Source organism: Mucilaginibacter sp. 3215 (assembly GCF_050433785.1).
GTDB lineage: Bacteria > Bacteroidota > Bacteroidia > Sphingobacteriales > Sphingobacteriaceae > Mucilaginibacter.
Genome location: NZ_JBNPWO010000004.1, coordinates 288,356 through 346,026, shown reverse-complemented (window position 1 = coordinate 346,026; position 57,671 = coordinate 288,356). Strand labels below are relative to the sequence as shown.

Below are 57,671 nucleotides of genomic sequence, written 5' to 3'. Positions count from 1 at the left end.
TTGGCATCCCTCCCGCTTGCTGCCACGCTACAAGCTCCATTATACTGTAACTAAATCCTAATAAAATAAACAGGATGAAGTAAGATATAATTGGCGATAGCTTTAAATAGAAGTAGATGGCAATAGCTATAACAAAGGAAGCCCAGTTAAAATAGCCATTGTAGGCCCCTAAAAAGCCTAAATGAGGAAAAGGAATAGCCCAGATCAATCCAAAGAGACTAAATGCCAAAGTTGGAATACAGACATAGTGTATGATTTTGTTAACCCTATCCTGGTGAGCTTCTTCATATTCCCTGAAATAACGATCAAAAGGGCGTTCATCAATATTTGCAGTAGTTTTAACTGCTGCCTTCTGTTTGGTATTTGCTTTTGCTGCCACGCTGTAAAAATAAAAAACCCCTTCGGTTTTGTGCCGAAAGGGTTTCGTTTAATTTTATAATGATTACTTAGCAAATGCTACCGAACGGGTTTCCCGGATAACGGTAACTTTGATTTGACCAGGATAAGTCATTTCTGTCTGGATCCTGTTTGAAATATCAGCAGCCAAAACTTCTGATTGCGCGTCGCTGATCTTTTCGCTCTCTACCACAACACGTAACTCACGGCCGGCCTGTATAGCAAATGTTTTTTCAACACCAGGGTATGACAATGCCAACTCTTCCAGTTCTTTCAAACGTTTGATGTAGCTTTCAACAACCTCGCGGCGTGCACCAGGACGTGCGCCTGATATAGCATCACAAGCCTGGATTATCGGCGATAACATTGAGGTCATCTCAATTTCATCATGATGGGCACCTATAGCATTGCAAACTTCAGGGTGTTCTTTATATTTTTCAGCCAATTGCATACCCAAAATAGCGTGCGGCAGTTCAGGATTATCATCAGGTACTTTACCAATATCATGCAGCAAGCCCGCACGTTTCGCCATTTTAACGTTCAAGCCAAGTTCGGCAGCCATGGTAGCACAGAAGTTGGCAACCTCACGTGAGTGCTGTAACAGGTTTTGCCCATATGATGACCGGTAACGCATACGGCCAACCATCCGGATCAGTTCGGGGTGTAAACCATGAATACCCAAATCAATTACAGTACGCTCACCTATCTCAACAATTTCTTCTTCTATCTGCTTTTTGGTTTTGGCAACTACCTCTTCAATACGTGCCGGGTGGATACGACCATCAGTAACCAAACGGTGCATAGCCAAACGGGCAATTTCGCGCCTTACCGGGTCAAAACCTGAAAGGATGATAGCCTCGGGGGTATCATCAACAATGATTTCGATACCTGTTGCGGCTTCCAGTGCACGGATATTACGCCCTTCACGGCCAATGATCCGGCCTTTGATCTCGTCGTTTTCAATATTGAAAATAGACACTGTGTTTTCGATAGCGCTTTCGGTAGCAGTACGCTGAATGGTTTGGATAACTATTTTCTTAGCCTCTTTAGTAGCAGTAAGCTTAGCCTCGTCAACAATATCCTTGATCTGGATCATCGCTTTGGTACGGGCTTCCTCGCGCAGGGTATCAACCAATTGGTTTTTGGCATCTTCGGCTGATAGGCCGGCAATGGTTTCCAACTGTTGAATGTGCTGGTTTTTAAGGTGCTCTACCTCGTCTTGCTTTTTAACAACTATTTCAGTTTGCTTTTCAAGATTTTTGCGGGTGTTATCAAGTTCGCTCTCCTTACGGTTAACATTTTCCAGGCGCTGATTTAATGATTGCTCTTTTTGCTTAACACTATTCTCGCGCTGATTTACCGCATTGTTTTTATTATTTACTTCCTGCTCATGCTCAGCTTTCATTTGTAAAAACTTCTCTTTAGCTTCAAGCAATTTGTTTTTCTTCAGGATCTCGGCATTATTTTCAGCGTCTTTTAAGATCTTTTTCACTTTATTCTGAGCCGATGTTTCCTGGTCTTTAAAAAGCTTTAATAATAGGAAGCGACCTATGAGCACGCCAATGATGGCGCCTGCCAGCAGGCCGATGATGACGTATAGTAATATGTCCATTTTAGGTTTGGTGGTGTTATATATGTATGTAAATAAAAAAACCGCAACTAATTTTTAAGTATCATGTATTTAAAACCTCATTCCGGATATTGGGGACCATGGGTTGGTTAACGTTAATCGCAACTAACGCATGCCTCTTGATCCGCTTAATATTGAAGCGTTAAGTTTTTAATAGTGAAACCTAAAATTTAACTGCGGTTAAATCTTAATTTGCTCTTGTATATTTATGTAAAGAACGTTTATTACTTCGAAAAAAATTCGGTCAACAAATGATCTAAATGATAAACTTTTTCAGTCACCTCTGTATCCTCAACGGTAACTTTCTTTTCTGCCTTCAATGATGATGTTGCGTAATGCAGCACACACATTGAAAGTAAATCCTGCTTATCCCTAACCGCATAATTTTCCTGATACTCTTTTATCCGGTCGTTGATCAGCTTCGCCGCCCTGCGTATTATTTCTTCTTCCTCCATGTTAACCTTTAAGGGGTAAACACGGTCAGCAATATTTATTTTTATTGAGATTTCTCCCATTTGAGCTTTTCACTTTTTGTACTATTTTTTCAATAATACAATACACTTATCTATTTCCTGCACAAAGTCGTTAATTTTTTGCTTAATGTCAACACTTTTTTCATTTGTTTCAGAAAAAGACTTGGCAACTTTAACAACTTTTAATTTTTCTTCCAGTTCTTTTGTCTTGGCCTTACTGGCGTTCAGAGCTACCGTAAGTGCCTCACTTTCCAGTTTTAAAAGGTCATTTTCCTCCTGCAAAGCAGCGCACAGTTCAATCAGGCGCTCGGTTTTATCTACAATTTTATTTAACTGCTCTGCTAATGAGGCCATGTTTTTGGTTAATGGTTGATTAAGTTGATTGAGTGAATGGTTTATCAGAAAACAAATTTATCCAACCACTCACCCAATCAACCATTCACTATTATTTTCTTATCTCCGCTCCGGCTTCTTTTCCTAAATTATAAATTAATTTCTGCATAATAGAATCAATTGCCTTATCTGTTAACGTTTTTTCCAGATCCTGAATGATAAAACTCAAAGCATATGATTTTTTTCCTGCAGGCAGCTTATCACCCTGGTAAACATCAAACACATCAACTTCCTTTAGCAATTTACGCTCGGTACGCTGGGCAATTTGCTTTAACTGGCCAAATGATATGCTTTGGTCTATTAACATAGAAAGATCGCGTCTTACTGCCGGGAATTTTGAAACCTCCTGGTAAACGATTTTATTTTTACGTATAGCTGCCAGCACAAGGTCGAAATCAAAATCAGCATAAAATACCTCTTTATCAACATCCGCCTTTTTTAAAGAACCTGCAGCTACCGACCCGAATTTCACCAATTGCTTACCATTCAACATGTATTGAATGCCAAATGACATTTTTTTACACGTTGCATCCTCAACTGTAAAGTTGCTGATGCTCAGGCGCTGCAAAACACCATCAACCACAGCCTTAATGTTGTAGAATGATACTGGTTTTGATTTTTGGTTCCATTGTTCGGCAGTGTTAGCCCCGGTGATAAAAACACTGAAACGTTGTGTTTCGATGTACTTATCATCTTTAAGACTGTACACCTTTCCAAACTCATAAAATTTCAAATCGGCACTACGGCGGTTCTGATTATAGGCTATAGCTTCCAAACCAGAGTACAGCAACGTTTGGCGCATCACGTCAAGATCGCTGCTCAAGGGGTTTAGGATCTTAACAGCAGTATCCAAACTATCCGAGTAGGCAGATTTTGTAAGTGAGTTGGCCAGGATCTCGTTAAAACCATTTGCACTCAGCAAATCTGACAACTGGTTTTGAACGGTATCTTTCTCAGGCCGGATAGAGTTATTTAACGATGCCCTGATCTGTGTAGGGATCTCGATGTTGTTATAACCATAGATCCTTAGGATCTCTTCAACCACATCCACATCGCGGGTAACATCCACACGATATGGCGGCACTTGTAATGATAATGAATCCGCAGTTTCATTCACTATCTTAATATCAAGCGCCGTGATAATACCTTTGATCTCGTCATTGCCAATCTTCTTACCAATCAGTTTATCAATGGTATTATAAGTGATCTCTACAGCGAACGGAGCAACAGGAGCAGGATAATGATCAGAAATCTCTGACGACACCTCGCCACCCGCCACCTGCTGAATCAACAATGCAGCGCGTTTCAATGCAAAAACGGTCATGTCCGGATCGGTACCACGCTCAAACCTGAATGAAGCATCTGTTTTTAAACCATGTCTTTTTGAAGTTTTACGAACAGATACCGGGTTGAAGTAAGCGCTCTCCAGGAAAATATTTTTAGTTGATTCCTTAACGCCTGATTTTGCACCGCCGAATACACCTGCTATACACATAGGCTCTTCAGCATTACCGATCATCAGATCATCGGCAGATAGTTTCCTGTCAACATCATCCAAAGTTTTAAATACAGTACCTTCGGCATAATTTTTTACCAGCACTTTATCGCCGATTATTTCATCTGCATCAAAAGCATGTAAGGGCTGACCAAGCTCATGCAGGACATAGTTGGTAACATCCACAATGTTATTGATAGCACGCACGCCGATAACAGCCAAACGCTCCTTTAACCATTGCGGCGATTCCTTAACCTCAACACCGCTGATGGTTAAGCCCGAGTAACGCGGCGATGCCTGCTCATTCTCTACAATAACCTCAATCACACGACTGGTATTATCAACTTTAAATGCACCTACATCGGGTTTATTGATGCCAATTTTCAGGAAAGCGGCAATATCCCTTGCAGTACCCAAATGCGAGGCCGCATCGGCACGGTTAGGGGTTAAGCCTATCTCGTACATGTAATCGTCGTTCAGCTTAAAGTATTCTTTAGCAGGAGTACCTATAGGAGCATCATCCGGCAATACCATAATACCAGCATGGCTGGATCCTAAACCTATCTCATCCTCAGCACAAATCATCCCGTAAGATTCTTCGCTCCTGATCTTTGATTTTTTGATAGCAAAAGGCTCGCCGCCGGTTGGGTAAACAGTAGTGCCTACTACAGCAACCACCACTTTTTGCCCGGCAGCTACGTTAGCAGCGCCGCAAACAATCTGCAGGTCTTCCGCACCACCAACATCAACTTTGGTAACGTGCAGGTGATCAGAATTGGCGTGGTCAGTACATTCCTTTACATAGCCAATCACCAGGCCTTCCAGTCCGCCAGGAACAGCCTGTACCTTTTCCAGGCTTTCAACTTCCAAACCGGTACCGGTAAGGATGATGGAAATTTCCTGGGGCGTTTTATCAGTATCAATAAATTCTTTAAGCCAGTTATAAGATATTTTCATTATTCCGAAATGATAATCGGCAAAGATACGATTTAGGCTGAAAGGTTAAAGGCGAAAGGTAAAAGGTATTTTATTTGAAAATTAATCCAATTTGAAGATTTGAAAATGTTAGGTCAATTTCAAATCGCCTCATTTTCAAATCTTCAAATCAAAACTACATCAACCCTTCATCGGCCAAACTTAAGTAGCCGGCATCGGTAATTATTAAATGATCAAACACACCCATGTCCAGCATCCGGCCGGCAGCGCTTATTTTTTTGGTGAGCTGGATATCTTCGTTACTGGGTTTCAGGTTACCCGATGGGTGGTTATGCACCAGTATGAGCCCGCTGGCCTGGTATTGCAGGGCCGAGTAAAAAATGATCTTTGGGTCGCATACCGTAGCCGACAAACCTCCTTTACTGATCAGCTCCTTCCCTAATACTTTGTTGGAACGGCCTAATAGTATGATCCAGAATTCCTCGTGGTTCAGGTCCATCAAATGGCGTCGCATAATATTGTACCCATCCCTGCTTGACGTGATCACCTCAATGGCACCCGATTCAAATTCATTACGGCGGCGACCGATCTCCAGCGCGGCAATAATAGATATAGCTTTAGCTTCTCCTATCCCTTTAAACTTGGATAGTTCGGCTATGGAAGCCTTACCAAGCTTGTTCAGGTCGTTATCATAATGGCGCAGGATGCGTTTACTCAGTTCAACCGCGGTTTCTGTGCGGCTGCCCGAGCCGATAAGGATGGCGATCAGTTCGGCGTCGGTAAGGGCGCGACGCCCTTGTCCGCTAAGTTTTTCACGCGGGCGGTCTTCCTCAGCCCATGATTTAATACTGATCTTGCTTTCGTAGTTTTCCACTGCATTAAAGTATGAAAAAGCGCCAAACAAAAAAAGGGATAGCATTGGTACACTATCCCCTTTGGTATATTTTAATAGCTAAGATTAGCTTAAGCCGTTAACAAATTTAGTAAGCTTTGATTTATTGTTCGAAGCTTTGTTTTTGTGAATAACGTTCTTTTTAGCCAAACGGTCAAGCATTGAAATCACTTTACCCAACAGTGCAGAAGCATCAGCTTTGGTAGTAGTGTTTCTTAATTTCTTAATAGCGTTCCTGGTTGTTTTAGCCTGGTACCTGTTGCGCAGACGCTTCGCAGCGTTTGACCTGATTCTTTTTAATGATGATTTATGATTTGCCATCTCGTATAGCTTGTTATTCTTTTCTACTTATTTTAAGGACTGCAAATATAGAGCGATTAAATTTAATATGCAAGTGGTTTTTTGATTTATATTTAAGGGGGATTAGATTGATAATGTGAATGATTACCGGAACCCTTATGGCATGCAGACCTGTCAAATTAACAAGCTGTTAACCCCGCATTCACGAAGTGTTCATACAACACAATGATTTTTGCAGCGTTATTATTAATTAAAACTATTGTGTTTATGGTTACCAACAGCACCACCAGGTTCAGCAACCGGGTTGAAGATTATGTAAAATACCGTCCCGGCTATCCCGACGAAATTGTTAAGTTTTTACATGACACTTATGGCTTAACACAAGACAAGCTAATTGCTGATATTGGCGCCGGTACAGGAATCTCTACCGAGCTGTTCCTAAAAAAGGGTTACCGGGTTATTGCTGTTGAACCAAATTTGGAGATGCGTGAAAAAGCGATCGAACTGCTCGGCTCATATAACGGTTTTATCCCTCAAAACGGCACTGCAGAAAATACAGGCATCGAGAGTAATAGCATTAATGCCATTATAGCCGGACAGGCTTTTCATTGGTTTGATGCCTTAAAAACCCATGCCGAATTTAAAAGAATCCTAAAACCGGATGGCATTGTTACCCTCATCTGGAATGAAAGAAAAACAACATCGGCTTTTGAACAGGAATACGATAAACTCATCGTAAAACATGCCCGCGATTACGTAAAGGTTGATCACCGCAACATCGATACCGAACATATCGCTGCTTTCTTTGAGCCGAAACCCGCTCACCTGGAAATATTCGCCAACAAACAGATATTTGATTTTGAAGGATTAAAAGGCAGGCTGCTGTCATCATCATACATGCCTGCACGTGGAGATGAGGGGTACGAGCCAATGATCAACGATTTGCATGCACTTTTTGATAAATTTCAGCAGGATGGCGTTATCGTTATTAATTACGATACGAAGGTTTATTCGGGGAAACTGTAAGATCAACAAGCTAAGCAGCCAATTAAGGGAGAAGTATAATTTAAAACTCCCCCTTTAATTGCATCTTTGCCTCATGAACCGCCGCATAATTTTAAGCATAACTGGTACCTGTTTAATCATGTTATGCTCATCATGGGGATTCTTTGCACATTATCGTATTAACCGGCTGGCAGTTTTCACCCTACCTAAGGCCATGTCTGCTTTTTACAAGTCCAATATCGATTATATAACCGAACATGCCGTGAGTGCCGACAAACGCCGCTACGTTGATTCATCCGAAGCGCCACGCCATTTCTTTGATGCCGATCGCTATGGCAAAAAGCCCTTTGAGGCTATGCCAAAAAAATGGAAGGATGCCGTTGCCAAATACTCAAAAGATACCATCATTAAATACGGCACCGTTCCCTGGACCATTCAGTACCAGTATTACAGGCTGGTACGGGCTTTCAAAGCCCATGATACCACGGCTATCCTCAATGCATCTGCGTATTTAGGGCATTACATTGCCGATGCGCATGTACCGCTGCACCTAATCCAAAACTACAACGGCCAGCTTACGGGGCAAACCGGCATCCATGCCCTTTGGGAAAGCCGCCTGCCCGAGTTATTTGCCGATCATTATAATTATTACGTTGGCAAGGCCCGGTATATTGAAAACCCGTTGAATGAAGCATTCCGTATATGCAAGGCTACTTACAAAAGCGTTGATACAGTTTTACGTTTTGAGCGCATCCTGAACAAAACCTACCCCCAGAATAAAAAGTACGGGTTGGTACAGCATGGCAAAAAGCAAATTACCGATTACTCCGCCGCCTATAGCCTGGCTTATCACAAAATGCTGAAGGGAATGGTGGCAAGGCAAATGCGGGCGTCTATTCTTTCCGTGGGCAGTTTCTGGTATTCGGCCTGGGTTGATGCAGGGCAGCCTGACCTGAACAAGCTTGTAGCACAGCCTTTAAGCATCGAACAAAAAGTTCAGCTTCAACAAGAGGAAGCACTTTACCGATCTGGCAAAGTACTGGCAACTAATTATTAATGACGTAAAACCCGAAATCAAAACGGGTAGTAGCAACATTGTTTCTCCATTGCGTTTTCTGCAACTTAGTGTTAATCACCCACATTAAATTATTGCGCTATGAAAAGACTAACGGTACTACTGCTTGTGCTTATCTGTAGAATTGGTTTCGCCCAAAATTGCAGTCAGTTTGTAAACAACGTTAACGGCAAAAAGCTCACTTACATAAACCAGGATGCAAAGGGCAAACAACAGATGACCGCCGTTTATACTACCACCAAAAAAGATGCTACAACCGTTGCTGTGCATGCGGAAATAAATGACAAAAATGGCAAACCTATAGGCAACGGCGATTCTGAAATGATATGCGACGGCAATACCATTAAGGTAGATATGAAATCGTTTGTGCCGGCTGCAAATATGAAAGGTAACATGCAGGTAAGCGGCGAAGCTAAATACCTCACCTACCCTACCGATATGCATGCCGGGCAAACTTTAGATGATGGTTCGGTAACTATTGAAATGGGCAACAACGGCGCGCAAATGGCTAACCTGCAAATGGATATCAAAAACCGCAAGGTTGAACAAGCAGAGACGATAAGCACCAATGCCGGCAGTTTCGATTGTTTAAAAATAAGCTATGACGCCACTACTAAAATGAAAATGATGGGTATAGGTATTCCTTTCAACTTCCATGTAACAGAATGGTACAGCCCAAAACTTGGCCGCTTTGTTAAATCTGAAACTTATAAAGGCGAAAAACTGATGGGAACTATGACCCTTGATGCCATCAATTAACAGCATCAAGGATAATTATTTTATGATTAAGCCGGATTTTTAGCTCCACGGCCTTTTATAGCGGCAAAAATGGGCGGCAATATCGAAATGAGAATAATGATCACCCCTACCAGCGAAAAGTTTTTAGCTATCACCGGTACCTGCCCTAATTTGTAACCTGCAAACAGGAACACGATGATCCATGATGCACCGCCGATGATGTTATAAAGGCTATACTTTAAAAAAGGCATCTTACCCACTCCTGCTACAAAAGGTGCTATGGTGCGGATAATAGGCATAAACCTACTGAAGATAACCGCTTTACCACCATGTTTATCAAAAAAGGCCTGTGTTTTAAGATAGTATTCCAGTTTCAGGATTTTGTTTTCTTCTTTAAATACCTTAACGCCGAGGTAATTGCCAACAAAATAATTTACTGTATTACCAATAAAAGCCGCCGCAATTAAAATGAGTCCTAATACCCAGATATCTAAACCAGAATTACCGCCCGCAATAAGGGCACCTGCAGCAAAAAGCAGTGAATCGCCGGGCAGAATAGGAAAGATAACTAAACCAGTTTCGGCAAATATGATCAGGAAAAGGATAAGGTATGTCCATCCCTGGTAGGTGCTGGTTATTTGTACAAGGTGCTTATCAATATGCAGTACAAAGTCGATAATACTTTTTATTACTTCCACAGGCTAAATTTTTGCCCAAAAATATAAATATTAAACAAAACGGCACTATTGAAGTGTCTTACTAAGCAGATTGTTAGTAAGTACCCCCGCGCCAAAGGCCAATGAGTCTGCGCTGCCAACAATACCTTTGGTATAAATGGTGTAGGCGCGGCCGTCCTGTATAGTTACATTTTGCAGAGTTGTTTCAATTGTCGTGGGCGTTCGGGTAGTGGTAATGGTAAAGTTATAATTACCGGCAGTGAGTTCAACATATTTAGATACCTTGTTAAAGGTAGTACCTCTCACAACAAGGGAGTCATTAGCCCGCAGATCCAGGGCAGATGTATTAGGTGAAGTATGCACAAATCTCACTTTTCCTTTCCCTATGGTTGGCAAACCGGTACTATCAGATAGTATAAATGAACTGACAAACGAACTATCCTTTCTGAAGCCGGTTATAAACATCGTGTATTTCCTGTTGGCTTTAAGCGTAGTATCAAACTGCAGCAAAATAACCGGCGCCGCGGTAGCTGTACGTAACTGTAACGGCGGTTCAAGCGTTGAAAGGTAAAAATATCCCGAACTGTTTGGATAAGTATAGGTGGTGGTATTATACCTGACAAAATGCTGATAAAGGTATAGCGGCTGGATATCCGGACTTAAATTAACGATTTGGAACTGGGTATTGAGGCCTACTGATGATGCATTGCCCCCCTTACCGCACGAAGAAACAGCACAGATGAAAAGTCCGCATAGCACAACTATAAAAAACGAAACCAGTACCTTGCTTTTATTTTTATTAGCCATTAATGTAATTATTGATTGATGAACAGGCCGGTTGCCAGGCCTGTGCTTTTATTACCAAAACCGTAGTAGGTATACACCTTTCCTCCTACAAGCTGCACTGTATCCCTTACTATAGTGCCCGAAAACGCCGCTGAATGCAGCGCCATGTTGTGTTCTCCGGGCGTTACTAAATAAAACGTCGAGGTACCTTTAAAAGCAAGGTCCTTTACCTTTTCGGTATCTAAGGCAGCAGTTGTACCTTCAAAATGCACGCTTATATTCCCCGCATCCGGCGAAGCATTTACAAACCTGATTTTAGCAGATGGCACCTTATTTGTATCTGCAGCTATGATGTCGGTAGTTTTAAAAACCTGATCTGTTGAATTGCCGGCTATATAAAATGAATACACCGAATCCTTACTTAAGGTTAGGGGTAGGCTAAACAGCGGATTGGGATTATTAGGCCCATCCAACTTAACCGAATAGTTTTGTGTACCCGCTTTAACAGTAATATATCCAAGCGTACCTCCCGGATAAAAAGTTGTTGTATTGTTTACCCTTGTGCCATTAAGATAAACGTTAACATTGTTGAAAGTAGCATTAATAACATTTAACGATGATGTTGACGAATCAACCACATCGGGTTTATCGTTGTTTTTTTTGCACGTTGCAAAGCAACCTGCCGCGGCTATCAACAATAAAACTTTAACCTTTATATTCATATACAATTATAAGCTATAACTGCTTACTGTAATTTTTGGTATTGGGTGTTGAACAAAAAAAGTCCGGTTTTATGTTACCGGACTTAGTTTTGGATTTATAATTTAAGTTTACACTTAAGCATAGCTATTGAGCATCACCGGCATAACCAGCATCAGCACATCTTCATTCTCATCCCCTCCCTGCGGCAGTAATAAACCGGCACGGTTTGGAGTCGACATTTCCAAAGATACTTCTTCGCAACTTAAATTCTTCAACATTTCTATTAAAAATCTTGCATTGAAGCCAATTTCCATGTCCTCGCCCTCATATTGGCAGCTTAAACGCTCGTGGGCCTCGTTAGCAAAGTCAATATCTTCTGATGAAATATTTAACTCGCTGCCATTTATTTTAAGCCTTACCTGATGGGTAGTTTTGTTAGCGTAGATGGCTACGCGGTTTAATGAACCCAGGAAAGTAAGCCTGTCGATATTTAATTTATTAGGATTATTTTGAGGGATAACCGCCTCGTAATCAGGGTAACGCTCGTCAATTAAACGACACACCAGGTTAATATTGCCAAACTTGAAGAAAGCACTGGTGGAATTATACTCAACAGATACATTTACATCATCGCTTGGTAATGATGATTTAAGCAGGGTTAAAGCTTTTTTAGGCAGTATGAACGATGTAGTACTTGCAGCCTTTGCATCTTTACGGCGGTAACGAACCAGCTTGTGCGCATCGGTAGCAACAAATGTAAGTGCCGACGTTGTAAGCTGACAGTAAACACCTGTCATAGCCGGGCGCAATTCGTCATTACTTACCGCGAAAATGGTTTTGTTGATAGCTTCGGCTAAAACAGAAGCAGGCAGGTTTACTGATGAAGCGTTTTCAACAACAGGGATCTTTGGAAAATCCTCGCCGTTTTCGCCGCTCAGTTTGTATTTACCATCGCCGGCATTAATTTCAATGGCGAAGGTTTTATCATCAACCGAAAAAGCTACAGGCTGCTCGGGTAATGACTTCAGGGTCTCTAACAATATACGCGACGGGATAGCAATCCTGCCGTTCTCTTTAGCCTCAACTGGCAAAGAGGTGGTCATGCTGGTTTGCAGGTCGGTAGCAGAAATGGTCAAGTTCCCATCCTTTATCTCGAACAAAAAGTTTTCCAGTATCGGCAGCACAGTACTGCTGCTTAACGCACCACTTACCGATTGCAGTTGTTTGAGTAATGTTGAGGTAGAAACAATAAATCTCATATGGTTGTAATTAATCTATCAAAAATAGAAAATTTAACGGGCATACTTTTGTCTGCGTAAATAATGTTGAAAAATAGCACATATTAACACTAAAACCAGCGGTGCAAGGGTATTAACCAGCTGCCAGTACAGTTTTTCGTTTATAGCAATTCTAATATTGAATTTATCATACTGGAAAAGTACCCTCTCTCCCCTTATTTTCGCCCTATCCAGCAAGCGGATCTTAATTTCCTTGGTACGCAGGGCTATCAGTCCCGAATCGTCAGTCATGTAATCGGCTATGTTAAGGAGCAGGTTTTTATTGCCGTAAGTTTGGTGCGTATAATGATCGTAACCTAAAGGGTAAGGCGAGCCATCGCTTCCTACCTGGTTCTTTAAAACATCACCATCGCTTATCACTATCATTTTGGTGGGTACGCTTTGCTGCTGTATGGCAACCTGTTCTTTAAGGCCTTCGGGGAGCGGGCGATTTTGCCAGTCGCTTACAAAACTACCTTCCAATAACAGGCCGGTTATTTTGGGTGTGCTTTGAAACTCTTTAGGATTTGGTTCCTGCTCCAAAGCCTGCAATGATAATATGTGCGGGGCGGTTAGCTTTTTATTATAAGGCGATGAGGTTAGCAGCACCGTTTTGTTTACGTTTTTGGTATTGAGGATATCGATAGTACTTGCAAACTCGCTGCTGATACCATCCAAATTTTTCACCACCGGGTGTTTGCTTAGCGGGATAAATACCGGGTAATACAGCCATGGCAGCATCTGGATCTGCGCCTGCCCGCCAACATTGCCAGTACTGATGGGAATTTGCGAGCAGTTCATATCAGCAATCAGATCATAATTGATACGGATCCCATAACGGAAAAGCTGATCATCGAGGTTAAGCTGTTTGGGGAATGCCAGCTGCTCGCCACCATGCCCGCGAAGGCTATCCAGTTCGGCGCTAACCTGGTCAATAGTCCACAATACCCGGCCTCCGTGCATAATGTATTGATCAAGCTTGAATTTCTCTACCTCGCTGAATTTCTGATCGGGCTTGGCTATCACCAGCAATTTGATCTTTTGCAGATCGGCAAAGGAAATGGCATTCAAATCAACCCGGCCTACCTGGAAACCATCGGCAAGGGTTTTCATGGCATCGTTCAGCTGCAGATCGGTTAGTTCATGATGGCCTTCGGTAAAGCCGATTTGCGGCCTGCCCCCGTTAACCGCTTTTTTTATGGCCGATGAAAAGGCATATTCCAGGTTTTGGATAGAGTTGTTCAGCACTTCATCGGGCGAGAGGCCTATCCTGCTTAGCAATAACTTTACGGGAATATCCTTCCCATCTGCCGATACCAGCGCCGACGGAAAGATGAGCTTTTGCGTTACACCGTTATCTGTTTTAACGCTCAGGTTGGTTGGTTCAACACCTTCGGCAGCCATGTTTTGGATCACCTCGTTTTGCTGATCGTTGTTTAAACCCTTCAATGGGTCACGAAACTCAAACTGGATCTTACCATGGCTATAAGCCTGCAGGTCGCTCAGCATATCCCGGGTAGCGCTTTGCATGCGTTTAAAGCCTCCGGGCAGATTATCACCCTGTAAATAAACTACCACCTTTACCCGCTTTGGCAGCTTATCCATAATTTGCCTGCTGATGGGCGATATGGTATAGCGTTTTTCGGCAGTAAAATCAAAACGGGTAAAAGTAAATGAAGATAGTATCCCCAGAAAAAACAAAACGCCTAACACAATGATCATCCCGGTACCACCTAAACCTTTTTGTCGTTGCTTTGCCAGCACAAACAAGGTAAGCCATATAAAAATACCGGTGGTGATGATGAAATAAACCAGATCCCGGGTATCCAGCACACCACGGCTTACCGAATCATAGTGCTGGGTGATACCTAAATTCTGCAAGCCCAGATCCTGCAATGAGAGCAACTGACTGATTGAATCAAAGCCGCTGTAAAAAAAGAAACACAGAAAAACGGATATCGTAAAGGCGATGATCTGGTTTTTCGTGATAGATGAGGTAAACAAACCTATCCCCACAAATACAGCACCTAATAAAAACAAACCGATGTATGAGCCTATCACTGCCCCAGTGTCAATATTGCCCTGCGGCATCCCTAATGCCCTTACCGAATAGTAATAAACCAGCGTAGGTAGTAAAGCAAAAAGTACTATTAATAAACAAGCCAAGTATTTGCCCAGCACTATTTCCCAATCTTTTAAAGGGCGGGTAAACAGCAGTTCAAAAGTGCCTTCCTTACGTTCTTCGGCAAGAGAACGCATAGTAATAGCCGGGATCAGGAACATGAACAGGTAAGGCGCAGTGCTGAACAAGCTTTCGAGCCCGGCATACCCGTACTCCAGTATACTTGAATCAGGGAATACCCACAAAAACAGGCCAAGCACCAGTAAAAATACACCGATGGTAACATAGGCCACCAGCGAACTGAGGTAGGATACTATTTCTTTTTTAAGGATGCTCAGCACGTTATATTATATTGTATTAAGCGCCGAAATTACAACAATAATGCGCCAAAGCAAAGTGTGCTCGGATATCGGATTTGGGAATTTCGATTTCGGATTTATTTCTCCTGCGGGTTTAAGCGTCCTCCGCTTGAACCTTAAATAAGGCAAGCGTCCACACCCACGTTAAACCGGAAACCGTGGACGCTCCTTTTAAAGCGTAGTTCAAGCGAGGGCCGCTTGAACTTGCGGGGAAGTAATCTCAGGCTTTTATAGAGCAACACCACTGCAACCGCCACTAAATATCTGCTACTAAACCGTCTGTCCATCTGTTTCCAGGAACCAACTATCTGCGGCCAAAAGCCGGACAACTACAAAATCTTAAAACCTGTACTTATAAGCCACATTTAATACCAGCTGATTAATAGCATGATCATAATCGGTATTCTTGTACCCCCTTTCAAATTGCAAACCAAAATCGAGCCCGTGATGAGGGCCAATAGGCACAACAGCTCCTGCCCCTCCTGCGTAAATAAATGAGGTACGTGCTCTACTATTGATGCTGAAAGCGCTGCCTGTTTCGGCATTTACATAAAAGTATTTTGTAAAGTAATATTTCAAGCCTGCGGTTAGCGGCAGGTAAGCATACAGATCATGATAGTGGTTATCGTAGAAAACGTTTGACGAGTTGCTTGAAAATAAATACTGCGGGGTTGATGCGGTAAAAACAAAGCCGGTGCCGACTGTAAAATGCAGGGTTTCGGTGATCGGCTTTTCCAGCTTCAGGTTAACGCTAAAGCCGGCATCTACATTAAAGTCGGTACCGTTATCATTGCGGTAATTCATGTTAAGCGGAGCTATTATTCCAGACCCTGCGCTTAACGATGTTTGTTCGCCACGCTGCGCTTTGGCTGCAAATGAAAATACAATGAATGATAAAATTAAGATGATGCGGATAGGTTTATGAGTCATGTTATATAAGATTGCAGGTGCTATTTAACGAAAATACGCCCTTCTGCAATATATCGGCTAAAATAAAATATTTACCTGCCAAACCTATACGCAAACCTGATGGCTGTTTGCTGAAGGGTATGGGCCGACCAGCTTTCATACCTTAACCCCAACTCGAAGTTACGGGCATCTGTACCTGTGGGGATCATAATGGCCGGGCCAAGGGAAAAGGCAAACAGCTTACGCTTGTCATAATTAAGCTCGATAGCACTGCCTGCTTCTGCTTCCAGAAATATACCAGAGCCAACGTTATACCTTACCCCGGCTTTTAAGGGTACAAAAATGTCACCACCCGAATGCCCATTGTTAAACGGAGAATCCTTACGAAAAAAACTGCTGAATCCCGCGGTGAACGTAAAGCTTACCGGGCTTGCCACCGGCTGCTCTAACTTAAGCGATGCACCAACACCTACATTGTATAAACTACGCGATGGAATACCTAATTCAACCCCGGCACTAAAAGCGGTAGAAGGTTTCGGTACATCCTGGGCATAGGTTTTAAAAGCAGGGAGGATGAGGAGCAGCAATAACAGTTTTTTCATAACGGGCCGAAAATACAATATTACCCGACTAATAATTATGAAGAAAATATAAAAGGCCCGGAAACGTTTCCCGGACCTTTATTTTAAAGGTTGATGTTGTTTAATTAAAATCTAAATGCTACGCGCAATGCAACCTGACTCGTAGTACCGTTTTTTGACCAAGCCTCGTAACGTACACCGGCTTCTAATCCGCCTGCAAAGCTATAGCCTACACCAGGTGAGTAAGCAAACGCGGTGCCGGCGCCACTTTCAGTACCGAATACCGCACCCAACTGGCCTTCGGCAAAAAAGGCATCGTCAAAGTAATATTTAACACCTGCTTTAACCGGGATAAAACCCGCTCCCGATTTACCAAAAAAATCTTTGATCTCTTTTTTATACAGGAAACGTGTATAACCTGCCGAACCTGTTAAAAATAACTGATCGGCGATTGGATGATCATACTTCAATGAACCGCCGATAGCGAAGTTTGAAACTTTGTGGGCGTCACCAACCGGCAAGCCGGCTTCAACACCAATACTGAATTTTCCGCCGTCTGAATTTGCTGATTGGGCATGGGCCGCGATAGCGGTAAAGCCTAAAAAGGCTAAGGATAATAATAGTTTTTTCATAACAATAATGTAATAAAGTTTGGCATGACGGGGTACCTCCGCTTTGCCGGTTCGCCTATATAGATGTTACAAACCAGCACTTCGTTACAAAAAATGTTAAAAAAATATTAAATGGGTAATAGTTATCGATAATAATTACTCCACTACATCCTTGCGGATACGGAGCGATGATTTTTAATTATTGGTAAGGCTGATAAACACCTCCTCAAGTGATTTATCACCATTGTTTTTCCTGAGCTGCTGAAGGGAATCGTTGGCCACAATGGTGCCTTTATTAATAATGATGACCTGGCTGCAAACTGCTTCAACCTCCTGCATAATATGGGTTGACAGTACAATGGTTTTTGTTTTGCCAAGGTCGAGGATCAACTGGCGGATACCTATTAACTGGTTTGGGTCGAGGCCGGAAGTTGGCTCATCCAGTATCAGTACTTCCGGGTCATGCAGCATGGCCTGTGCCAGCCCTACCCTTTGACGATAGCCTTTGGATAGCTGCCCTATCTTTTTATGCTGCTCGGGGCCGAGGCCTGTTTGTTCAATAATATCGGCAATACGTTTGGCAGGCTCATGAATTTTATGGATGCCGGCAACAAAGCCCAACGACTCCTTCACATACATATCCGTATACAGCGGGTTGCTTTCGGGCAGGTAGCCGATGCGGCGCTTAACCTCAAGCGGCTGTTTGGCTACATCAAACCCACATACCGATGCCGTACCCGATGTTTGCGGAATAAAGCCGGTAAGGATTTTCATGGTTGTTGATTTACCTGCGCCATTAGGGCCTAAAAAGCCCAGTACACCGGGCTGGGCAGTAAAGCTAATGCCATCAACAGCTTTTTGTACGCCGTAAACCTTTGTTAATGCCTCGACACTGATACTCATGGCTGTAAAAATATGCTTTAGATATGAGATTTGAGACGGGAGATTTGAGATTCATGCAAAGCGGAGAGTTAGTTCTGGGGTGTCCGTCCGTCCCGGTATGCCCACCTCGCTCTATGGATAAAGACACCATTTCCTGTTCATGGTTGCTAACTATCGCAACACCGTTACTTCCCCATTCAGTTTTCCGCTGCTGCTCTTAGTATCAATTACATAGTAGTAGGCTCCGGCGGGTACCGTTTTGCCATTACTGGTACCATCCCAGGGCTGTTGATAACCTACCGAGCGGTACATTATGGCGCCATACCGGTTATAAATATTCACCGTGCAATTAGTGTACGACAATAACCCGGGGATAAACCAGGTATCATTATATCCATCGGCATTGGGTGTAAATGTATTAGGTACTATAATTTTTTCAGGAACTGTTACAGCAACCGTAATAACATTTGAATTTACGACAGGGTTAATTATGCATGTCCCTCCCGAAGCCATAGTACAACTAACCACATCACCATCTGCTAAAGTATTGCTGGTAAATGTGGCGCTGTTGCTGCCAACGGTTTGCCCATTAACATACCATTGATAAACAGGATTATCCTGCACATTAGACGGTTGCGCTTTGAAAGTAACCGCAGTGCCTGCAGTTATGGTTCCACTAAACGATGACGTGATGGTTACCGAAAGTGTAACATTTGGATCCGCACTTAAAGAAGCCTGATTAGATACAGGAGAGGAAACGGGTTCACAACCATCGTTATTGGTAACTACGCAGGTTATAATATCCCCTGCGTGCAATGAGCTACTGGTATATGTATCTGAATGATTACCACTATTTTGACCATTTACCTGCCATTGATAACTTGGATGGATACCCTCGTTCATAGCATTAGCAGTATAAGTAACCTCCATGCCATCACAACCGGGGTAGAAAGTAGGCGATATATTCACCGATGGCACAACCGGGGCAGTAACAGCTAATATTTGCGATTTAGGGGTAGCCGCGTTATACAAATCATTACCGCTTTGCGACGCAATGATGGTGGTTGAACCGGCCGCTATGATATGAATAGCTCCCGTTGCCGAAACCGTAGCAATGGCTGGATTGCTACTTACATAAGTAAGCGGAATGGTTGAATTTGAACTTGTTGCCCCAACCGAAAAATCAGGATCACAGGTAGTTTCGGCAGCAATGGCAGGAAAAGTGATTACCTGGTCTTGAGTAATGGTGAACGTTCTTGGTACGGGTACAGCCGCCAAATACTCGTCATTTGCTGCTTGATAAGCTGTAATAACGGTTTGCCCAGGAGCTATTGCATGAATTTGCCCATCGGCACTTACAACAGCTACATTGGCATTGCTGCTTGTATAGGTAATTGGCGTTTCGGCGTGGGTATTGGTACTGGTAGCGCCGGGATGCAGGATATTGTCAATACTCATATTAACTACGTCAGGAATTGGAAAAGTAATAACTGAAGGCGACAGCGTAATATCTGCCACCTCTATACTAAAAGTTGCGCTGTTACTACCGGTGGCATTATAGGCTGTCACAGTATAAACCGTTGGTGGCGATAAAACAGTTGGCGCGCCCGAAATGATACCTGTTTTAGGATCAAATACCATACCTGCCGGTAAAGGTTTATCAATAGTATAACCGGTTATTACTATCTTTCTGACGTCATCAAAACCGTCTTCACCGACAAATAAATTACCTTTTCCATCCATTGCCAATCCAAGCGGCCCACTAAGTATCGCCGATACACCATTGGCGTCTTTTTTGCCGCCTCCTGCTATAATTGTGACTGCCCCATTTGAACTTATTCTTTTGACAGTATTGCCATTATGCTCATTAATATAAATATTACCAGTACCGTCTACCCTAAGCTCACGCGGAAAATTGAAACCTGTAGCAAATGTGGAAACTACGCCTGCAGGGGTTATTTTTCTGATAGCGCTGTTTCCAGAATCCGAAACATATAAATTACCTGCATTATCCAATGCAACAGCAGTGGGTGTGTTAAATGATGCCGAACCCGCCTGACCGTTTTGAAAACCCCTTGTACCACTGCCAGCATAAGTGGAAACCTCGCCGGTTGGTGTTATTTTCCTGATCCGGTTGTTAGCCTCATCAGCAACGTAGATATTTCCGTCATTATCTATTGTTAAACCTCTCGGGCTGGCAAATCTGGCTACCGTGCCTGCACCATTAACAAAACCCGGCATATGTGGTACTCCCGCAATAGTTGTTACTAAGCCTCCTGGTGTTATTTTCCTTATCAGGTGGCTTGCCTGATCACTGAAGTATATATTGCCGGCAGCGTCCGAAAGCAGTGCATCAGGTTCATAAACGGTTGCGGCCGCACCCTGCCCGTCATCCCAACCTCCGTTCCCATTCCCTACAAACTTTGATAAATTTCCTGCCGGAGTTAATTTGTATATTATATTATTATCCCAATCCGCAATAAATACGTTTCCTGCCGGATCAGCAGAAACACCAGTTACAGTATAAAAAAATCCGGGTACACCACTACCGCCGCCACCGCCTGCTATCCTACTTACCTGCCCGTAAATAGTTGCCGGTACCTCCCCGCCCGTATTAGTTGGCGCTAAAGATGGTATAGGATCATTAATCTTATATTTATGTGGTGTTGTATATTTTATTACCGGTGCCTGGGCAAATAAATTTGGAACATAAAAACTTACCAAAACAAGCAGCAGCGCTGTAATTCGTAAAACATAAAACAACCGGTACATTATTGTTCTGATCGGATAAGTTATAAAGTAAAAGCTGGCGAAAATTAAGCTTTTTAACCGATATTATAAATCACTTTCCGGTTAAATATTTCGATGAGTATCCACTTTAATGTAAATCAAAATCTATCTATTACAGATATATCAGGATCACGTCCGTCCGTATGGAGGAGCTGGTTAGCTGCAAACCATTCCGGATGGTAGTTTACTGGATAAAAGTTGTGATAGTGTTATGTACCCCCAAGGCCCAAAAGTTCATATGAACGTCTTTCTGCAAATCTTTTTCAGCCACAGGGCAACATATCATTTGTAAAAAACGTATTACAATACGTAGGTATTAAAGCCTGTCTACTTTTGTTCGTCAGAGAGTGATTCCCCGTGACGGACGGACAGCCGCACAGCTTTATAAATACTGTTTAATAAAAAGGTGTTTTGCAGAGGCGCACCACATGTGTCTGTAATATGCAGGGATAACATGCAAGACAAAGCATAGAAGACCCCACGTGATGCGTCTCCGCATAAACTACCTTTCAAATACCACCGAATCACTATCGGCTCCGAGTTGCCCTAATACACCGCTGAGCTCAGCAACCATAGCATCAGGGCCACATATATAAAAATGCTTTGAGAAATCCTTTATTTCGGCTTTCAGAAAATCAGCATCAATGCGCCGCTGATCATACATACTATCTTTTTGACCGGTAATGATGAAATGCGCGTTTGCACCAAGCATGCTTTTCAGTTCATCACTCAAAATAATATCTTTATCAGTCTTGTTTGAAAATATAAGCTTATTATCGCCTATTGCGCCGTCTTTATTTAATTGCCTCAGTATGGCTAAAAATGGCGTAATTCCTGCACCTCCTGCAATAAAATAGCCAGGGCCTTTATATTCAATAGCTCCCCAAACATCACGAATGATAAGTTCATCGCCCTCGTTAACCTTGCTTAGCTGGTTGGTAACGCCATCATGATCGGTATAGGTTTTTATAGTAAACTCAAGGTATTCATCACCGTTAAGGCAAGTGAACGTAAAAGGACGTGTTTCATTACGCCAACCTTCCTTATTGATTGATAATTCGGTAGCCTGCCCTGGTATAAAGCTGTAACCGGCAGGTTTTTCAAGCCTGAATTGCCTCACATTGTGGGTAACGTACTTTGCAGAAAGGATGTTAACGATTTGTTCCATTTGTGATCGGTATCGTAGGCTTAGTACAATAATAATGCAAAACACCCAATAGTTTATAACTATTTGAAATAATTGTGGATGGTTTACAAATTATGAGAAATGGCTGACTGAATATGAGGGATATATGGAGGTAAGGTTTTTCAAAAATTAAAACATCTCAAGGCGTCACTGATGATAAATAACAAATGCAATCCGGTTTACTGGACTGGCTGTATAGTTATGAATGCTTTGTCGACACAAGTCCAGGAAAGAAGTACTACGAAATAAGCTTTATAAGAACCGAATTTTAAGAAAACGACGTTTTTAGATAACGTCTTGTCTCAAAGTAAATCCGAAATCGAAATTCCCAAATCCGAAATCAAAAATTATCTTTGCAGCTATTATGAGCAAATCAACCGACGAACTTTTTAAAAATGTTATATCGCATGCCAAAGAATATGGCTTTGTGTTCCCTTCCAGCGAGATCTATGATGGCTTAAGCGCAGTTTATGATTACGGCCAAAACGGCGCCGAACTTAAAAACAACATCAAAACCTACTGGTGGAAAGCCATGGTGCAGATGAACGATAACATTGTGGGCATTGATTCGGCCATATTTATGCACCCTAAGATCTGGAAAGCAAGCGGTCACGTTGATGGCTTCAGCGACCCGATGATCGACAACAAAGATTCCAAAAAACGCTACCGCGCCGACCAATTGCTGGAAGACAAGATAGCTAAATACGACAGCGAAGGCAAAACCGATAAAGCTGAACAACTACAGCATGATATGGACGAGGCCCTGAAAGCCGAAGACCTGACCCGCCTGCGCGATCTGATCATTGAGCATGAAATTGCCTGCCCGGTAAGCGGTACCCGCAACTGGACAGAAGTACGCCAGTTTAATCTGATGTTCAGCACCCAGATGGGAGCTGTGGCTGACGATGCTGATACCATTTACCTTCGCCCGGAAACCGCGCAGGGGATCTTTGTAAATTACCTTAACGTACAAAAATCGGGCAGGATGAAAATCCCTTTCGGTATTGCGCAAATTGGCAAAGCTTTCCGTAACGAGGTGATTGCCAGACAGTTCATTATCCGCATGCGCGAGTTTGAACAAATGGAGATGCAATTTTTTGTTCGCCCCGGCACACAAAAAGAGTGGTTTGATCAGTGGAAGGCAGCGCGTTTAAAATGGCACCTTGCTTTAGGTACCGATGCTGTCAAATACCGTTACCATGAGCACACCAAGCTTGCCCACTACGCCGATGCTGCTTATGATATTGAGTTTGAGTTTCCGTTTGGATTTAAAGAGGTTGAAGGGATCCACAGCCGTACCAATTTTGACTTAAGTCAGCACGAAAAATTTTCGGGCAAAAAACTTCAATACTTTGACCCAGAGGTTGATCCTGAAACAGGTAAGCCTTTTGGCAACTATGTACCTTACGTAATTGAAACATCGATAGGTTTAGACAGGATGTTCCTGCTTACTATGATCAACGCTTACGAGGAGGAAGATCTGAGTACCGAAGATAAACAGGACAGCCGCACCGTATTACGCCTGCACCCTTGTCTTGCTCCGGTTAAAGCCGCTATTTTCCCGCTTACCAAAAAGGATGGTCTGCCGGAGAAAGCCCGCGAGATCATGGATAAACTGAAGCTTGATTTCAACATCCAGTACGAGGAGAAAGATGCTATTGGCAGGCGCTACCGCCGTCAGGATGCCATTGGTACACCTGTTTGCGTTACTGTAGATCACCAGACATTAGAAGATAACACCGTAACCATCCGCCACCGCGACAGCATGGCCCAGGAACGCGTTCCCGCCGATCAGTTGGATAAGATCATTGGCGATTTGGTTAGCTGGCGAAATGTGTTGAGTTAGTAGAGTTAATAGATGAACAAGTCATTATAATATGTCCAAAGCCTGCATTAACCGTGCAGGCTTTTTTGCAATTCCCGACAGGCTATTTCGTTCACAAAACGGACGGGCACTACACCAACCCCATCAGCATCCCCCGGGCTAATTATCGGCGAAGCAAACAATTGTTTGTCTTGTTCCTTTCAGTGTAAAATCCTGCGTCTATGCCTGCTGTTAAAGAATACCCCTTTTACCTTAAAAGTACTGTTATACTTTTTGGATTGATATTATTGGTTTATGTGTTTGCCCAACTGGCAGATGTAATGATCCCGCTTGCCTTTTCGGCTTTTATTGCCATTTTGCTTAACCCTGTTAGCAACTGGCTGCAGGAACATAAAGTGCCCAAAATTTTGTCTATATGCTTGGCTATGCTGCTTGGCGCTGTTTTACTGGCAGGGTTGTTCTATTTTCTTTCTACCCAGATCATCCAGTTTGGAGATTCGCTGCCCACGCTTAAAAAGAAGTTTGGTGAAATGTTCATCACCTTTAAAGACTGGGTAGCTACCACTTTTAACTACTCTGTTCAAAAGCAAGACCAGCTCATTAAAGATGCTATGGATAACAGCCAGGCACTGGTAGGCCGCACACTCGGTAATGTGTTAAGCACGTTCGGGTTGATATTTGTGGTACCCGTATATGTTTTCCTGGTATTGTTTTACAAAACCCTGCTCCTCAATTTTATTTACGAAGTATTTTCTGAAGAAAACTCCAAACAGGTTGCCGATGTTTTGAAAGAAACCAAATCGGCCATCCAAAGCTATATCCAGGGTTTATTGATTGAGATGGTGATAGTTGCTGCCATGAATTCGCTGGCCCTGATATTACTGGGTGTTAAGTATGGCATCCTGATAGGCGTAATAGGTGCTATTCTTAACCTGCTGCCTTACCTCGGGGGCATTATAGCCATCTCCCTTCCTGTGCTGATGGCGACGGTTACCAAAGACGGTTACACAACGCAGTTAGGGGTGATCATAGCCTACCTTGTTATCCAGTTTATTGATAATAATATCCTGGTACCGCGCATTGTATCATCAAAAGTGCAGATCAACGCGCTTATCTCCATTGTGGTTGTGCTGTTAGGCAATTTACTTTGGGGCTTATCGGGCATGTTCCTTTCCATTCCGTTTGTAGCGGTCCTCAAAATCATCTTCGACAGGATTGATACCCTCAAACCCTGGGGCAAACTCCTCGGCGATACTGTACCCACCAGGCCCAAAGGCGCAGGCTGGAGCAGGACAAGGAAAAAAGCGGTGCTGCCGGAGGAAAGTGAAAGGGGAAAGGTCAAAAACAAAAAAAGGCGAAAGATAAAAGATTAGCACAGATGCAGCTACCTTTAACTTTTCGCCTTTAACCTTTTACCTAAATTAGTGCATCACCGGATTGTCTCCATTATGCAGTGTACCGTTAATGTACAGCAATTGGTTTACCTTTTTAGGATCGCCCTGGTATACCCATACAATATTGTTGATATACTTACGGAATGCGTTACTTACATCATCGGGAGTAAGTTTCTTTACATCATCAACCAGGGTTAATGAACGTTTCCAGTTATCATGCAATACTTCATTTGCTGCTATTGATGATGCCTGGGCGCTGTTGGTTTCGTTTTTATAGTAGAAACCGGTAAGGTAAGTAACCTTCATATCGGCTACATCTTCGGGTTTAAAACCTTCGCGTTTAATTTTATCAACCAGCTTATCAAACACAGCTATGTATTTATCAGGCTCGGTTGTTGAAACAGAGAACTTGGCAGTTGAGGTTTGACCCGCGCTAAACCAGGCCTGTGGGGCATATGACAAACCGTTATTGGTACGCACCTCCAAAAAGTGCATGTTCGAGAAGATGCGCATGGCTACATTAAAAGCGTTAAAATCGGGTGTACCGGCGGCAGGACCACTGGCGATACCTTCCACATAATTGGTAGCCAAATCACGTTTTTCAACATTGATGCTGTTTTTGTCGGCTCTGAAAGTCGATTTTTTAAACGCGAAAGCCGGGCCTTGTTTAATACCGCTCAGCATACCCTTTACTTTAGCTTCAATAGCAGCCTGGTCAAGATCAGCAACCACCACAATTACCATGCGAGATTTGGTCAGTATGGACTGATAATAAGCTTTTGTTTCGGCAGGGGTTAAGGCTGTAACAATAGCTACGGTTCCACTCGGGTCTTTAGCGTAGTTGGTACCGGCAAAAGCTACTTTATCGGCATATTTATCAATGGCATTATCGGGCTGTGAATCTTCCTGTTTAATGTTATTGATGGCATCCTGCTTAATGCGGGCAAATTCCTTTTCATCAAATTTGGGCTGGGTTATAGCCTCAACATACAACGGCCAAACAATATCAAAGTCGCCTTTAATACAATTCATCCGTACTACCGAATAGTTTTTGTTGCTGCTGCCGTAAACAGTAGCGCTTACTTTATCCAGTTCGTCTTTAAAGCTATTTTTATCATGCTTTAAAGTACCACATTCGGTAAGGGCGCTCATTGCCAGCGACTCAATACCCGCTTTGGTAGCCGGATAGTTTTGCACACCGCCTTTTATGATTGTTTGCACTTCCACAATATCGTTGCCGCTTGGCTGTACAATAACCTTTACGCCATCTACCGTGGTTTCATAGGCCTGTTTTTGCGCCTTAGCTGTATTCCCTATAGCCGTTGCTACCAGCAGGGCAATTATATATTTTTTCATCATGATGAGGTAGTTTTAAATTACTTAGCTGCAAAAAATGAAGCCGCGTTTACTGTTTTATTTAACTCGGGCGCTATGATCAGGCCAGCCGCATATGGCTTGCCAATTACGTAAGTATCCAGGTATTTTTTGATATCGGCACGGGTAACTTTTTGATAGTTGGCATCCAGGTCGGTATAAAAATTAAACGAAGTGCTGCACCACTGGTAGCTGATCTGGCTTGGCAATGATGAAGGCTTTTCTTTAGCTTTAATGTCATTACGGTGCAGGATAGCTTTAGCGGTAGCCATCTGCTCGTCGGTAAAATAGTCGTCCTTGTTCCACATGCTTACCTGGTTCATTAACTCGGTATAGCATTCTTTAAGCTTGTTAGGGTTAGGCACCACAAAAATATCAATGGGGCCTACATAACGGCTGGTAGTATAGTTTACATAAACGCCACTGGCCAAACCTTTATCAACCAATGCCTGCTGCAGTTTTGATGAGTTTAACCCCACAATGGTCGAAAACACGTCGGCAGCAACAGTTGAGGCTGAATCCGTTGGATATGAAGGCCCCTGCCAGGTAAACTCCATATAAGGTGTTTGGGCAATGGTGGCTTCCTTTACAAAATATTCCGGTTTGGTTAAAGGCTTAAATGCAGGAATAGGGAATTTGGTTTGCGGGTCGAAACCACTGTTGGCCCAGTCGCCAAAAATGCTTTCGGCCAGAGCAAAGGCATTATCATGCTTAACATCGCCGCAAATTGTTAGCAAGCTATTGTTAGGAAAATAATATTTATCCTTAATGATCATCATTTTTTCGGGCGTAGCCGTATTGATCACTTCGTGGACACCAATAGGATTTTTGCGGGTGATGAGATCGCCCCAAAGCTTTTGCTGCATACCATACCAAAGCTGGAAACCAGGATCGCTTTCGGCCCGCTGAAATTCACCGTCAACCACCGGGCGTTCCTTTTTCATATCCTCCTCACGATAAATTGGGAAACGGATGGCCGCGTTCATGAATTTTAAGCCAGCTTTAAGGCTGTCCCTGTCAAAAGTGAAATAGTAATTTACGCGCTCGGTATTGGTGGTACCATTCCAGATGGCGCCAAGCTCCTGCGTACGTTTTAAAAACTTCTCCTGGGTTGGATAATCTTTATTAGCTTTAAAAAACATGTGCTCAAAAAGGTGCGACAGACCGCTAAACTCTGGTCCTTCGGTATAGGCACCATTTTTTACAGCTATTTCAATGGTAGTTAAAGGCACTTTGCTGTTTTCAATCACCAGCACATCCAGGCCGTTTGGCAATGTTTTAAGGAAGTAGCCTTCCGGCAACCTCACCTGGGCAGTAGCCATGCCGGCGCTAAAAACTGCGGCCACGCTTAATGCAAAAATTTTGATAAAATTTCGGTTCATATATTTACAATATTTTTAACACTATAAATATATCGGTATAATCTTAAACAAATGAATGATTTAACCGCTTATCCCTAATTTTTTAAAACGAAATTAAGCCTGTGGTGATTTTGGCATATTTACAAACAGCAATTAAATACCAGCTTTCATACTATTATAAGGCAAACCCATGTCATGAGCGGCGTATTGGGTAAGTACGCTGTCTTTTATGGTAATATAATCGCCGGCCTGGCTTACATGCAGCTTTTCAATGCCATCGCGGTTGTCCATAAGGGGAATGGTACGGGATACCACAGTGCCTGTGGTATCAAGCTCAATAATATAAGTTTCTTTTTTACCTCCTGCCATATCAGTAAACGGAACAATAACAGTATGGTTATTATCGTCAATAAACCTGCCTATGATATTTTTCCCGTCAAGGTCGGCAGGGTTTAACCCAAGCAGGTATTTTGCTTTTTCGGGCGACAGTCCCAGTATGTTTAATCTAACGGTATTGCCATCAGCATCTTTAGTAGTATCCTGCATAATAACTTTATCACCTTGCGGGTAGCGGGCTACAGCATAAAAGGTATTAGCACCGGTACTTTTATCATTATGACCGGGAAGTAAAAAGTTAAGCTGCAGGTTGCTCAGCTTAGCGCTGTCGGATTTAATTTGCGAGGTAATGCTCAGCAGCTCGGCCCATTTTAGCCTTCCGTCTATTTTAACAGTAAGGCTGGTAGCGGTATCTGATTTGGTAACCCTTGATATGGTGTAATGCGGCACATTTTTTTTAGTGCAGCCAAAAGCTACAAGCATGATTATTAAGCAAGCGAAGATATTCTTGATCATGTGGCAAAGTTAAACTGTTGGTTTGAATTTGATGACGTTGATTTCGCTGATTTTTTTACCCCCGGTTATAATATCCATTTGCAGCAACACTGATCATGGAAAAACAGACTAAGCCGGTCATTTAGCTCGCCTATTGTAAACAAACACATTTAAGCTACCTCAACAAGGTTACATGCCCTTTTTGAACCTCAACCTGTCCATCGCCCATGGTATAGTTGCACAACCAGTAGTAAACACCCGTAGGCACAGGTTTCCCGTTATAATTGCCATTCCAACCATCATATATACTTTCGGACTCAAATAGCCGCTGACCCAGGCGGTTAAAAACCGTAAGCTTATACGCTATAGGATTGCTGCTTTGATTAGGCCTGAATAAGTCGTTTACGCCATCGCCGTTGGGTGTAAAAGTATTAAAAAACGTAACCGGCTCACATGAATCCTGCGTTATCATAATATCCAATTCCGTAATGATACAACCTTGCTTATCCAGCAGGACAAAGTGGTTGGTGCCGGCGCTGAGGCCTCTTATTGTTTCATCGGGTGTATAACTTTGGCCGCCATGCTTGATAGCGCCGATAGATACCCCTTCTACATAGGTGTTAAACTTTACCTGGCCCGCTAATGTACAAATCGCGTTTTTAGCGGTATATGATACGTAGGGTTTGGTCAAGGCAAAATCGGGTACGGTAACTTGTTTTTCAGCCTGGGATCCGCCAGATGAAGTGATTACTAATTGATAGGTACCCGGTAGCATCCTGTTAAAAACGCCGGTAGTGTTGCTTATACCGTTTAAGCTATATGTATAATGATCCGGATGAGCTGCTGTGAGCACGGTAACATTTGCTTCGCCGTAAAAGTCGCATTCGGGCTTGATGACAATATCATTTACAACAATTGGCGGGCATACTTCCTGTACGAGGGTACAATCTTTTTCGTAAAGCAAACAGCCGTTTGGTGTTATAATTGAAAAGTGATAAACACCCGGGATTAAATCTGCAAAAACATGGTCAATGGGGTAAACCGCATTGTTATATTTTACCTGGTATAACGCTTTATCGGCATTTGTTTCCAATTTAATTGATCCCGCGATATCACAAACCGGATCCGTTTTATTAAAAGTAACAACGGGGTCTTGTAGTGAAAAATCAGGAATATTAAATGGATATGTTTTAGGCTCCTCACCACCATTTGAGGTAATAGTAACCCGGTAATCACCGGGAAGCAGGTTATCAAAAATACCCGTTGTGTTACTTTCTCCCGTATTAAGCTTATAGGTATATTGATTTCCGTGCGGGGCGCAAATAATTTCGGCCCGCCCTTTATTCACCACATTGCATTCCCGGGTCACATTAATGCTTTGAAGCTTAATTACCGGTATTTCACCTGTTTCAACAGTACTGCCGGCATCATAAACTATATAGGGCAGTGAACCGGCAATACCTTTTATAAACATATTTTTCAGGTCGAGTTCGATAAGCTCCGACCTGTTATTGTTTACACCAATAGCATATACCGTTACAGCCCCCCTGGAAGCTACCGATGTTAAACCATATACAACCCGGTCTGTAATAGGTATAACTAATTTACTTTGAGAGAGATCATCGAGAGAGACTTCGACAATGCCATTATAACTTGCCATATATAGCTTATCGTTATAAAATACAAGGTCGCCCGAAGCCCCGTACGGCATAATTCCCAGATTAACAAGCACGGGATTTTTAGGATCAAGTTTATACAGCGAGTTCCCACTGGCCATGTACAGGATCCCGTTTTTATCAACCGTCATTGAATTTACGGGGGGCACCGACGCCAAATACTGGCAATTTGTTACCTGGGGGGTATTACCTCCGGTTATATCAGCTACACTCAATCCACCGAAAGCCAGGGTATAATAGATCTTATTACCCCAAAGCGCAATCGAAAAATAACCCGACCCACAACCATTAACATTTTTTGAAACCGCCCCGTTAGGCGTAATGGTTACCTGTTGTAAAATTCCCTGGTCGGTAGCAGCATAAAACTGCTGTGCGTACCCTTTAACAAAAGTTAAAAGTATAACACTAAACAGCAATGCAGCTCTTTTTAGTAAAAGGTTTAAGTTAATGATATGTTCAGGCACAATAGTTTGAGCCAAATATACAGTATTACTAATATCTACACCATATTAAGTGCAATTAATAATTAGCATATTACAAGCTTATCCCAAGCCTTATTGCCGATTTTGCCTCAGTACCCCCATTGTATGATACGCCATACATCAAACGGATATTAAGATATTGCAATCCAAAACCCAGTTCGGTATAGTTTTTAAGCGTGGGAGTGTACAGGTAATTTACATCGACGATCTCCTGCAGTTTAAACTTGCGGATCAGCGGGATCTTATTGATGATGAAACCAGAAAAGTTGTGTTCAAAATGCCCTTCAAGATATTTATCAGGCGTACTGAAATCATAGTAATCCAATAACAGGAAGCGGTTTAACCTCGGCTTGTATGAAAGCACCTCGTTGCCTGCAAAGTGGAAATAATCGGGGAAGAATGCGCTTTTAGCGTTCAGGAACTTACCAGCTCCTATAAAAAATGAGCTGCTGCCATAAAAACCCATACTAATATCTGCCTTTGAAATCTCCGCGCTGATTTTATCATAATTAACATCCGAACCTAATACATTGCTGATACCTTTAGTGTAGTTTAAACTGATGGTTGGATATTTGGATGGCAGATAGCGCCTGCCCGAAGGATAGGTTTCGTATTTATTGCTGAAATCATAACTGGCCTGCAGGTTTACGGTGAGCGACTGATTTTCGGGGAACAACAATGAGTTATGATCAGGATCTAACGGGTTATTGGACGTAAACTGATGGGTGTGCGGATCAAAAACACTGAATGAAGCCGTGTTTAACAACGATGTACGGTTAGCCCACTCAACCGATGCGCTACCGCGCAAACCGCCGGTCACCCTGCCCGAAAGTGAAGCCAAAGCAAACTGCTTCTGATACAATTTCTTAAAATTCTGTTGTGCCAACAGGCTGTGAACTGTATTCACAAAGGTCGACATAGGCGCCAGGTTATTCAGGTCGGCTACATCCGAACCCCCGCTTAAACTCAATGTAAAACGCTGCATTACCGGTAAGGCAACACCTCCTGAGCCATTTAACAGGTGATTGGACAAGCCATACCGCACTTTGCCATTCAGCATAAAATAGCGGTTATTGACTGTATCAATCAATTTGCTATACGATGCGCCGTAATCAAAAGCCAAACCTTCTACTGTGTTATAAAGCAGGGAGCCGATGATTGGATCGTAATGAAAATATTCTTTTTTGTATCGATTGCGGGTATTGATGCCGGTGAAAAGCAGGTTTACCGGTTTAAATTTATTGTTAGCTTTATCCAGCGAGTCGAGATATTCTTTTGATTCGCGTTTTTTGGCCAGCTTATCCTTGTTGGTGTAGTCGGTAACCTCTTCGCCGGTAAGCGGAATAGGCCGAGCCTGGTTCCAGTAAGCAGAATCTTTGCTGATGCCCTTGGTGATCCGGAGCACTTCGTTAAAATCGGCTTTGTTTAATGCAGGGTCGAGGTTATAGTTTTTGTAGATCGAAATAAAGTAACCTCCTAATTTAAATCCAAACAAACCTCCTGTAAATTCAAATTTAACAGATGATGTCATCCATACCTTTTCGCTAACAGGGAAAAACTGCTGGTTAATTTTAAGGGTATCAACAAAATTGATGTTAGCCTTTTTGGTTATGTAAAGCTGCAACCCGTAAATGCGCCAGCTATCATCCAAAATATAAATATATCCCTCAAAACATGGGTCATGTGCCCGTTTAGGGCTCACCTCGATCTTGTTAATAGTTTCGCCATTCTCAACCGAAGTACCTATGTACCTATAGTTATAATAAAACATAGCGTTATCAGCCACCGGCGATACCAGAGGGCGGTTACTCATACCCCGCCAGGTTTCATAATTCTGGTAAAAATTAACCGCCATATCCGATGCCCGGTTAAAGCTGAACGCCCTGTTACGGCCCGACACTTTTGACGACACCTGTTCCTCATGCACCTTATCGGGCCTGATAAAGCTATATTTTGATTCCGACTCAGAAAGGTAAACTATCCCGCGGCGGTTTGAATCAAGGCCGGCTTCACTGGTAGCTTTTTGCACATCAAAACCCATGAAAGTTTTGTTTTTGTAAGCCTTTGATGTAGATATCGCAGGTATAGGCTTTAACTTCGTTAAGATAGGTTTTGCGTTTTTTAATGGCCTTACGCATAATTGCATAAGCTGGATCTTCAGCCCCTGCATACACAGTAACATCCTTAAGCTGGTAAGTTTCTGTTTGCAGGCTGATGTTGATAACCTGGTTAGCTGCAAGGTTAACTATTTTGCTTTGCTGGGCATAGCCAACTGCTTTGTATTGAATTTCCTGCAGGCCGCCATTTAAACGCAGCAGGTAGGTTCCTTCGCTGTTGGCGGATACCCCTATAGTAGTATTTTTTATAAAAACGGATGCAAAGGGGACGGGCTTACCTTCCTGGTTGGTTATTTTACCACTAATGCTGAATTGCTGGGGCATATGAAGAAAAATTGAATATTAAAAATAACGCAACTAAGGCTGGCTTCATTAAGCAGATGTTTATGCTAAGATGAAACTTATTAATTGATTGTTACAGCGCCAAATTGTTAAATTATGTGAAAAGGCACCCGGTTAGGATGCCTTTTTCTTTGATATATCTTTGTTGCCAAGAGGCGGATGTGGCTTATTTTTGATGTTCCAATCCTTAATATCAACCAGGCCTGGCTTTGTTTGATAATGCGATTTGCTTTCAGGGCACCTCACAATAAATTTACCTTTAGCCTGCTCTATAACCGGCCTTTCGCCGCATTCCTTACAGGGTTCACAAAAAATATTTTCTTGTATAGGTATAAATTTTTCCATAGTAAATTATTCGAACATTAGTACGTTTAATTAATTATGGGGTCCTTTCGGTAATACAAATAACGTAATTTCCGATCTCAAAAAATAAAATTCCTCACTAATAAACAAAATAAACAACATGGGAATGCTTATTTTATCAGTGCAAGTAAATCTTCATCGCTGATAATGGGTATATTAAGTTTATTAGCTTTCTCTAACTTGGCAGGGCCCATATTTTCACCCGCGACCAGGTAATTAAGTTTAGCCGAGATACTGCTCAATATCTTGCCACCGTTTTGTTCAATGATATCTTTCAGCTCATCACGCGAAAAGTTGCCGAATGTTCCCGATATAATAAAGTTCATCCCGGCAAGCTTTTCACTGGCCAGTACAACTTCTTTTTCTTCGGCAATAAATTGCAGGCCCTGCTCCCTTAGTTTTTGTATTTCCTGCCGGTGGATTTCACCTGCAAAATATTCGGTTATACTTTGGGCTATCCGTTCGCCTATTTCTTCGGCAGCTGTAAGTTCTTCAGCCGACGCTCCCATTAATTTATCTATCGATTTAAAATGGAAAGCCAGCTTGCGGGCCACCGTTTCGCCCACATAACGGATGCCCAAACCAAACAGTACTTTTTCGAAAGGCATTTTCTTGGATGCCTCAATACCATCAAGCATATTATTGATCGATTTTTCGCCAAAGCGGCCTAACTGTTTCAATTCGGCAGCATGGGTATGCAGCTCATAGATATCGCTGATGTGGCTTATAAAGCCCTTGCTGTATAAGGTTTCGATAGTTTCATCACCCAGCCCATCAATATTCATTGCTTTACGGCCAATGAAATGCTGCATCTTTCCAATAATCTGCGGCGGGCAGCCTTCATCATTGGGGCAATAAAACGCAGCCTCGCCCTCCTTGCGCTCAAGCGGAGTATCGCAGGCCGGGCAGGTAACGCGGTAAACAACAGGCACAGCGTTGGCCTTACGTTTTTCAGGGTTTACACTAATGATCTTTGGGATGATTTCACCGCCCTTTTCAACAAAAACGGTATCACCCTCATGCAGGTCAAGCCGGATGATCTCATTGGCGTTATGCAGCGTCGCACGTTTTACTGTTGTGCCAGCAAGCAGTACAGGCTTTAAGTTGGCAACCGGGGTTACTGCACCGGTACGGCCCACCTGATAAGTGACCTCAAGGAGCTCTGTCTCCACCCTTTCGGCTTTAAACTTGTAAGATATGGCCCAGCGCGGCGATTTGGCGGTAAAGCCAAGCTCCTGCTGCTGTGAGTAATTATTTACTTTAATAACAATGCCGTCAATATCATAGCTCAAGTTAAAACGTTCCTTATCCCATTTATTAATAAATGCCAAAACGCAATTAATATCCCCGCAAAGCTCACTATGCTCATTGGTATGAAACCCCCAGGTTTTAACAGCCTGCAGGCTTTCCCAATGGGTTTTAAATACTGTTTTTTCGGTGTACAAAAAGTACAGGAAGCAATCAAGCGGGCGTTTGGCTACTTCGGCCGAATCCTGCATTTTTACTGTGCCTGAGGCAAAGTTACGGGGATTAGCATAAGGAACCTCCCCACTTTCGATACGTTCATTATTCAACCTGTCAAAAGCTTTGCGGTGCATGAACACTTCACCGCGGATGTCAAAATAGCCGGGATAGCCTTCGCCATGCAGGCGCTTAGGTATGGTATGAATGGTTTTAATATTGGTGGTAACCTCATCACCCTGTACACCATCACCGCGGGTAACGGCCCGCACCAGTTTGCCGTCTTCATAAGTGAGACTCATGCTCAAACCATCAAACTTAAGCTCACATACGTACTCAAAGTTATCACCAATGGCTTTGCGGACCCGCTGATCAAAATCAAATAGCTCCTGTTCATTATAGGTATTGCCCAACGATAACATCGGCCAGCGGTGCCTAACCGTTACAAATTCCTTGGTTATATCACCGCCTACCTTTTGTGTTGGCGAATCAGGGTCAGCAAACTCCGGGTATTCTTTTTCGAGTTTATTAAGCAACTCCAGTTTTTTATCAAAATCAAAATCAGAAATGGTTGGCATAGCCAGCACATAGTAGTTGTAATTGTGCTGTTTAAGTTCGGCGGTTAATACCTCTATTTGTTTTTTTGTTTCAGCTGATGACATAGGTACGAAGGTAATAATTTCCTTTATTTCATCCTTTTCACCACGGTAAATACCGGCTTTTGGCAATAACGTTTTTTTGGCATGCAATAACAATAATTAGCATATGATATTGCATATAATACCAATAAAATAAATATGATAAATCTCTTTCATAAACGCGGAGCACATAGTAGATTTATCAAACAAAAAACTACATCGAATGAAAACACTAAAAATCCTGATCCTGTCAGTATGGTTGATGCCTTTTTTGGCAACCGCGCAAACAAAACCACTAAAACATGCCCACAACCCTGCTGCAAACCATCACAAACTGCCGGTACGGGGCATTACTTATGATGACTTTAAAAGTTCAGTAACCGACTTTGCCGACACCAGCAGTAAAAAAGCCCTTGCCGATTCGGCCTGGCTGCTATGGAAAACCGAGAAATGGGACGCCCTCGAAAAATTCTTTACCGCCAACAACCTTAACGGCGGTTGGCCTCCAAACCGTGGCGCAGTAAATCTTATCATCATTACTCTAAAAAAGGGTGTGTTGATTGACCGCTATGGCGGTTATAGCGATTCTACCGGCACTTTTCAGGATAAAGGCACTTTTGTATCGCCAAAAGGCGTACCCTTCCCAATGCGTGCTTTGCCGGATAATACTCTTAGCAAGCCGTACAAAATTTACAAGATCCTGAAGCCTATAGCCAAAGTTAGGGAGGGTAAAATTATTCCATGGTTTGGCAAACCGGGCTTGGGTATCCAGTATGAAGTACCAGCCACTGTTAACGACCTGAAAGCAGGCGGTTACATTGAAGAGGTAAAACAATAAAAACGCGATATATTAAAATATGATCACAAAATATGAAGTAACAAAATCATTGTTGTTTGATGGAGACGAAGCCGAGGTAATACATAAAACCTTTAAACTGCCTGCCGGTGATATAAAGTTCGGTGATTTTGCCAATAATAATTTTGAAGATCTGCATAAGGTAATTACACCCGACGACTTTAAAACCATTGTAAAAACAGGCGGCTTTAATGCCGACTTTCTTAATTTATACAAGGGCAGCGAAAGGCTCAGGCTATATTATACTAAAAAGGGGAACTCTATTGCTGTTTTCGCATATGGCGAGTTTCAGCCAACAAGGTATAAACTTTATTTTGAAGGCTTTTGGATATTGTAATACCACTGTTTATACAATAAAAAAACCTGCCGTAACCGGCAGGTTTTTTTATTACTATCTGTTTTAATTAATGGTCGGTACTTGATGTTTCGCTGGTAACACTCATAGGGAATGTTAAACCGCCCGGAACTTGCGGGTTATCTTTTATTTCGACAGTACCGTCAATGTTTTGCTTTAATTTTGAACTGGAGATCCAGCCGGTAGCCTTGTCAACAACAACATCAGCTACCATAGTACCTTTCATATTGTATTTCATGGGCATATTACTAACGGTTTTATAACTGGCAGTATTATCTGTTTCAAGTGTGGCATTTCCGTGTATCAGGTAGCTCTGCGGAGTGATATCAACCAGTTGATAAACAGATATGACCTTCGCGCTCATAGCACCTTCCAGGTTATTTTTAATTGTCCATTTATCATTTTTTGCCACCGCCGTTTCGGGCAGCACCGACATGGTCATTTCCAGGTTGCTTTTAAGCGCCCCTGATCCAAAAGATTGGGTTAGCTGCGTTTTCAATTGCTCTTTCTTTTCGGCCGGCACCTCCTTAAAGCCATCTATCATAGATGTGATCATATTCTCGGCGTTCTCTATCGACCTAATCCGGCCGCTTTTGGTTAGCGTTGCCGTAAATGGTTTATTGGTTATGCCCGACATGATTCTGGCCATAATATTTGTGGTATCCTTATTATCAGAATCAAAAGTTACATTACCCGTAGGCAGCTGCATTTTCATACCCACTTTGGTATAGTTAACCTCCATATAATAAAGAGAATCATTAGCATTTAATACTTTGAATGACATTTTGCCGTCAATCGTCATATCGATATTATTAACCTGCCCATTTATAGTTTGCTTTACAACAGAGTGTGCCGTAGTAGATAAGTAATAACTATTGCCTTTAATTAGTTTTAAAGCCGGTTTTACCTTCTGCGCATAACCGGTTACCGCTCCTATAACCAGTAAACCGGCCATCAAAATTTTCTTCATGATTGGTAATATGTAAGCGCTAAATATATTATAATATCTCTTACAAAAAACTTAAAATTCCTAACAATTAATTAAAAACAAATTCGTTAACTTTATACTGCGCTCGGCTCTTTAATTTTTCACACACCTAATTTAGCGGAAAGAGAGGTTTTTATGTTACAGCAGATAGCATTTATACCACAGCACCAGTTTCATGTGCTGATCAATTTTTCGGGAGAAGATGAACGTATTTTGGCAATTTTACCCAACGAAGCAGGAAATTTCCGCGTGATTTACCAGGGTAAGACAATTGCCGAACTTAACCTGGATAAGGACGGCTGTACCTGCTATAAGGGTAAACTAAAGAAAAACGTCATGGCCCAGCTTGAGCACCAGATAAAAAATCATTACGCCTAAGCTGTTAATAAAAAAGAATTTGATAGTTCATGGGAGATAAACCCATGGTTCATAGTCCATGAGTTTATACCTGTGGACTATCAATTAATTTCCGCTGGTTTTAGCCAGCATGGCTTCCCTGATAAATTTAACCGGCGCACTGCCGTAACTCAGGAACTTTTCGTTAAACTCTTTCAGTTTATATTTATCACCCATTTTTAGTTTATAGGCATCTCTCAAATCTATGATTTCTTTATAGCCGGTATAATAGCTAGTTAGCTGAACGCTGGTTACGCTAACGCGCTTCCATTTGCCATCGGCTTCGGCCTGCTGTTGGAAAGCTTCGCGGGTTAGTAGCTTAATTGCTTCATCTTTGGTCATACTGCCGCTATGAACACTATAATCCAAAATGGTGTTACATACCGAACGCAGGTTCCATTTATACCACATCAGCATCATTTCGGGTTCATTATTGCCAAAGCCGTTCTCCAGCATCATTTGCTCGGTGTATACCGCCCAGCCTTCGGCCATGGCACCGTTACCAAACACAGCTTTGATGATACTTGGGGCTTTATTGGAGTATACACCCTGTACATAATGCCCTGGCACAGCTTCGTGAATGCTCAGGATCTGTAAAATATAATTGTTGTACTCGCGCAGGTAGCTTTCGGCTTTCTCCTTGCTCCAGCCGGCCAGGCTGCCCACGTTATAGTATGAATTACCATTTTTATCGTACGGGCCAGGGCCGCTCATGGACGCGCCTGCCACACCCGCCATGTAACCAGGCTCTTTACGAATGATCAACGGTTTTGACGGATCAAGCGTTACCAGGTCTTTAGCTTTAACAAAGGCGTTCAGCTTAGGTATCAGCTGTTCAATTGACGATTGAAAATCTTCAGGCTTTACATGTTTTGATGATAGGGTATCTATCAGCTGGCTTATCATGAGCAGGCTATCGGCAGGCGCTGCTTGTTTGCCAAAATATTTCGGCCAAAGCTGTTTACTGATCTTGCCCATTTCGCGGTGAATGTATTTTTTACGTTCAACCGCGGCGTTGTAAATTTTTTCGGCGGTATTAGTAGCTACAATTTCGTATTTAAACTTATCCTCATACAAATCCTTGCCCAGCCTGAAACTTCTTGGGTGATCATTTTTAAGTGCTTTAAGCCAATCGGCATAGGCTTTAATGGCAACAACGCTCTGCGCAGCCCTGTCTGTCATTAACTTTTGCTCAGCTTTGGGGATATTGGTTTTCTTAAGCGAGTCTGCGAAGTCTTTTCCTATTACATCAAGCCCACCCAGGTTTTGCTCAATAGCCAGGCTGGTAAGTTCAACTACCGGGTTTTTAATTTGTTTTTGGGCGTCTTTGTAATACTGCGGAATAAACGACATGCGCTGATAAAAATGACGCAGACGTTTAGGAAGAGGCTCATAATGCTCATTCAGGATGTAAGCGAAGGTCCCGATAACGTTATATGACGATGGGTCCCACTCATATTGTTTTAACTGGCGCACCTGCCATTGCAGGTATTCAAGCTGATTTTGAAGAATCTTGTAATCTATTTTATTAGCTTCAGACAGCGTATTTACCTCAAAGCGACTCAATGAATCAACCTGGTATTTGGCAAAGGTTACCAGCTTATCGCGGCTTTGCTCGTTAGGCAACACCATCAAGCTATCGTATTTGTGATATCCTGCTGAAGTTGCCCAATCGGGGTTCAACTTCCAGAAGTTATCCAGAAACGTGTTCTCGTATTTAATAAAAGCTTCATCATCCTTCCCTAACAACGGACCGGTGCCGCTGCCCCCATCTTTTTTACAGCCGATAAAGGCAACCATGAATAAAACAACGGCGAGTGTTAATTTTAAAAATATGTTTCTGACCACAACTGATGAGTTTTACAATGAAGCATAAACTTAAAACTTTTAAGCCAAATAAATCAAACCGGCGACGAATTTGTTACTTTAAGCCCCCGGCCCCCTAAAGGGGGTGCGAGAATTAGTCGTTATAATTTGGATTACCTATGAATAATGAACATAAAGTTTTAGTAAATGAAATTGTGCATTTGCTGCAAGGCGGCAACGCACATGCAGATCTGAAAAAAGCGCTCGGTGGTTTACCGCCCAATCTTCGCGGGGTTAAAGTTGATAAACTTCCTTATACTATATGGCAACTGGTTGAACATATCCGGATAGCCCAGTGGGATATGCTTGAATTTAGCAAAGACGGCAGCCACGAATCGCCCAACTGGCCCGATGATTACTGGCCAAAAGAGCTTGCACCAAAAGATGATGCAGCCTGGGATAACAGCCTTGAACAGATTGACAGCGATTTGGAAGAGCTAATAGAACTCGTGAAAAGCGAAGATATCTATAAAAAAATTCCGCATGGCGATGGGCAAACTATACTTCGGGAAGCGTTACAAGCTGCCGATCACAATGCTTACCACGTTGCCGAGATCATCGTGATCAGGAGGTTATTGGGGGCTTGGTGATATGTAAGATAACCATATACAACCGTCATTGCGAGGAACGAAGCAATCCCCAATTAGCAGAGCGGCTATGTAAAGTTTCTCTGTCCAGCTTGGGATTGCTTCGTTCCTCGCAATGACGTATGTTTAATAAGGTTACCTCGTTGTCTTCAGCACAAAGTATGTTATCGCCGTTACAAACTCCGGTTTAAGCGGTAAATCAGGCTCATTATAAGTCGCTTTGTTCTTTTCCTTATCTGCCGGGGCTTCTTTCAATACATGATTCATGTTGGGGATAATATCAAGTATAGCATCTGACTTTGCTTTTTTCAACTTTTCGGAGTCACCAACAGTTACCTGTAAATCGGTGGTTCCCTGGATGATCAATACCGGGGCTTTTACCTTCCTGATCTCGCGTTGCGGGTTATACCTAAACCACGACATCAGGTATTTTTGAATACTTGGCCTGGCTATAAAGTATAATGCAGGATCGATATTATCGGTTGTTTTTCCCCGCTTCAGGCTATCCAGCATACGGTTAAAGCCATCTGATATAAAAGCAGGCTGCGATTTCATTTGCTCGGTAAGGATCTTATCTGCCGAATCACCGGCACCGGCCACTGATATGAAGCCTTTTATCGGCTCATCAAGCGAAGCCATCATGGCAACCAACGAACCTTCGCTGTGTCCCAGAATAATTATCCGTGAAAAACGCTCATCTGACGAAAGCATGTTAAGCAAGGCGGCGGCATCTTCTACATAATCCTCAAACCTGATCTCGTTTTCCTTAATGGATGTAGTGCTTTGCCCTACCAAACGTTTATCATAACGCAAGGATGCTATGCCTTTTTTTCCCAACTCGTTAGCTATCATCTTATAAACATTGGCATGGAGGCCCAGTTTTGGACTGTTACCATCCCTGTCGGTAGGACCTGAGCCTGCAATGATCAATACCAACGGCACCTTTCCGTTAGCGTCCTTTGGCATAGCTAATGTTCCGGATATTGAACCCAATAAAGTTTTAACCGTTACAGGCGACTCGACCAGAGAAGGATCGGTAGCTATGGTTGTACCCGCCGCGGTACTTGCCGCAGCAGTTGTAGCCGGCGCTTTGTACGGTGTCAATGACAGGCCCGTAAATTTATTATCGGCGTTTAACGACAGATTTAATAAAAAAACACTTTTCTGAAATGTAGCTTTATAATGCGCTATCGGGGTTTCATAGTTTTCAAGATCGGCCTGTAACAATGTGCCCAATTGTGTTTTTAACTGGCCAGTTGTACTTTTGAAATCGGCTTGTGAAAGTGCCTTCTTCATTTCTGGCCCAAACATGCTGTATATGCTATCCGGCTGATTATTATTGTATAGCTGTTTAAATTTATTTAAGGCCGTAGCATAATTGGCCGGAGGCGTTTGTGCAAATAAATTCCCTGCAAAACAGGCAACTAATATAAACAGACAAAGTTTTTTCATGTTATAATGGTCAATATACAATGCAATGATGTATTGAGGCCGAAAATAAAGAAAAAATCAGGTTGTTTTGTTTATTTATGTCGTTGCATGGTTTTTTGCAAACAATATTTAATGGCATCAATGTAAAACCTTTTGCTCGGCATAATCCATACTAATGTTGCAACATTCTTTTATATTATATAATTAAAATATCAATACAATACATATAATTTTATATATATTGTATTATATTGCGGTACATTTTTATATTTTTTTAAACTATAGTAAATTTCTACATTACTGATTAATGAGGGTTTTAGTAGCAGGCTTATTTTTTGCGTTCCTGGCCGGAGGGTATTGTATTTCGTTTGCCCAAACAAAATCTTCAATAATACAGGGTAAAGTTTTAACAGAAAATAACCAGCCCGCCGAGGCAGCTACAGCCGTTCTCCTCGCCGCTGCGGACTCATCTATATTGAAATCAAACCTGGTAAATAAAAACGGGCAGTTTGAATTTACCGGCCTGCAGCCCGACAGCTATTTAATCCTTATCAGTAAAATAGGATACGTAAAAGTTTATACGGGGCCGTATAAGGTTAACTCAGGTCAAATAGTAACTGCCAATGATATTGTTTTAAAACTCTCGAACAACCAACTGCAGGAAGTTAAAGTAGTTGCCCGGAAGCCTTACATAGAGGTAAAGCCCGGTAAAATTGTATTAAGTGTACAAAACAGCATCCTGGCCGAGGGAAATTCGGCCTTTGATATCCTGAGGCAATCACCCGGGGTAAGGGTTAACAGCAACGAAACTTTAAGTATTAACGGCAGACAAGCAGCATTAATAACCATCGACGGCAAACCTACCAACCTTACCGGGGATGATCTTACCAGTTTGCTCCGAAGTATGCAAAGCAGCACTATCGACCAGGTTGAAATGATCAGTAGCCCGTCGGCCAAATATGACGCCTCGGGCGGAGGTATCATCAACATCATTTTAAAAAAGGGTAAAAATCTGGGTACTAATGGTACGGTTACCGCTATGGCAGGTTATGGAAAGTATTACAAAAGTACAGCAGGCATTGTTTTCAACAACCGCACCAGTAAACTCAATATTTTTGGAAATTACACTTACGATAATAATAAAGGCACACGCACTATTACAACCAACCGTAACATTACTTATAACGAGACCCTGAGTAATTACGATGTTGATTATAACAATATTCAAAAAACCACTAACCACAACTTTAAAATAGGGGCCGATTATACTATCAACCCAAAGCAAACTATAGGCTTTTTAGTAAGCGGAATTATCAGGAGTGATGATTTTATAAAGCATAACGACCTGTACATCAACAATCAACACCAGCTCGATTCAATAATCAAAGCCCGTTCAAACCTTGACCGGGGCAGCAACTATTTAAACTACAATATCAATTATAACGCGGTGTTGGATAAAAGCGGCCGCAGTATCTCGGTAGATGGTAACTATTCAACCTACACCCGCCACTCTAATGAATTTATTACCAATAGCTTTTTTACCCCGGCAGGCAATACTTACCGCGATGATCTTGAGTTGGAAAACCTTTCGCCGTCAGATATCCACATCTGGACATCAAAAATTGATTTGGTTAACCCATTAAACAAAACCTCACGATTGGAGGCTGGCATTAAATATAACAACACCCGCAGCAATAACAATCTCATTTTTGGCCCCAAAATAAACAATATATATGAGGCCGACCCCAATTTCAGCAACAGGTTCCTTTATACCGAAGCAGTGAGCGCGGGATATATCAATTATCTAAATAAAATAGGTAAGTGGGATATTACGGCAGGTATACGTGCCGAAAACACTCATGCAACCGGTAAATCATGGGGATTAAATGAGCGGGTACCGGCGATAAATACCAATAATTATTTTAACCTTTTTCCGCAGGTACAAATAAGTTATGAGGCCGATAAAAAAAATATCATCGGTATTGGTTATAACCGAGGTATTCACCGGCCGCTTTACGAAGATATCAATCCGTTTTTGTACTATACCGACCTGTATGATTATCGTGCAGGCAACCCTCAGCTAAAGCCGGAATACACCAACACCATACAAATCTCCCATACTTATAACCAAACCTTTTCAACCGAACTGTATTATACAGTTACTAATAATGCTTATGATTTCCCGGTATATCAGCAAAACGATTCGACTAAGGTTAACATAACTCTCCGTAAAAACTTCGGGCAGATCTTTGTTTACGGGGCTTCATTTTACGCGCCTGTGCAATTTACCAGGTGGTGGTCGGCCAGTTTTAACCTTGATGCCATTTATGTACGTTACAAAGCTTATGCGCAAAACGGCGATTTTGACAGGGGCAAGCAGGACATTATTTTTGGCAGCACACAAAACTTTACCATTACCGGTACATTACTTGGCGAAATATCGGGCAGGTATGAAACCCCTACCATTTACGGCATCAATGAACTAAAAGCAAGTTATTCGGTAAATGCGGGTATCAGCAAGCAAATATTAGATAAGCGGGCCACTATTAAATTAGCACTAAACGATGTATTTAATACCGACAGGGGGCGCAACCGTGCCAGATATCAAAACATTGATCTTTCGGAGGTAAATAAGCGCGATACGCGCATTGTAAGGCTTAACTTTAGTTACCGCTTTGGCAAAAGCACAGTTAAATCAGCCAATAAACGCAATACGGGTAATGATGATGAGCGCCGTCGCACCGGAAATTAATAATGCGCATACCTAACCTTTAATTCAGGGTATTTGCCTTTTATACGTGTAACAAAAAAATGCCCAAGCGAATCGGATCTAATAAACTTGTTATAGGCAGATAAAGGAAAACCGAAGTATTGCCACACACCGCCATTTTCCCGAAATTCAAGTTCAAGGATGCGGGCGTCCGGATCATAGCCAACGCTGCTTAAAGCCGATGATTGTACTGTACGTCGTTGCATTTATTATATATACTATATTAAATACAAAAAAGTTTTTAAAATATCAGCCCGCGTGACCGCTTATCATACTAATTAAAATGATAAGCAGCACAAGTACTGTGATAGCCGTGTACAGGTAATCCTTTTCCATAATAAAACCAATAGCCGAAAATAACACCCGGATAACCGGTGTAGCTATCAGCAAAATTATCCCCGCCTGTATAATTGCCCGGCCGCGTAAAGTAAAGATACCGTGTATAATGCCACCAGGATTACTCACAAAATCGGGCACACCAACAAACTTGCTGTAATCAACATGGGTTTGCCCGTGCCTGTACAGGTAAATAACCCCGCCAATAAAAATAACGCTCATTGATACCAGCACTCCCGCGCGCAGTATCCAGCCAATCACGGCCTGCATATCGGTATCTTTGAATTTGCTCATTTTATATCATTATGTCATTTGGTCATTAAGTCATTCTTACCCGCCATTGCTTTATTAAGTCATTTTTCTTATCAGGTCGACCAGCCATGTCACTTAACCTCACACAAAAATGACTTAATGACGCAATGACCTAATGACAAATTATATAGTTCCTGTAATTCCTTTATATATCATTTGCGATGCCAAAAACGTAACCACCACGGCAAAAACCACACGTAGCCATCCCGACGATGAAGTATGTACCAATATTTTTGATCCGCTTAAGGCACCTAATAAAACCCCAATAGCTACCGGCATCGAAAGCCCGGGATCAATGTACCCCCGTTGCAGGTAAACTACCGCGCTTGCTGCTGCGGTAACCCCTATCATAAAATTGCTGGTAGTAGTTGATACCTTAAAAGGGATGCGCATAACACCATCCATCGCCAAAACTTTCAGCGCTCCCGAACCTATGCCCAGCAAGCCTGATATTACCCCCGCAAAAAGCATCATGAAAAAGCCGCCACCTACGTTCCTTACCGAATATGTAATTTCGCCTGCCGGGCCGGGGAAACTGCCGTTTAGTTTCAGCCTTTCGGCCAATGCACTTTTTTGCTGATGGATTTGCTGCGATTTTTTTCGTAACGACATTACTGCCGAGAGGATCAGGATCACTCCAAATAATACCGCTATAAAATTAGTCGGGATATAAACTGCTATCAGTGCGCCAACCATGGCGCCGGCCGTTGTGGCAATCTCCAGGAACATCCCCAGCCTGATATTGGTAATCCCTTCTTTAACGTAAGCTGCTGCCGAACCTGATGACGTGGCAATAACCGAGATCAGCGAAGCCCCGATGGCGTATTGAATGTCCACTCCAAGTAAAATAGTAAGCAGCGGAATAATAACAACCCCTCCGCCCAACCCGGTTAACGAGCCCAGCAAACCCGCCAAATACGACCCAACAAGTATAATAAGCGTTAGTACTGTTACCGACATAGGGTAATTGATATTTACCGGCTAAAGTAAGGATTTTATCATTAGGTCATTGAGTTGTTGCCTATGTTAATTGAGCGTGAAACTTACCCGAAATGTCAATGACCCAATGACAATGAAATGAATGACCCAATGAACTAATTTCTTAATTTCGCACCTATGGGTTATTCAAGTTTACAAGCCTGCATTGCCGATCTCGAAAAAAACGGCCACTTAATACGCATTAAGGAACAGGTGGATCCTTACTTGCAAATGGCGGCCATACACCTGCGTGTATTTGAAAACGAAGGGCCTGCCATACTATTTGAAAACGTAAAAGGGAATCGTTTTCTGGCAGTATCCAACCTGTTTGGTACACTCGACAGGTCGAAATTTATTTTCAGGGACACACTTGAAAAGATCAAGGTACTCGTCGATATTAAAAACGATCCGATAAAGGCCATCAAAAATCCTTTTAAATATGCAGGCATTGGGTTAACGGCGCTCTCGGCATTGCCTATGAAAAGCGGCGCAGGCGCACCCATTAAATTTGGCAAATGTAACATCAGCGATATCCCGCAAATTGTAAACTGGCCTATGGATGGTGGCCCATTTGTTACCATGCCCCAGGTGTATACCGAGGATATGGATAAACCCGGCATCATGAACGCCAACCTGGGCATGTACCGCATCCAGCTTGCCGGTAATGACTATGTACAAAACCAGGAGATCGGTTTACATTACCAGATACACCGGGGTATTGGCGTGCATCAAACCAAAGCCAATGCCAAAGGGCAACCATTAAAAGTCAGCATTTTTGTAGGCGGGCCACCGGCACATCCCGTAGCTGCCGTAATGCCCCTGCCCGAAGGTTTATCAGAAATGACTTTTGCAGGTGCATTAGGGAACCGTCGCTTCCGATATTTTTATGATGCAGAAGGTTTCTGTATTTCGGCTGATGCTGATTTTGTGATCACCGGCACAGTTATGCCGCACGAAAATAAACCTGAAGGCCCCTTTGGCGATCATTTGGGCTATTACAGTTTGGTACATCCCTTCCCGCTGATGAAGGTGCATAATGTTTATCACCGTAAAGATGCCGTTTGGTCGTTCACTGTGGTTGGTCGCCCGCCGCAGGAGGATACCAGCTTTGGGGCTTTGATCCATGAAATTACCGGTTCAGCTATTCCTAAAGAAATCCCCGGTCTGCATGCTGTAAATGCGGTTGACGCGGCAGGTGTGCATCCCCTGCTTTTTGCCATTGGCAGCGAGCGCTATACCCCTTACCTTAAAGAGCGCAAACCACAGGAGATAGTTACTATCGCCAATCACATACTGGGCAAAGGCCAGCTGAGCCTCGCAAAATACCTGTTCATTGCCGCACAGGAGGACGAGCCTAAACTTAATATAAACGATATCGGCGGATTCCTGAAGCACATTCTGCAAAGGGTAGACCTTACCCGCGACCTGCATTTTCATACCAACACTACTATCGATACACTTGACTATAGCGGCGAAGGCCTAAACTCGGGTAGTAAATTAGCTGTTACCGTGGCCGGCGATATCAAACGCGAACTTTGGACGGAACTCCCGGATTGGTTTAGTCTCCCCCGCCCGATCAGTGCTTACAAAATGGCCATGCCTGGTGTGCTCATGGTTGAAGTGCCCAAACATGTAAATCACAAGGACATAGATAACATTATCAGCATTATAGAATACAGCCTGCAGGATGAAGACCTTACCGGCTTGCCTTTAATGGTACTCTGCGATGATGCCGGTTTCGCCGCCCAAACCATTAACAATTTTGTTTGGGTAACCTTTACCCGCAGCAACCCGTCGCATGATATTTATGGTGTTGGCAGCTTTACAGAGCACAAACACTGGGGCTGTAACGGTCCGCTAATCATTGATGCCCGCATCAAACCACATCACGCTCCCGTGTTGGAGCGGGTGCCGGAAGTAGAGAAAACAGTTGATAAGCTGGGCGAAAAGGGTGGATCCTTGTTTGGGATAATATAACAGAACCTTGATTAAGAGGATTTAAAGATTTCTTGATTTTTACCTACTTCTTATCTAAACTCGAATTTTATAGAATGAAAGAATTTATAGAATTTGCATTGCCCTCTGACAATTTCTTAATTCTATAAGATTCCGGCTTAGACAAATGCGTTAAGGATTGCAGCGGATACCTGCCGTGTGGCTAATGCCAGTGCAGTATGAGCGGAAAGCCTGGGCCCCAGGCAACGCCCATTTCATCTTCAAAGTTGCAAATAAGGCACAAGTGAGCATACCCACGGGCTATCACACAACACTTGCACCAAAAAGTGACGCTCGAAAAAGCACCCTCCTCAATCCAAAATCTAACTTTAAATCAAACCAAGGCACTTTTCCGAAAAATAAACCTCTAATCTCCGCTCACTAATCACTATATTAGCATCCTTTTAATTTTAATCATGAATATATTTTACGGAACAGGGGTAGCTATGGTAACCCCTTTTCATGCGGATGGTCAAATTGACTACAACGGGTTGAGAAACCTGATTGAACATTTGATTGATGGCGGGGTGGAATACCTTGTATCATTAGGTACAACCGGCGAAAGTGCCACATTGAGCGAGGCTGAACGAAAGCAGGTTTGGGCTTTCACAGCCGCAGTGGTAAATAAGCGCGTTGGCCTGGTGGCGGGTATTGGCGGTAATAATACTCATGAAGTTGTTGAGCAAATAAAATCGTTTGATATAAAAGGCTATGATGCTATACTTTCAGCAAGTCCGCATTATAACAAACCTACCCAGGAAGGTATTTATCAGCACTACAGGGCTATAGCACAAAATACTAAACTGCCTATAATTCTGTATAACGTACCAAGCCGTACAGGTAGTACCATCAGCGCCGAAACAACTGTACGCCTGGCGAAGGAGTTTAAAAACATAATCGGTATCAAAGAAGCGTCGGGCAATTTCGACCTGTTTAACCAGTTGATGCGTGATAAGCCCGAGGATTTCCTGTTCATATCAGGCGATGACCCGGTTACTTTGCCAATGATGGCCTTAGGCGGAGTTGGTGCAATATCGGTTATTGGTAATGCTTTGCCACGCCAGCTATCCGACATGGTTAGGCTTTTGCTGAACGGCGATTACAAAGCAGCACATGCAGCGCATTTTAACCTGATTGAGTTTACCCGATTAATGTTTGCCGAAGGCAGCCCTGCAGGCGTTAAAACTGCCCTAAAACAATTAGGCATCTGCGGCGATACTGTGAGACTGCCATTGGTACAAGTAAGCGAAAAAACTGCCGGTGCTATTGTGGAAGAGCTTAAAAAGTTAGCCCCAGTAGCGGTGAAGGCGTAAATGCCTTTCGAGAAACGCATAAACTTCATAAATTTCAACAATAAAAAACCCGGTCCATGGACCGGGTTTTTTATTGGAATAAGATGATAAAAATCTTACTAAGCCTCTTTATTCTTCGCCTCCTGAACTTCAAGGCGGATTGCCTGTGCCAGGTTTTTAAGATCCTGCATACCTTTACGTACACGTGTACCGGCAGCGCTGTTTCCTTTATTGTAGAATTTGTCGGCGTCGGCCTCTAAAGCTGCTACAAGCTCTTTTACTTCAGTAAATTTTTTCATTTAATTACTCCTTTTAAATTTTGAGGTTTATTGTTTTAATTAAAGCTAAGCTAAAATGTTTTTTGGTAATTAAAAACTTTTGAAGCCAAAAAATACGGCCTTAACAGTGGTTTTTTTCCACATTTTTGCCCATTTTGATTTATTAACCGTTGCTTATTTTTTATTAAAAAGTTTAAATCAAACCTATATTTAAAAATAAGATTCATTAATAATTAAAATACAAGCCATAATTCGGCATAAATAATATTGGCAGCAAACCATACAACTTAAACGTAGTATTTTAAATACTATTAAGTATTAACATATTCAGCTGGTTTAAAAAGTCTGTTGTAGTATGTCAGGGTAGTGTTCGTGCACTTTTAGTATCAATTCGCCAAATAAAGTGTTAGCCCAGGCAAACCATTTGCGGGTAAAGTCCTTTGCATCGTCTTTATTAAAGGATTCGTGCATGAAACCGGTGTCTGCATGTGTGCTTTTCAGCCATTTAATACACTGTACAATCTCTGCTTTATCGGTTGATGTAATACCGCGCATAATGATTGCCATTGGCCAAATATAACCTATACCCACGTGCGGGCCTCCAATGCCTTCGGCAGCGGTGCCTTTAAAGTAGTAAGGATTACTATCGCTCAGTACAAATTTACGGGTACTTTGGTACAACGGATCATCAACTTTTACCGAATCAAGATAAGGCAGGGCCAACAGACTTGGAACGTTCGAATCATCCATGAAAAGTTGATTTCCATAACCATCAACCTCAAACGGGATAACCTGACCAAATTGCGGGTGATGGCCAACAGCATATTGTTTAAGTGCCGCCTGAACCTCTGTTGCTAAAGCCTTACAAGCATCAGCGGTAGCATTATCATGACCGATGGTACTGTACATTTCGGCCATTTGGTTTAAGCTTGCTACCGCGAAGTAGTTTGAGGGGATCAGAAATGGATAAATGGTAGCATCATCCGAAGGACGGAAAATAGAGCAAATCAAACCAACTGGTTTAACGGGATTACCGTAGCCTCTGTTTGGTGCGGTATCGCTTTGTGTCTCGGTTTTACGCTGGAAAAAGTACGGGCCTTTACCATCCTTACGTTGCTGTTCTTTAAACGTAGCCAGTATGATCTTACCTGCTTTTTGCCAGTTGTCATCAAAAAAGCTGCTATCGCCACTTATTTTCCAGTAATTATAAGCCAGCCTTACAGGGTAACAAAGCGAATCGATTTCCCATTTGCGCTCGTGCAATTCGGGTTTCATAGTGGTGCGGTCGCTGTCCCACTCGCTACCAGTTGGACCTTCGTTAAAGGCATTGGCATATGGATCAATGATCACGCACTTAGCCTGACGGCTTAGCACGCCCTGAATTAATTTTTTAAGTGCCGGATCATTTTTAATGAGCGGCAGATACGGCCAAACCTGCGCCGATGAATCGCGCATCCACATCGCGTTGATATCACCGGTGATTACAAATGTATCGGGCTTACCGTCCTTTTCAGAGTAGTTTACCGTAGTATCTAAAGTGTTTGGATAGCAGTTTTCAAACAGCCAGGCTACTTCGGGGTCTTTAATATCGGCCTTAACCTTTTTAATAATAGCTTCCACAGCCTTGCTGGTAAATTTACGGTCGGCCAGCTTTGGGCGCTGGGTCTCGAAGGCAGGAGCCAAAGTTGAAGCAAATACAGGGGTTACACCCAAACCGATACCGGCAGCTGCAACGCTGTTAATTTTTATAAAATGTCGTCTGGTTAATTTCATGGTTTTGATATGGTAGCCGTAAAAATAGAAAAGGTTTTAGTTAAACAAAAAAGCTTGCTAAAATAATTTAGGAACGTTTTATCAAGGATTTTTAAGAGGTGGTGATCTTCAACGTAGAGACGCATCACATACGTCTGCCAGAAGGGCAAAAGCCCTTCGCAATTTATTCACCATAGCGGCATTTCAAACGGGAGACGCATGTGATGCGCCTCTACAACAGATGCAAAAAAAACAAAAAAGCCCCGGATCTCTCCGAGGCTTCTAAGTATTATCAAATGCGTTTAAGCAATTTCCAGTTTATTCTCTTTGTAATAACCGGCCTTTAATTTTTCACTGATAGCGCTGTAAGCATCAAGGGTACGTTGTACATCCTCCAAACTATGAGCCGCTGTTGGGATCAGCCTTAGTACAATTAATCCTTTAGGGATAACCGGGTACACTACTATCGAACAAAAGATGCCATAGTTTTCGCGCAGGTCGCGGGTTAGGGCGGTGGCTTCAAAAAGATCGCCTTTTAGAAATACCGGGGTAACCATAGTATTTGATACGCCAAGGTCAAAACCACGTTCCCGTAAACCTTGCTGCAAAGCATTTGCAATCTGCCACAATTTTTCACGAAGCTCCGGCTGACTTTTCAGCATTTCAAAGCGCTTTTTTAAACCTAATACCATTGGCATAGGCAATGCTTTGGCGAAAGTTTGCGAACGCATATTGTAACGCAGATAATGGATAATATCCTGATCGGCAGCTACAAAAGCACCAATACCAGCCATTGATTTGGCGAAGGTAGCAAAGTACACATCCACTTCATCCATACAATCCTGCTCTTCATGCGTACCGGCACCGGTTTTACCCATGGTACCAAAACCATGCGCATCATCAACCAATAAACGAAAGTTGAATTTCTTTTTAAGATCGGCAACTGCTTTAAGTTTGCCTTGCGCGCCCGACATACCAAAAACACCTTCGGTAATTAACAGAATCCCGCCGCCGGTTTGTTCGGTTAGGCGAGTTGCACGTTCCAGCTGTTTTTCGCAGCTTTCAATATCGTTGTGCTGATAAACAAAGCGTTTACCCATATGTAAACGTACGCCATCAATGATACAGGCGTGCGATTCGGCATCGTAAACAATAACGTCATTCCTGTCAACCAGTGCATCAATTATAGATACCATTCCCTGGTAACCGTAATTTAGCAAAAAGGCCGATTGCTTGCCAACAAAAGCAGCGAGGTTGTTCTCCAGCTCTTCGTGATGAATTGAGTTTCCCGACATCATCCTTGCACCCATAGGGTAAGCCATACCGTAATCGGCAGCGGCTTGCGCATCAGCCTGCCTTACTTCGGGATGATTAGCCAAGCCAAGGTAATTGTTAAGACTCCAAACTAAATGCTCTTTTCCCTTAAACTCCATGTGCGGGCCTATCTCACCTTCCAGCTTAGGAAAAGAAAAATAACCATGCGACCACTTTTGATGCTGACCTATCGGCCCACCTAAGCTTTTTGTTATTTTATCAAATAAATCCAAAATGAATTGTTTTTATAAATTTAAATGCAAATATAGCCGTTAAAACACCTTTAAACAATAGCTATAACTTTTTAGAATAGGTTATAACTTGGAGGAAAGAAGCAAGAATCAAGAGAAGAGATATTCTTTCCCTAAATATAAAACTGCTGTCATTTCGACGAACAGAGTGATGGCCTGTGTGATCGGGTGAGGAGAAATCTTGTACGCTCTGCAATTACTACATACAACGCACTATCGCATAGCGTACAAGATTTCTCTTTCGCCCCAACGTCCTCTGCCCCGCCCTGCTCTATCGAAATGACATTTTTTTACTATAATAACAAAAAGGGAGATCAACGCTCAGATATAATTCTTTTGTTGATCTCCCATTCAATTATTGTGGTTTTTATTTCTCTTGATTCTTGACTCTAAAGTCTTGCATCTCTTCTTAATCCGCGTTTCCGTGCAAATACGAGTTGTTATTCCTGATCTCCACGTTACCTTCGCTATCCTGCATCAGGGAAAAACGGGAGATCTGGCTTTCGTCAGATGCAGGGGTATCCTGCAACGCTATCTCTTTACGTTTGTAGGCAGGGACATTTTCCAGTTCCTGGATATTGCCGGTACGCAGTTTCATACTCAGATCTTTCAACCTCATAATCCGCTCGCGCGATTTTTTCAACTGCTCTTCAATTGATTCATTGGTTTTGTTATCGTCAGCACCAACTGGCTGTGGTGCAGGAATTGGCGCTGGCTCCGGTTCAGGCTCGGGCATACGCGGCTGTTCCCTTACAGGCTGCTCGTAACTAACCGGCTCACTCATTTTAAAAGTGAACCCGGCAGTATCCGCCTCATTATCAGCTTCAGGCTCTTCCTCGTGCATCAGGCTATGCCTTACAACAGCAGGTTCTTCCTGGCGACTGCCGGCAAACATATCAAACAACCCGGCTTGTTTAGCATCTTCTTTAGGAGCTTTAGCATAAGGCTCGGCAGGAGCATCAACCTTAACTGGTTTTATAAACTCGTTAACCGGTCTTGCCTGCTGTGGCTCTTCGGGAACAAGCATGGAAACTATCTTCTTGTTGCTGTTTTCCTTTTCGCGCTCGTCCTTGGTTTGGAAACCTGTAGCAATAATAGTTACTGATAATTGCTCGCCCAGGTTTTCGTCGATACAGTTACCCCAAATCAGGTCGGCAGCTAAGCCGGCTTCTTCCTGGATATAATCAGTAATTACACTGATCTCATCCATGGTAACCTCTTTAAGGCCCGAGCTGATGTTCAGCAATATATACCTTGCACCTTCAATCTCATTGTCTTTCAGCAATGGCGATGCCAATGCACCTTCAACAGCTTTAAGGGCACGGTTTTCACCATCGGCGCTAAAGCTGCCCATGATAGATACACCGCTATCCTTCATTACCGTGCGCACATCTTTAAAGTCGACGTTGATATAGCCCGGTAAGGTGATGATCTCGGCAATACCTTTGGCAGCCGTGGTCAATATATTATCGGCCTGGGCAAACGCCGAGCTCATTGTCAGGTTACCGAAGATCTGACGAAGCCTGTCGTTCGAGATCACCAGGAACGAATCGACATATTTACGCAGTTCTTCCAAACCAGCATCGGCCTGCATTTTACGGCGTTTCCCTTCAAAAGAGAAAGGTGTGGTTATGATACCCACCGTCAATATATCCATTTCGCGCGCTGCCTTGGCAATGATAGGGCTTGCGCCTGTACCCGTGCCACCGCCCATACCCGCTGTAATGAACAGCATTTTGGTATTAACGCCCAACATCTGTTTAATATCGTCGATATTTTCAATAGCCGAATTTTTGCCTACTTCGGGTATTGAGCCTGCACCCATGCCCTCGGTTAAACTGGCACCCAATTGCACCTTGTTAGGTATAGGGCTCAGCTCCAATGCCTGGGCATCAGTGTTGCATATTATAAAATCAACACCGGTAATTCCTTGCCTGTACATATGGTTTACCGCGTTACCACCACCACCGCCAACACCAATTACCTTGATGATTGACGATTTTTCTTTTAACATTTCAAAATGCATAATCTTCGTTTTCAGCTATATGTAATTCAACCCAACATTAGATTTTACCATCGTAATAATAACACTTTTTCAACAAGGTTTATCCACAATTGTGAGCAATGTGAATAAGTTTAACCCTTGTGAATAAATATTACTTCAGAAAGTCCTCATCCTTAATGTCATCCTTAATAAATGTTATACTCTTTTTCAGCAGCCTGTCTAACAAACCACCTTCTTTACTTTTTGTATCAAATTTTGGCTTAGCTGTTTTTACCTCGGTCGGGATCGCTTCATTCATGTATTCCATTTTCTGGATACCTTTAATCAGCAAACCAATACCAGTAGCAAAAGTTGGGCTTTGCAACTCTTCGTATGTTCCTTTTGGTAACACTTCGTTTTTGGCCAGGTGCTCAGTAGGGTAACCTACACGGCAATCCAAACCTGTAACAAATTCAACCAACTGGCGCAAGTGTTTCAGCTGCGCGCCGCCGCCCGTTATTACGATCCCTGCTATCAACTTTTTCTCGTAGCCTGATGATTTTATCTCGTAATAAACATGCTCTACTATTTCTTCCATACGAGCCTGGATCACGTAAGCCAGGTTTTTTACCGAAATTTCTTTCGGCTCACGGCCGCGTAAACCCGGAACACATACTATCTCGTTTTCCTTGTTCTCGTCGGCCAGGGCAGATCCAAACCTTACCTTCAGTTGCTCGGCAATGTTGCGCATTACCGAACAGCCTTCGCGAATATCCTCGGTTACGCTGTTACCGCCGAACGGAATAACTGCCGTATGCCTGATGATACCTTCGTGAAAAATAGCTACGTCGGTAGTACCGCCACCAATATCAACCAAAACCACGCCAGCCTCTTTTTCCTCTTCGCTTAATACAGATTCTGAAGACGCCAGCGGCTCTAGGATCAGTTCCTGGCTTTCCAGGCTGGCCTTGTTAACACATTTTACAATATTTTTGATAGCAGTTACCTGACCAGATATGATATGGAAGTTAGCTTCAAGCCTAACGCCTGCCATACCAATTGGATCTTTGATTCCTGGCTCATTATCCACAGTAAACTCCTGCGGCAACACATGGATGATCTCCTCGCCTGGAGGCATCACCAGGTTATACATATCTTCTATCAGCTTATCAATATCCTTACGACCGATTTCTGATTGCAAGTCACGACGGGTTATCAAACCGCGGTGCTGCAAGCTCTTGATATGCTGACCTGCAATGCCCACGTTTACTACCCTGATTTCCACATTTGATTGTGAGCCCGCCACTTCCACCGCCTGGTGAATGCCCTGTACTGTTTTATCTATATTTGATACCACGCCGCGCGTTACACCGGCAGATTCGGCTTTGCCAATCCCTAAAACCTCAATCTTCCCGTTCTTGCTCCTGCGCCCAACAATGGCACAGATCTTAGTAGTTCCGATATCCAATCCTACTACAATTGGCGAACTTTTTTCCTGAGTTGAGCTTTTGTCCATATTACAATTTAATTTGAGATGAGTCCCTTTTCGTTTTAAGCGAATCCTGCTTGGCAACTTTAGCTGCTTTTGCCGAATCAGCTTTTATATTTTCATTTTTTATACCGATAACCTGGTTGGTATATTTTACATTGATCATTTTATAGGTATCCCAGCCTACTTTTGGCAGCACCTGCTTATAGAAAGCCTGCAGGTTATTCAGCTTTACATTAAGCGAATCTGCGTTACCGATCAGGATCCTTTGGTTGCCCACTCTCGGAATCAGTTCTATCTCGCGCTCACTGTTCACATACATCTGTGCTATTTGCGCATCCCAAAGCGAATCCTTGCGGATA

50 protein-coding genes (2 of these 50 running past the window's edge) are annotated in these 57,671 nt (G+C 42.7%); 12 read left to right on the top strand and 38 right to left on the bottom strand.

Annotated elements, in window-relative coordinates; all coding sequences use genetic code 11:
* From ABIC84_RS10155 to rpsT, 7 genes are all read right to left on the bottom strand, one after another.
* On the bottom strand, positions 1 to 379 hold the 5' portion of the coding sequence (locus ABIC84_RS10155; RefSeq protein WP_426584682.1) for a DUF962 domain-containing protein. The gene continues 167 nt to the left of window position 1, outside the view; 379 of the gene's 546 nt are visible here — the first part of the coding sequence; its start codon is at positions 377 to 379; its stop codon lies off the left edge, out of view.
* Positions 380 to 442: 63 nt separating this feature from the next.
* The gene (rny, locus tag ABIC84_RS10150) at positions 443 to 2,008 is read right to left on the bottom strand and encodes a ribonuclease Y (RefSeq protein ID WP_090529759.1); all 1,566 of its coding nucleotides are present in this window, start codon (positions 2,006 to 2,008) and stop codon (positions 443 to 445) included.
* 242 nt (positions 2,009 to 2,250) lie between these two features.
* A complete protein-coding gene (locus ABIC84_RS10145; RefSeq protein ID WP_090529762.1) occupies positions 2,251 to 2,541 on the bottom strand; it encodes a cell division protein ZapA in 291 nt (96 codons plus the stop codon).
* A gap of 21 nt (positions 2,542 to 2,562) precedes the next feature.
* Positions 2,563 to 2,853, bottom strand: coding sequence for a hypothetical protein (locus ABIC84_RS10140; RefSeq protein WP_090529765.1), 291 nt, complete (start codon positions 2,851 to 2,853; stop codon positions 2,563 to 2,565).
* A gap of 91 nt (positions 2,854 to 2,944) precedes the next feature.
* Positions 2,945 to 5,344, bottom strand: a complete 2,400-nt coding sequence (gene pheT, locus ABIC84_RS10135) for a phenylalanine--tRNA ligase subunit beta (protein WP_429263503.1) — start codon at positions 5,342 to 5,344, stop codon at positions 2,945 to 2,947.
* Positions 5,345 to 5,498: 154 nt separating this feature from the next.
* Positions 5,499 to 6,242: a RadC family protein gene (radC, locus tag ABIC84_RS10130; RefSeq protein ID WP_429263502.1), complete on the bottom strand. Its 744-nt coding sequence runs from the start codon at positions 6,240 to 6,242 to the stop codon at positions 5,499 to 5,501.
* Between the two features lie 39 nt (positions 6,243 to 6,281).
* On the bottom strand, positions 6,282 to 6,536 hold the full coding sequence (gene rpsT / locus ABIC84_RS10125) for a 30S ribosomal protein S20 (protein ID WP_076374856.1): 255 nt from the start codon (positions 6,534 to 6,536) through the stop codon (positions 6,282 to 6,284).
* A 246-nt stretch (positions 6,537 to 6,782) separates the two neighbouring features.
* Between rpsT and ABIC84_RS10120 the strand changes: the two genes are divergently transcribed.
* From ABIC84_RS10120 to ABIC84_RS10110, 3 genes are all read left to right on the top strand, one after another.
* On the top strand, positions 6,783 to 7,541 hold the full coding sequence (locus ABIC84_RS10120; protein WP_429263501.1) for a class I SAM-dependent methyltransferase: 759 nt from the start codon (positions 6,783 to 6,785) through the stop codon (positions 7,539 to 7,541).
* 73 nt (positions 7,542 to 7,614) lie between these two features.
* Complete coding sequence (locus tag ABIC84_RS10115; protein WP_429263500.1) at positions 7,615 to 8,577, top strand: zinc dependent phospholipase C family protein; 963 nt, start codon at positions 7,615 to 7,617, stop codon at positions 8,575 to 8,577.
* A gap of 99 nt (positions 8,578 to 8,676) precedes the next feature.
* The gene (locus tag ABIC84_RS10110; protein ID WP_429263499.1) at positions 8,677 to 9,354 is read left to right on the top strand and encodes a hypothetical protein; all 678 of its coding nucleotides are present in this window, start codon (positions 8,677 to 8,679) and stop codon (positions 9,352 to 9,354) included.
* A 26-nt stretch (positions 9,355 to 9,380) separates the two neighbouring features.
* Here ABIC84_RS10110 and ABIC84_RS10105 read toward each other — a convergent pair whose 3' ends face one another.
* The 11 genes from ABIC84_RS10105 to ABIC84_RS10055 all read right to left on the bottom strand — a co-directional run bounded on the left by ABIC84_RS10105 (position 9,381) and on the right by ABIC84_RS10055 (position 22,197).
* On the bottom strand, positions 9,381 to 10,031 hold the full coding sequence (locus tag ABIC84_RS10105; protein WP_426584667.1) for a VTT domain-containing protein: 651 nt from the start codon (positions 10,029 to 10,031) through the stop codon (positions 9,381 to 9,383).
* A gap of 45 nt (positions 10,032 to 10,076) precedes the next feature.
* Positions 10,077 to 10,817 carry a DUF4397 domain-containing protein gene (locus ABIC84_RS10100; RefSeq protein ID WP_429263498.1) on the bottom strand — a complete coding sequence of 247 codons (741 nt, stop codon included), beginning with the start codon at positions 10,815 to 10,817 and terminating at the stop codon, positions 10,077 to 10,079.
* 8 nt (positions 10,818 to 10,825) lie between these two features.
* Positions 10,826 to 11,518, bottom strand: coding sequence for a DUF4397 domain-containing protein (locus ABIC84_RS10095; RefSeq protein WP_091173727.1), 693 nt, complete (start codon positions 11,516 to 11,518; stop codon positions 10,826 to 10,828).
* A 114-nt stretch (positions 11,519 to 11,632) separates the two neighbouring features.
* Positions 11,633 to 12,757, bottom strand: coding sequence for a DNA polymerase III subunit beta (gene dnaN / locus ABIC84_RS10090; RefSeq protein WP_090529793.1), 1,125 nt, complete (start codon positions 12,755 to 12,757; stop codon positions 11,633 to 11,635).
* A 33-nt stretch (positions 12,758 to 12,790) separates the two neighbouring features.
* On the bottom strand, positions 12,791 to 15,238 hold the full coding sequence (gene gldG / locus ABIC84_RS10085; RefSeq protein WP_429263497.1) for a gliding motility-associated ABC transporter substrate-binding protein GldG: 2,448 nt from the start codon (positions 15,236 to 15,238) through the stop codon (positions 12,791 to 12,793).
* Between the two features lie 357 nt (positions 15,239 to 15,595).
* Positions 15,596 to 16,186, bottom strand: coding sequence for a hypothetical protein (locus ABIC84_RS10080; protein ID WP_426584659.1), 591 nt, complete (start codon positions 16,184 to 16,186; stop codon positions 15,596 to 15,598).
* A 71-nt stretch (positions 16,187 to 16,257) separates the two neighbouring features.
* Positions 16,258 to 16,767 carry a hypothetical protein gene (locus tag ABIC84_RS10075; RefSeq protein ID WP_426584657.1) on the bottom strand — a complete coding sequence of 170 codons (510 nt, stop codon included), beginning with the start codon at positions 16,765 to 16,767 and terminating at the stop codon, positions 16,258 to 16,260.
* Positions 16,768 to 16,871: 104 nt separating this feature from the next.
* Positions 16,872 to 17,378, bottom strand: coding sequence for an outer membrane beta-barrel protein (locus ABIC84_RS10070; RefSeq protein WP_176625040.1), 507 nt, complete (start codon positions 17,376 to 17,378; stop codon positions 16,872 to 16,874).
* Positions 17,379 to 17,552: 174 nt separating this feature from the next.
* A complete protein-coding gene (locus ABIC84_RS10065; protein WP_426584654.1) occupies positions 17,553 to 18,260 on the bottom strand; it encodes an ATP-binding cassette domain-containing protein in 708 nt (235 codons plus the stop codon).
* 150 nt (positions 18,261 to 18,410) lie between these two features.
* Positions 18,411 to 21,011 (bottom strand): gliding motility-associated C-terminal domain-containing protein, encoded by a 2,601-nt coding sequence (locus ABIC84_RS10060; protein ID WP_426584652.1) that lies wholly within the window; start codon positions 21,009 to 21,011, stop codon positions 18,411 to 18,413.
* 520 nt (positions 21,012 to 21,531) lie between these two features.
* A complete protein-coding gene (locus ABIC84_RS10055) occupies positions 21,532 to 22,197 on the bottom strand; it encodes an FAD-binding oxidoreductase (RefSeq protein ID WP_426584650.1) in 666 nt (221 codons plus the stop codon).
* 382 nt (positions 22,198 to 22,579) lie between these two features.
* Here ABIC84_RS10055 and ABIC84_RS10050 point away from each other — a divergent pair, with 382 nt between their 5' ends.
* Together ABIC84_RS10050 and ABIC84_RS10045 are read left to right on the top strand one after the other, a co-directional pair.
* Positions 22,580 to 24,061, top strand: a complete 1,482-nt coding sequence (locus tag ABIC84_RS10050) for a glycine--tRNA ligase (RefSeq protein WP_426584648.1) — start codon at positions 22,580 to 22,582, stop codon at positions 24,059 to 24,061.
* Positions 24,062 to 24,261: 200 nt separating this feature from the next.
* Positions 24,262 to 25,413 (top strand): AI-2E family transporter, encoded by a 1,152-nt coding sequence (locus ABIC84_RS10045; protein ID WP_429263496.1) that lies wholly within the window; start codon positions 24,262 to 24,264, stop codon positions 25,411 to 25,413.
* 48 nt (positions 25,414 to 25,461) lie between these two features.
* Here ABIC84_RS10045 and ABIC84_RS10040 read toward each other — a convergent pair whose 3' ends face one another.
* The 8 genes from ABIC84_RS10040 to ligA all read right to left on the bottom strand — a co-directional run bounded on the left by ABIC84_RS10040 (position 25,462) and on the right by ligA (position 36,103).
* The gene (locus ABIC84_RS10040; RefSeq protein WP_426584644.1) at positions 25,462 to 26,793 is read right to left on the bottom strand and encodes a M16 family metallopeptidase; all 1,332 of its coding nucleotides are present in this window, start codon (positions 26,791 to 26,793) and stop codon (positions 25,462 to 25,464) included.
* A 17-nt stretch (positions 26,794 to 26,810) separates the two neighbouring features.
* On the bottom strand, positions 26,811 to 28,190 hold the full coding sequence (locus ABIC84_RS10035) for a M16 family metallopeptidase (protein ID WP_426584642.1): 1,380 nt from the start codon (positions 28,188 to 28,190) through the stop codon (positions 26,811 to 26,813).
* Positions 28,191 to 28,322: 132 nt separating this feature from the next.
* The gene (locus tag ABIC84_RS10030) at positions 28,323 to 28,988 is read right to left on the bottom strand and encodes a hypothetical protein (RefSeq protein ID WP_429263495.1); all 666 of its coding nucleotides are present in this window, start codon (positions 28,986 to 28,988) and stop codon (positions 28,323 to 28,325) included.
* A gap of 187 nt (positions 28,989 to 29,175) precedes the next feature.
* Entirely contained in the window at positions 29,176 to 31,155 is a 1,980-nt protein-coding gene (locus ABIC84_RS10025) for a gliding motility-associated C-terminal domain-containing protein (protein ID WP_429263494.1), read from the bottom strand.
* 55 nt (positions 31,156 to 31,210) lie between these two features.
* Entirely contained in the window at positions 31,211 to 33,199 is a 1,989-nt protein-coding gene (locus ABIC84_RS10020) for a DUF5686 family protein (RefSeq protein WP_429263493.1), read from the bottom strand.
* The gene (locus ABIC84_RS10015) at positions 33,189 to 33,599 is read right to left on the bottom strand and encodes a carboxypeptidase-like regulatory domain-containing protein (RefSeq protein ID WP_429263492.1); all 411 of its coding nucleotides are present in this window, start codon (positions 33,597 to 33,599) and stop codon (positions 33,189 to 33,191) included. Before ABIC84_RS10015 ends, ABIC84_RS10020 begins: the two co-directional genes overlap by 11 nt.
* 132 nt (positions 33,600 to 33,731) lie before the next feature.
* Complete coding sequence (locus ABIC84_RS10010; protein ID WP_429263491.1) at positions 33,732 to 33,962, bottom strand: hypothetical protein; 231 nt, start codon at positions 33,960 to 33,962, stop codon at positions 33,732 to 33,734.
* Between the two features lie 128 nt (positions 33,963 to 34,090).
* Entirely contained in the window at positions 34,091 to 36,103 is a 2,013-nt protein-coding gene (gene ligA, locus ABIC84_RS10005; RefSeq protein ID WP_426589775.1) for an NAD-dependent DNA ligase LigA, read from the bottom strand.
* 199 nt (positions 36,104 to 36,302) lie between these two features.
* On the opposite strand from ligA, the gene ABIC84_RS10000 reads away from it, so the two are divergent.
* Both ABIC84_RS10000 and ABIC84_RS09995 read left to right on the top strand, forming a co-directional pair.
* On the top strand, positions 36,303 to 36,917 hold the full coding sequence (locus ABIC84_RS10000; protein WP_426584634.1) for a TNT domain-containing protein: 615 nt from the start codon (positions 36,303 to 36,305) through the stop codon (positions 36,915 to 36,917).
* A 19-nt stretch (positions 36,918 to 36,936) separates the two neighbouring features.
* Positions 36,937 to 37,272 carry a hypothetical protein gene (locus tag ABIC84_RS09995; RefSeq protein WP_090529844.1) on the top strand — a complete coding sequence of 112 codons (336 nt, stop codon included), beginning with the start codon at positions 36,937 to 36,939 and terminating at the stop codon, positions 37,270 to 37,272.
* A gap of 67 nt (positions 37,273 to 37,339) precedes the next feature.
* On the opposite strand, the gene ABIC84_RS09990 is transcribed toward ABIC84_RS09995, so the two are convergent.
* Positions 37,340 to 38,260 (bottom strand): DUF6263 family protein, encoded by a 921-nt coding sequence (locus tag ABIC84_RS09990; protein WP_429263490.1) that lies wholly within the window; start codon positions 38,258 to 38,260, stop codon positions 37,340 to 37,342.
* Positions 38,261 to 38,413: 153 nt separating this feature from the next.
* On the opposite strand from ABIC84_RS09990, the gene ABIC84_RS09985 reads away from it, so the two are divergent.
* On the top strand, positions 38,414 to 38,656 hold the full coding sequence (locus ABIC84_RS09985) for a hypothetical protein (protein ID WP_090529851.1): 243 nt from the start codon (positions 38,414 to 38,416) through the stop codon (positions 38,654 to 38,656).
* Between the two features lie 84 nt (positions 38,657 to 38,740).
* Here ABIC84_RS09985 and ABIC84_RS09980 read toward each other — a convergent pair whose 3' ends face one another.
* Positions 38,741 to 40,522, bottom strand: a complete 1,782-nt coding sequence (locus ABIC84_RS09980; protein ID WP_429263489.1) for a DUF885 domain-containing protein — start codon at positions 40,520 to 40,522, stop codon at positions 38,741 to 38,743.
* A 137-nt stretch (positions 40,523 to 40,659) separates the two neighbouring features.
* Here ABIC84_RS09980 and ABIC84_RS09975 point away from each other — a divergent pair, with 137 nt between their 5' ends.
* On the top strand, positions 40,660 to 41,130 hold the full coding sequence (locus tag ABIC84_RS09975) for a DinB family protein (RefSeq protein ID WP_426584627.1): 471 nt from the start codon (positions 40,660 to 40,662) through the stop codon (positions 41,128 to 41,130).
* 132 nt (positions 41,131 to 41,262) lie between these two features.
* On the opposite strand, the gene ABIC84_RS09970 is transcribed toward ABIC84_RS09975, so the two are convergent.
* Positions 41,263 to 42,579 (bottom strand): alpha/beta fold hydrolase, encoded by a 1,317-nt coding sequence (locus ABIC84_RS09970; protein ID WP_429263488.1) that lies wholly within the window; start codon positions 42,577 to 42,579, stop codon positions 41,263 to 41,265.
* A gap of 286 nt (positions 42,580 to 42,865) precedes the next feature.
* On the opposite strand from ABIC84_RS09970, the gene ABIC84_RS09965 reads away from it, so the two are divergent.
* Positions 42,866 to 45,310 (top strand): outer membrane beta-barrel protein, encoded by a 2,445-nt coding sequence (locus tag ABIC84_RS09965; protein WP_429263487.1) that lies wholly within the window; start codon positions 42,866 to 42,868, stop codon positions 45,308 to 45,310.
* On the opposite strand, the gene ABIC84_RS09960 is transcribed toward ABIC84_RS09965, so the two are convergent.
* From ABIC84_RS09960 to ABIC84_RS09950, 3 genes are all read right to left on the bottom strand, one after another.
* A complete protein-coding gene (locus ABIC84_RS09960; protein WP_426584621.1) occupies positions 45,307 to 45,534 on the bottom strand; it encodes a KTSC domain-containing protein in 228 nt (75 codons plus the stop codon). The genes ABIC84_RS09965 and ABIC84_RS09960 overlap by 4 nt on opposite strands.
* 43 nt (positions 45,535 to 45,577) lie before the next feature.
* The gene (locus ABIC84_RS09955; protein WP_090529868.1) at positions 45,578 to 45,958 is read right to left on the bottom strand and encodes a DUF1634 domain-containing protein; all 381 of its coding nucleotides are present in this window, start codon (positions 45,956 to 45,958) and stop codon (positions 45,578 to 45,580) included.
* 141 nt (positions 45,959 to 46,099) lie between these two features.
* A complete protein-coding gene (locus tag ABIC84_RS09950) occupies positions 46,100 to 46,936 on the bottom strand; it encodes a sulfite exporter TauE/SafE family protein (RefSeq protein WP_090529871.1) in 837 nt (278 codons plus the stop codon).
* A gap of 156 nt (positions 46,937 to 47,092) precedes the next feature.
* Here ABIC84_RS09950 and ABIC84_RS09945 point away from each other — a divergent pair, with 156 nt between their 5' ends.
* Both ABIC84_RS09945 and dapA read left to right on the top strand, forming a co-directional pair.
* Positions 47,093 to 48,931, top strand: a complete 1,839-nt coding sequence (locus tag ABIC84_RS09945) for a UbiD family decarboxylase (RefSeq protein WP_426584618.1) — start codon at positions 47,093 to 47,095, stop codon at positions 48,929 to 48,931.
* A gap of 434 nt (positions 48,932 to 49,365) precedes the next feature.
* Positions 49,366 to 50,262: a 4-hydroxy-tetrahydrodipicolinate synthase gene (dapA, locus tag ABIC84_RS09940; protein WP_429263486.1), complete on the top strand. Its 897-nt coding sequence runs from the start codon at positions 49,366 to 49,368 to the stop codon at positions 50,260 to 50,262.
* 98 nt (positions 50,263 to 50,360) lie between these two features.
* Here dapA and ABIC84_RS09935 read toward each other — a convergent pair whose 3' ends face one another.
* The 6 genes from ABIC84_RS09935 to ABIC84_RS09910 all read right to left on the bottom strand — a co-directional run.
* Positions 50,361 to 50,540, bottom strand: a complete 180-nt coding sequence (locus ABIC84_RS09935; RefSeq protein WP_090529881.1) for a histone H1 — start codon at positions 50,538 to 50,540, stop codon at positions 50,361 to 50,363.
* Between the two features lie 315 nt (positions 50,541 to 50,855).
* A complete protein-coding gene (locus ABIC84_RS09930; RefSeq protein ID WP_429263485.1) occupies positions 50,856 to 52,292 on the bottom strand; it encodes a glycoside hydrolase family 125 protein in 1,437 nt (478 codons plus the stop codon).
* A 281-nt stretch (positions 52,293 to 52,573) separates the two neighbouring features.
* Positions 52,574 to 53,818 (bottom strand): aminotransferase class I/II-fold pyridoxal phosphate-dependent enzyme, encoded by a 1,245-nt coding sequence (locus tag ABIC84_RS09925; protein WP_429263484.1) that lies wholly within the window; start codon positions 53,816 to 53,818, stop codon positions 52,574 to 52,576.
* A gap of 427 nt (positions 53,819 to 54,245) precedes the next feature.
* Positions 54,246 to 55,862 (bottom strand): cell division protein FtsZ, encoded by a 1,617-nt coding sequence (gene ftsZ / locus ABIC84_RS09920; RefSeq protein WP_429263483.1) that lies wholly within the window; start codon positions 55,860 to 55,862, stop codon positions 54,246 to 54,248.
* Between the two features lie 130 nt (positions 55,863 to 55,992).
* Positions 55,993 to 57,336, bottom strand: a complete 1,344-nt coding sequence (ftsA, locus tag ABIC84_RS09915) for a cell division protein FtsA (RefSeq protein WP_426584608.1) — start codon at positions 57,334 to 57,336, stop codon at positions 55,993 to 55,995.
* A gap of 1 nt (position 57,337) precedes the next feature.
* A protein-coding gene (locus ABIC84_RS09910; RefSeq protein WP_429263482.1) for a cell division protein FtsQ/DivIB crosses the window boundary here: on the bottom strand, positions 57,338 to 57,671 show its final stretch. The gene runs 530 nt beyond the window's last position; only the last 334 of its 864 coding nucleotides appear in the window; the start codon falls outside the window, past its right edge; it ends in the stop codon at positions 57,338 to 57,340.

Bases quoted from the DNA above. Each gene is read 5' to 3' on its own strand.
- rny (WP_090529759.1), bottom strand. From the start codon at position 2,008: ATGGACATATTACTATACGTCATCATCGGCCTGCTGGCAGGCGCCATC.
- ABIC84_RS10145 (WP_090529762.1), bottom strand. From the start codon at position 2,541: ATGGGAGAAATCTCAATAAAAATAAATATTGCTGACCGTGTTTACCCC.
- ABIC84_RS10140 (WP_090529765.1), bottom strand. From the start codon at position 2,853: ATGGCCTCATTAGCAGAGCAGTTAAATAAAATTGTAGATAAAACCGAG.
- pheT (WP_429263503.1), bottom strand. From the start codon at position 5,344: ATGAAAATATCTTATAACTGGCTTAAAGAATTTATTGATACTGATAAA.
- radC (WP_429263502.1), bottom strand. From the start codon at position 6,242: ATGCTATCCCTTTTTTTGTTTGGCGCTTTTTCATACTTTAATGCAGTG.
- rpsT (WP_076374856.1), bottom strand. From the start codon at position 6,536: ATGGCAAATCATAAATCATCATTAAAAAGAATCAGGTCAAACGCTGCG.
- ABIC84_RS10120 (WP_429263501.1), top strand. From the start codon at position 6,783: ATGGTTACCAACAGCACCACCAGGTTCAGCAACCGGGTTGAAGATTAT.
- ABIC84_RS10115 (WP_429263500.1), top strand. From the start codon at position 7,615: ATGAACCGCCGCATAATTTTAAGCATAACTGGTACCTGTTTAATCATG.
- ABIC84_RS10110 (WP_429263499.1), top strand. From the start codon at position 8,677: ATGAAAAGACTAACGGTACTACTGCTTGTGCTTATCTGTAGAATTGGT.
- ABIC84_RS10100 (WP_429263498.1), bottom strand. From the start codon at position 10,817: ATGGCTAATAAAAATAAAAGCAAGGTACTGGTTTCGTTTTTTATAGTT.
- ABIC84_RS10095 (WP_091173727.1), bottom strand. From the start codon at position 11,518: ATGAATATAAAGGTTAAAGTTTTATTGTTGATAGCCGCGGCAGGTTGC.
- dnaN (WP_090529793.1), bottom strand. From the start codon at position 12,757: ATGAGATTTATTGTTTCTACCTCAACATTACTCAAACAACTGCAATCG.
- ABIC84_RS10080 (WP_426584659.1), bottom strand. From the start codon at position 16,186: ATGACTCATAAACCTATCCGCATCATCTTAATTTTATCATTCATTGTA.
- ABIC84_RS10075 (WP_426584657.1), bottom strand. From the start codon at position 16,767: ATGAAAAAACTGTTATTGCTGCTCCTCATCCTCCCTGCTTTTAAAACC.
- ABIC84_RS10070 (WP_176625040.1), bottom strand. From the start codon at position 17,378: ATGAAAAAACTATTATTATCCTTAGCCTTTTTAGGCTTTACCGCTATC.
- ABIC84_RS10065 (WP_426584654.1), bottom strand. From the start codon at position 18,260: ATGAGTATCAGTGTCGAGGCATTAACAAAGGTTTACGGCGTACAAAAA.
- ABIC84_RS10060 (WP_426584652.1), bottom strand. From the start codon at position 21,011: ATGTACCGGTTGTTTTATGTTTTACGAATTACAGCGCTGCTGCTTGTT.
- ABIC84_RS10055 (WP_426584650.1), bottom strand. From the start codon at position 22,197: ATGGAACAAATCGTTAACATCCTTTCTGCAAAGTACGTTACCCACAAT.
- ABIC84_RS10050 (WP_426584648.1), top strand. From the start codon at position 22,580: ATGAGCAAATCAACCGACGAACTTTTTAAAAATGTTATATCGCATGCC.
- ABIC84_RS10045 (WP_429263496.1), top strand. From the start codon at position 24,262: ATGCCTGCTGTTAAAGAATACCCCTTTTACCTTAAAAGTACTGTTATA.
- ABIC84_RS10040 (WP_426584644.1), bottom strand. From the start codon at position 26,793: ATGATGAAAAAATATATAATTGCCCTGCTGGTAGCAACGGCTATAGGG.
- ABIC84_RS10035 (WP_426584642.1), bottom strand. From the start codon at position 28,190: ATGAACCGAAATTTTATCAAAATTTTTGCATTAAGCGTGGCCGCAGTT.
- ABIC84_RS10030 (WP_429263495.1), bottom strand. From the start codon at position 28,988: ATGCTTGTAGCTTTTGGCTGCACTAAAAAAAATGTGCCGCATTACACC.
- ABIC84_RS10020 (WP_429263493.1), bottom strand. From the start codon at position 33,199: ATGGGTTTTGATGTGCAAAAAGCTACCAGTGAAGCCGGCCTTGATTCA.
- ABIC84_RS10015 (WP_429263492.1), bottom strand. From the start codon at position 33,599: ATGCCCCAGCAATTCAGCATTAGTGGTAAAATAACCAACCAGGAAGGT.
- ABIC84_RS10010 (WP_429263491.1), bottom strand. From the start codon at position 33,962: ATGGAAAAATTTATACCTATACAAGAAAATATTTTTTGTGAACCCTGT.
- ligA (WP_426589775.1), bottom strand. From the start codon at position 36,103: ATGTCATCAGCTGAAACAAAAAAACAAATAGAGGTATTAACCGCCGAA.
- ABIC84_RS10000 (WP_426584634.1), top strand. From the start codon at position 36,303: ATGAAAACACTAAAAATCCTGATCCTGTCAGTATGGTTGATGCCTTTT.
- ABIC84_RS09995 (WP_090529844.1), top strand. From the start codon at position 36,937: ATGATCACAAAATATGAAGTAACAAAATCATTGTTGTTTGATGGAGAC.
- ABIC84_RS09990 (WP_429263490.1), bottom strand. From the start codon at position 38,260: ATGAAGAAAATTTTGATGGCCGGTTTACTGGTTATAGGAGCGGTAACC.
- ABIC84_RS09985 (WP_090529851.1), top strand. From the start codon at position 38,414: ATGTTACAGCAGATAGCATTTATACCACAGCACCAGTTTCATGTGCTG.
- ABIC84_RS09975 (WP_426584627.1), top strand. From the start codon at position 40,660: ATGAATAATGAACATAAAGTTTTAGTAAATGAAATTGTGCATTTGCTG.
- ABIC84_RS09970 (WP_429263488.1), bottom strand. From the start codon at position 42,579: ATGAAAAAACTTTGTCTGTTTATATTAGTTGCCTGTTTTGCAGGGAAT.
- ABIC84_RS09965 (WP_429263487.1), top strand. From the start codon at position 42,866: ATGAGGGTTTTAGTAGCAGGCTTATTTTTTGCGTTCCTGGCCGGAGGG.
- ABIC84_RS09960 (WP_426584621.1), bottom strand. From the start codon at position 45,534: ATGCAACGACGTACAGTACAATCATCGGCTTTAAGCAGCGTTGGCTAT.
- ABIC84_RS09955 (WP_090529868.1), bottom strand. From the start codon at position 45,958: ATGAGCAAATTCAAAGATACCGATATGCAGGCCGTGATTGGCTGGATA.
- ABIC84_RS09950 (WP_090529871.1), bottom strand. From the start codon at position 46,936: ATGTCGGTAACAGTACTAACGCTTATTATACTTGTTGGGTCGTATTTG.
- ABIC84_RS09945 (WP_426584618.1), top strand. From the start codon at position 47,093: ATGGGTTATTCAAGTTTACAAGCCTGCATTGCCGATCTCGAAAAAAAC.
- dapA (WP_429263486.1), top strand. From the start codon at position 49,366: ATGAATATATTTTACGGAACAGGGGTAGCTATGGTAACCCCTTTTCAT.
- ABIC84_RS09935 (WP_090529881.1), bottom strand. From the start codon at position 50,540: ATGAAAAAATTTACTGAAGTAAAAGAGCTTGTAGCAGCTTTAGAGGCC.
- ABIC84_RS09930 (WP_429263485.1), bottom strand. From the start codon at position 52,292: ATGAAATTAACCAGACGACATTTTATAAAAATTAACAGCGTTGCAGCT.
- ftsZ (WP_429263483.1), bottom strand. From the start codon at position 55,862: ATGCATTTTGAAATGTTAAAAGAAAAATCGTCAATCATCAAGGTAATT.
- ftsA (WP_426584608.1), bottom strand. From the start codon at position 57,336: ATGGACAAAAGCTCAACTCAGGAAAAAAGTTCGCCAATTGTAGTAGGA.